The organism is Bradyrhizobium sp. 138, from assembly GCF_023074075.1.
In the GTDB taxonomy this organism is placed as follows: Bacteria; Pseudomonadota; Alphaproteobacteria; order Rhizobiales; family Xanthobacteraceae; genus Bradyrhizobium.
On sequence record NZ_JADPKT010000007.1, the window covers coordinates 390,655 to 443,930 of the forward strand.

Annotated in this window: 66 protein-coding genes (2 of these 66 only partly in view); 13 read left to right on the forward strand and 53 right to left on the reverse strand. The window is 64.3% G+C overall.

The annotated features are described in order from the left end of the window. The 7 genes from IVA79_RS06335 to IVA79_RS06365 all read right to left on the reverse strand — a co-directional run. On the reverse strand, window positions 1-49 hold the 5' end (the start) of the coding sequence (locus IVA79_RS06335) for an NUDIX hydrolase (RefSeq protein ID WP_247551060.1). Its footprint begins 767 nt before the window's first position; only the first 49 of its 816 coding nucleotides appear in the window; the start codon lies at window positions 47-49; the stop codon falls past the left edge of the window. A gap of 4 nt (window positions 50-53) precedes the next feature. Beyond that, complete coding sequence (locus IVA79_RS06340; protein WP_247551062.1) at window positions 54-1,007, reverse strand: dihydrodipicolinate synthase family protein; 954 nt, start codon at window positions 1,005-1,007, stop codon at window positions 54-56. A gap of 27 nt (window positions 1,008-1,034) precedes the next feature. After that, window positions 1,035-1,913 carry an SDR family oxidoreductase gene (locus IVA79_RS06345; RefSeq protein ID WP_247551065.1) on the reverse strand — a complete coding sequence of 293 codons (879 nt, stop codon included), beginning with the start codon at window positions 1,911-1,913 and terminating at the stop codon, window positions 1,035-1,037. A 79-nt stretch (window positions 1,914-1,992) separates the two neighbouring features. After that, window positions 1,993-2,853 carry a MaoC family dehydratase gene (locus tag IVA79_RS06350; RefSeq protein ID WP_247551068.1) on the reverse strand — a complete coding sequence of 287 codons (861 nt, stop codon included), beginning with the start codon at window positions 2,851-2,853 and terminating at the stop codon, window positions 1,993-1,995. Between the two features lie 149 nt (window positions 2,854-3,002). Next, window positions 3,003-3,392, reverse strand: a complete 390-nt coding sequence (locus IVA79_RS06355; protein WP_247551070.1) for an OB-fold domain-containing protein — start codon at window positions 3,390-3,392, stop codon at window positions 3,003-3,005. Beyond that, window positions 3,392-4,549, reverse strand: coding sequence for a thiolase domain-containing protein (locus IVA79_RS06360; RefSeq protein ID WP_247551072.1), 1,158 nt, complete (start codon window positions 4,547-4,549; stop codon window positions 3,392-3,394). The genes IVA79_RS06355 and IVA79_RS06360 overlap by 1 nt, the downstream gene beginning before the upstream one ends. A gap of 941 nt (window positions 4,550-5,490) precedes the next feature. Beyond that, window positions 5,491-8,982, reverse strand: coding sequence for an indolepyruvate ferredoxin oxidoreductase family protein (locus IVA79_RS06365; RefSeq protein ID WP_247551074.1), 3,492 nt, complete (start codon window positions 8,980-8,982; stop codon window positions 5,491-5,493). A gap of 279 nt (window positions 8,983-9,261) precedes the next feature. Here IVA79_RS06365 and IVA79_RS06370 point away from each other — a divergent pair, with 279 nt between their 5' ends. Then, window positions 9,262-10,488 (forward strand): c-type cytochrome, encoded by a 1,227-nt coding sequence (locus IVA79_RS06370; protein ID WP_247551076.1) that lies wholly within the window; start codon window positions 9,262-9,264, stop codon window positions 10,486-10,488. 158 nt (window positions 10,489-10,646) lie between these two features. On the opposite strand, the gene IVA79_RS06375 is transcribed toward IVA79_RS06370, so the two are convergent. Next, window positions 10,647-11,288 carry a trimeric intracellular cation channel family protein gene (locus IVA79_RS06375; RefSeq protein WP_247551078.1) on the reverse strand — a complete coding sequence of 214 codons (642 nt, stop codon included), beginning with the start codon at window positions 11,286-11,288 and terminating at the stop codon, window positions 10,647-10,649. 193 nt (window positions 11,289-11,481) lie between these two features. Between IVA79_RS06375 and IVA79_RS06380 the strand changes: the two genes are divergently transcribed. Continuing rightward, a complete protein-coding gene (locus tag IVA79_RS06380; RefSeq protein ID WP_247551080.1) occupies window positions 11,482-11,904 on the forward strand; it encodes a hypothetical protein in 423 nt (140 codons plus the stop codon). Between the two features lie 52 nt (window positions 11,905-11,956). Here the strand turns inward: IVA79_RS06380 and IVA79_RS06385 are convergent, their stop codons facing one another. Genes IVA79_RS06385 through IVA79_RS06395 form a run of 3 tightly spaced genes read right to left on the reverse strand, consistent with a single transcriptional unit; the run spans window position 11,957 to window position 13,513 of the window. Further along, entirely contained in the window at window positions 11,957-12,766 is an 810-nt protein-coding gene (locus IVA79_RS06385; RefSeq protein WP_247551083.1) for an isocitrate lyase/phosphoenolpyruvate mutase family protein, read from the reverse strand. A gap of 51 nt (window positions 12,767-12,817) precedes the next feature. Beyond that, on the reverse strand, window positions 12,818-13,168 hold the full coding sequence (locus IVA79_RS06390; protein WP_247551085.1) for an antibiotic biosynthesis monooxygenase: 351 nt from the start codon (window positions 13,166-13,168) through the stop codon (window positions 12,818-12,820). Window positions 13,169-13,204: 36 nt separating this feature from the next. Then, entirely contained in the window at window positions 13,205-13,513 is a 309-nt protein-coding gene (locus IVA79_RS06395) for an NIPSNAP family protein (protein ID WP_247551087.1), read from the reverse strand. A gap of 217 nt (window positions 13,514-13,730) precedes the next feature. Between IVA79_RS06395 and IVA79_RS06400 the strand changes: the two genes are divergently transcribed. The 3 genes from IVA79_RS06400 (at window position 13,731) to IVA79_RS06410 (ending at window position 16,029) form a co-directional block, all read left to right on the forward strand. Then, window positions 13,731-14,429, forward strand: a complete 699-nt coding sequence (locus tag IVA79_RS06400; protein WP_247551089.1) for an ArsR family transcriptional regulator — start codon at window positions 13,731-13,733, stop codon at window positions 14,427-14,429. 149 nt (window positions 14,430-14,578) lie between these two features. Then, window positions 14,579-15,586, forward strand: coding sequence for an alpha/beta hydrolase (locus IVA79_RS06405; RefSeq protein WP_247551439.1), 1,008 nt, complete (start codon window positions 14,579-14,581; stop codon window positions 15,584-15,586). Between the two features lie 194 nt (window positions 15,587-15,780). Next, window positions 15,781-16,029 (forward strand): hypothetical protein, encoded by a 249-nt coding sequence (locus IVA79_RS06410; protein ID WP_247008038.1) that lies wholly within the window; start codon window positions 15,781-15,783, stop codon window positions 16,027-16,029. Window positions 16,030-16,179: 150 nt separating this feature from the next. Here the strand turns inward: IVA79_RS06410 and IVA79_RS06415 are convergent, their stop codons facing one another. After that, the gene (locus IVA79_RS06415) at window positions 16,180-16,464 is read right to left on the reverse strand and encodes a twin-arginine translocation signal domain-containing protein (protein ID WP_247551091.1); all 285 of its coding nucleotides are present in this window, start codon (window positions 16,462-16,464) and stop codon (window positions 16,180-16,182) included. A 270-nt stretch (window positions 16,465-16,734) separates the two neighbouring features. Between IVA79_RS06415 and IVA79_RS06420 the strand changes: the two genes are divergently transcribed. Both IVA79_RS06420 and IVA79_RS06425 read left to right on the forward strand, forming a co-directional pair. Beyond that, complete coding sequence (locus IVA79_RS06420) at window positions 16,735-17,388, forward strand: glutathione S-transferase family protein (RefSeq protein WP_247551094.1); 654 nt, start codon at window positions 16,735-16,737, stop codon at window positions 17,386-17,388. A 72-nt stretch (window positions 17,389-17,460) separates the two neighbouring features. Continuing rightward, the gene (locus IVA79_RS06425; protein ID WP_247551096.1) at window positions 17,461-17,613 is read left to right on the forward strand and encodes a hypothetical protein; all 153 of its coding nucleotides are present in this window, start codon (window positions 17,461-17,463) and stop codon (window positions 17,611-17,613) included. A 120-nt stretch (window positions 17,614-17,733) separates the two neighbouring features. Here IVA79_RS06425 and IVA79_RS06430 read toward each other — a convergent pair whose 3' ends face one another. Both IVA79_RS06430 and IVA79_RS06435 read right to left on the reverse strand, forming a co-directional pair. Further along, window positions 17,734-18,081 carry a hypothetical protein gene (locus IVA79_RS06430; protein ID WP_247551098.1) on the reverse strand — a complete coding sequence of 116 codons (348 nt, stop codon included), beginning with the start codon at window positions 18,079-18,081 and terminating at the stop codon, window positions 17,734-17,736. 102 nt (window positions 18,082-18,183) lie between these two features. Beyond that, window positions 18,184-19,716 (reverse strand): acyl-CoA carboxylase subunit beta, encoded by a 1,533-nt coding sequence (locus IVA79_RS06435; RefSeq protein WP_247551100.1) that lies wholly within the window; start codon window positions 19,714-19,716, stop codon window positions 18,184-18,186. 149 nt (window positions 19,717-19,865) lie between these two features. Between IVA79_RS06435 and IVA79_RS06440 the strand changes: the two genes are divergently transcribed. The 3 genes from IVA79_RS06440 to IVA79_RS06450 all read left to right on the forward strand — a co-directional run bounded on the left by IVA79_RS06440 (window position 19,866) and on the right by IVA79_RS06450 (window position 22,073). Then, window positions 19,866-20,267, forward strand: coding sequence for a DUF4260 domain-containing protein (locus IVA79_RS06440; RefSeq protein ID WP_247551102.1), 402 nt, complete (start codon window positions 19,866-19,868; stop codon window positions 20,265-20,267). A 137-nt stretch (window positions 20,268-20,404) separates the two neighbouring features. After that, complete coding sequence (locus IVA79_RS06445) at window positions 20,405-20,998, forward strand: hypothetical protein (RefSeq protein WP_247551104.1); 594 nt, start codon at window positions 20,405-20,407, stop codon at window positions 20,996-20,998. Window positions 20,999-21,077: 79 nt separating this feature from the next. Further along, window positions 21,078-22,073 carry a dienelactone hydrolase family protein gene (locus IVA79_RS06450; protein ID WP_247551106.1) on the forward strand — a complete coding sequence of 332 codons (996 nt, stop codon included), beginning with the start codon at window positions 21,078-21,080 and terminating at the stop codon, window positions 22,071-22,073. 276 nt (window positions 22,074-22,349) lie between these two features. Here the strand turns inward: IVA79_RS06450 and blaOXA are convergent, their stop codons facing one another. The 7 genes from blaOXA to IVA79_RS06485 form a co-directional block, all read right to left on the reverse strand. Next, a complete protein-coding gene (gene blaOXA, locus IVA79_RS06455) occupies window positions 22,350-23,168 on the reverse strand; it encodes a class D beta-lactamase (protein ID WP_247551108.1) in 819 nt (272 codons plus the stop codon). Window positions 23,169-23,296: 128 nt separating this feature from the next. Continuing rightward, a complete protein-coding gene (locus tag IVA79_RS06460; protein WP_063195078.1) occupies window positions 23,297-23,560 on the reverse strand; it encodes an EscU/YscU/HrcU family type III secretion system export apparatus switch protein in 264 nt (87 codons plus the stop codon). After that, window positions 23,557-25,176, reverse strand: a complete 1,620-nt coding sequence (locus tag IVA79_RS06465) for a flagellar hook-length control protein FliK (protein ID WP_247551110.1) — start codon at window positions 25,174-25,176, stop codon at window positions 23,557-23,559. Before IVA79_RS06465 ends, IVA79_RS06460 begins: the two co-directional genes overlap by 4 nt. Before the next feature lie 60 nt (window positions 25,177-25,236). Then, the gene (locus tag IVA79_RS06470; protein ID WP_247551112.1) at window positions 25,237-26,031 is read right to left on the reverse strand and encodes an ATP12 family protein; all 795 of its coding nucleotides are present in this window, start codon (window positions 26,029-26,031) and stop codon (window positions 25,237-25,239) included. 128 nt (window positions 26,032-26,159) lie between these two features. After that, entirely contained in the window at window positions 26,160-27,362 is a 1,203-nt protein-coding gene (locus tag IVA79_RS06475; RefSeq protein ID WP_247551114.1) for an RluA family pseudouridine synthase, read from the reverse strand. 52 nt (window positions 27,363-27,414) lie between these two features. Next, window positions 27,415-28,752: a replication-associated recombination protein A gene (locus IVA79_RS06480; protein WP_247551116.1), complete on the reverse strand. Its 1,338-nt coding sequence runs from the start codon at window positions 28,750-28,752 to the stop codon at window positions 27,415-27,417. Next, window positions 28,749-30,155: a DegQ family serine endoprotease gene (locus tag IVA79_RS06485; RefSeq protein ID WP_247551118.1), complete on the reverse strand. Its 1,407-nt coding sequence runs from the start codon at window positions 30,153-30,155 to the stop codon at window positions 28,749-28,751. The genes IVA79_RS06480 and IVA79_RS06485 overlap by 4 nt, the downstream gene beginning before the upstream one ends. 323 nt (window positions 30,156-30,478) lie before the next feature. On the opposite strand from IVA79_RS06485, the gene IVA79_RS06490 reads away from it, so the two are divergent. Continuing rightward, window positions 30,479-32,086: an OprO/OprP family phosphate-selective porin gene (locus tag IVA79_RS06490; RefSeq protein WP_247551120.1), complete on the forward strand. Its 1,608-nt coding sequence runs from the start codon at window positions 30,479-30,481 to the stop codon at window positions 32,084-32,086. A 38-nt stretch (window positions 32,087-32,124) separates the two neighbouring features. Here IVA79_RS06490 and IVA79_RS06495 read toward each other — a convergent pair whose 3' ends face one another. Continuing rightward, window positions 32,125-32,502 (reverse strand): helix-turn-helix domain-containing protein, encoded by a 378-nt coding sequence (locus IVA79_RS06495; protein WP_018322281.1) that lies wholly within the window; start codon window positions 32,500-32,502, stop codon window positions 32,125-32,127. A 121-nt stretch (window positions 32,503-32,623) separates the two neighbouring features. On the opposite strand from IVA79_RS06495, the gene IVA79_RS06500 reads away from it, so the two are divergent. Then, the gene (locus IVA79_RS06500) at window positions 32,624-33,637 is read left to right on the forward strand and encodes a zinc-binding alcohol dehydrogenase family protein (RefSeq protein WP_247551122.1); all 1,014 of its coding nucleotides are present in this window, start codon (window positions 32,624-32,626) and stop codon (window positions 33,635-33,637) included. 107 nt (window positions 33,638-33,744) lie between these two features. Here IVA79_RS06500 and IVA79_RS06505 read toward each other — a convergent pair whose 3' ends face one another. Beyond that, a complete protein-coding gene (locus tag IVA79_RS06505) occupies window positions 33,745-34,041 on the reverse strand; it encodes a DUF1330 domain-containing protein (protein ID WP_247551124.1) in 297 nt (98 codons plus the stop codon). Window positions 34,042-34,049: 8 nt separating this feature from the next. Further along, window positions 34,050-34,838, reverse strand: coding sequence for an SDR family oxidoreductase (locus IVA79_RS06510; RefSeq protein ID WP_247551126.1), 789 nt, complete (start codon window positions 34,836-34,838; stop codon window positions 34,050-34,052). Between the two features lie 201 nt (window positions 34,839-35,039). Here IVA79_RS06510 and IVA79_RS06515 point away from each other — a divergent pair, with 201 nt between their 5' ends. After that, window positions 35,040-36,017 carry a tripartite tricarboxylate transporter substrate binding protein gene (locus tag IVA79_RS06515; RefSeq protein ID WP_247551128.1) on the forward strand — a complete coding sequence of 326 codons (978 nt, stop codon included), beginning with the start codon at window positions 35,040-35,042 and terminating at the stop codon, window positions 36,015-36,017. Between the two features lie 78 nt (window positions 36,018-36,095). On the opposite strand, the gene rplQ is transcribed toward IVA79_RS06515, so the two are convergent. From rplQ to tuf, 29 genes are all read right to left on the reverse strand, one after another. Continuing rightward, on the reverse strand, window positions 36,096-36,512 hold the full coding sequence (gene rplQ / locus IVA79_RS06520) for a 50S ribosomal protein L17 (protein WP_247551130.1): 417 nt from the start codon (window positions 36,510-36,512) through the stop codon (window positions 36,096-36,098). 140 nt (window positions 36,513-36,652) lie between these two features. Beyond that, a complete protein-coding gene (locus tag IVA79_RS06525; RefSeq protein ID WP_063195091.1) occupies window positions 36,653-37,684 on the reverse strand; it encodes a DNA-directed RNA polymerase subunit alpha in 1,032 nt (343 codons plus the stop codon). Window positions 37,685-37,798: 114 nt separating this feature from the next. Then, window positions 37,799-38,188: a 30S ribosomal protein S11 gene (gene rpsK / locus IVA79_RS06530; protein WP_007603045.1), complete on the reverse strand. Its 390-nt coding sequence runs from the start codon at window positions 38,186-38,188 to the stop codon at window positions 37,799-37,801. 133 nt (window positions 38,189-38,321) lie between these two features. Beyond that, window positions 38,322-38,690, reverse strand: a complete 369-nt coding sequence (gene rpsM, locus IVA79_RS06535; protein WP_008549231.1) for a 30S ribosomal protein S13 — start codon at window positions 38,688-38,690, stop codon at window positions 38,322-38,324. Window positions 38,691-38,874: 184 nt separating this feature from the next. After that, window positions 38,875-39,756, reverse strand: coding sequence for an adenylate kinase (locus tag IVA79_RS06540; protein ID WP_247551132.1), 882 nt, complete (start codon window positions 39,754-39,756; stop codon window positions 38,875-38,877). Then, a complete protein-coding gene (locus IVA79_RS06545; RefSeq protein WP_247551134.1) occupies window positions 39,753-40,964 on the reverse strand; it encodes a preprotein translocase subunit SecY in 1,212 nt (403 codons plus the stop codon). Before IVA79_RS06545 ends, IVA79_RS06540 begins: the two co-directional genes overlap by 4 nt. After that, window positions 40,961-42,292 carry a preprotein translocase subunit SecY gene (secY, locus tag IVA79_RS06550; protein WP_247551136.1) on the reverse strand — a complete coding sequence of 444 codons (1,332 nt, stop codon included), beginning with the start codon at window positions 42,290-42,292 and terminating at the stop codon, window positions 40,961-40,963. The genes IVA79_RS06545 and secY overlap by 4 nt, the downstream gene beginning before the upstream one ends. Window positions 42,293-42,440: 148 nt before the next feature. Further along, window positions 42,441-42,926, reverse strand: a complete 486-nt coding sequence (gene rplO / locus IVA79_RS06555; protein WP_074116733.1) for a 50S ribosomal protein L15 — start codon at window positions 42,924-42,926, stop codon at window positions 42,441-42,443. A gap of 76 nt (window positions 42,927-43,002) precedes the next feature. Continuing rightward, window positions 43,003-43,197 carry a 50S ribosomal protein L30 gene (rpmD, locus tag IVA79_RS06560; protein ID WP_011088137.1) on the reverse strand — a complete coding sequence of 65 codons (195 nt, stop codon included), beginning with the start codon at window positions 43,195-43,197 and terminating at the stop codon, window positions 43,003-43,005. 25 nt (window positions 43,198-43,222) lie between these two features. Further along, window positions 43,223-43,819, reverse strand: coding sequence for a 30S ribosomal protein S5 (gene rpsE / locus IVA79_RS06565; protein ID WP_014494507.1), 597 nt, complete (start codon window positions 43,817-43,819; stop codon window positions 43,223-43,225). A gap of 47 nt (window positions 43,820-43,866) precedes the next feature. Further along, a complete protein-coding gene (gene rplR, locus IVA79_RS06570) occupies window positions 43,867-44,229 on the reverse strand; it encodes a 50S ribosomal protein L18 (RefSeq protein WP_007603036.1) in 363 nt (120 codons plus the stop codon). An 11-nt stretch (window positions 44,230-44,240) separates the two neighbouring features. Then, window positions 44,241-44,774, reverse strand: coding sequence for a 50S ribosomal protein L6 (rplF, locus tag IVA79_RS06575; RefSeq protein ID WP_011088138.1), 534 nt, complete (start codon window positions 44,772-44,774; stop codon window positions 44,241-44,243). A gap of 16 nt (window positions 44,775-44,790) precedes the next feature. Further along, window positions 44,791-45,189: a 30S ribosomal protein S8 gene (gene rpsH / locus IVA79_RS06580; RefSeq protein ID WP_018322269.1), complete on the reverse strand. Its 399-nt coding sequence runs from the start codon at window positions 45,187-45,189 to the stop codon at window positions 44,791-44,793. A 14-nt stretch (window positions 45,190-45,203) separates the two neighbouring features. Further along, window positions 45,204-45,509 carry a 30S ribosomal protein S14 gene (gene rpsN / locus IVA79_RS06585; protein WP_018647251.1) on the reverse strand — a complete coding sequence of 102 codons (306 nt, stop codon included), beginning with the start codon at window positions 45,507-45,509 and terminating at the stop codon, window positions 45,204-45,206. Between the two features lie 46 nt (window positions 45,510-45,555). Continuing rightward, window positions 45,556-46,113 carry a 50S ribosomal protein L5 gene (rplE, locus tag IVA79_RS06590; RefSeq protein WP_247551138.1) on the reverse strand — a complete coding sequence of 186 codons (558 nt, stop codon included), beginning with the start codon at window positions 46,111-46,113 and terminating at the stop codon, window positions 45,556-45,558. Next, complete coding sequence (gene rplX, locus IVA79_RS06595; protein ID WP_007603031.1) at window positions 46,106-46,420, reverse strand: 50S ribosomal protein L24; 315 nt, start codon at window positions 46,418-46,420, stop codon at window positions 46,106-46,108. Before rplX ends, rplE begins: the two co-directional genes overlap by 8 nt. Then, the gene (gene rplN, locus IVA79_RS06600; protein WP_007603030.1) at window positions 46,420-46,788 is read right to left on the reverse strand and encodes a 50S ribosomal protein L14; all 369 of its coding nucleotides are present in this window, start codon (window positions 46,786-46,788) and stop codon (window positions 46,420-46,422) included. The genes rplX and rplN overlap by 1 nt, the downstream gene beginning before the upstream one ends. Window positions 46,789-46,871: 83 nt before the next feature. Further along, window positions 46,872-47,120, reverse strand: a complete 249-nt coding sequence (rpsQ, locus tag IVA79_RS06605; RefSeq protein ID WP_097658742.1) for a 30S ribosomal protein S17 — start codon at window positions 47,118-47,120, stop codon at window positions 46,872-46,874. 13 nt (window positions 47,121-47,133) lie between these two features. Further along, window positions 47,134-47,340 (reverse strand): 50S ribosomal protein L29, encoded by a 207-nt coding sequence (gene rpmC, locus IVA79_RS06610; RefSeq protein ID WP_011088144.1) that lies wholly within the window; start codon window positions 47,338-47,340, stop codon window positions 47,134-47,136. A 5-nt stretch (window positions 47,341-47,345) separates the two neighbouring features. Then, on the reverse strand, window positions 47,346-47,759 hold the full coding sequence (rplP, locus tag IVA79_RS06615) for a 50S ribosomal protein L16 (RefSeq protein WP_008136349.1): 414 nt from the start codon (window positions 47,757-47,759) through the stop codon (window positions 47,346-47,348). 30 nt (window positions 47,760-47,789) lie between these two features. Then, a complete protein-coding gene (gene rpsC, locus IVA79_RS06620) occupies window positions 47,790-48,515 on the reverse strand; it encodes a 30S ribosomal protein S3 (RefSeq protein WP_014494500.1) in 726 nt (241 codons plus the stop codon). Between the two features lie 17 nt (window positions 48,516-48,532). Beyond that, a complete protein-coding gene (gene rplV / locus IVA79_RS06625; RefSeq protein WP_028137020.1) occupies window positions 48,533-48,919 on the reverse strand; it encodes a 50S ribosomal protein L22 in 387 nt (128 codons plus the stop codon). A gap of 10 nt (window positions 48,920-48,929) precedes the next feature. Then, window positions 48,930-49,208, reverse strand: coding sequence for a 30S ribosomal protein S19 (gene rpsS, locus IVA79_RS06630; protein WP_008136357.1), 279 nt, complete (start codon window positions 49,206-49,208; stop codon window positions 48,930-48,932). Between the two features lie 12 nt (window positions 49,209-49,220). Beyond that, on the reverse strand, window positions 49,221-50,054 hold the full coding sequence (gene rplB, locus IVA79_RS06635; RefSeq protein WP_247551140.1) for a 50S ribosomal protein L2: 834 nt from the start codon (window positions 50,052-50,054) through the stop codon (window positions 49,221-49,223). A gap of 12 nt (window positions 50,055-50,066) precedes the next feature. Beyond that, the gene (locus tag IVA79_RS06640; RefSeq protein WP_008136362.1) at window positions 50,067-50,369 is read right to left on the reverse strand and encodes a 50S ribosomal protein L23; all 303 of its coding nucleotides are present in this window, start codon (window positions 50,367-50,369) and stop codon (window positions 50,067-50,069) included. Further along, window positions 50,366-50,986, reverse strand: a complete 621-nt coding sequence (gene rplD / locus IVA79_RS06645) for a 50S ribosomal protein L4 (protein ID WP_020508797.1) — start codon at window positions 50,984-50,986, stop codon at window positions 50,366-50,368. Before rplD ends, IVA79_RS06640 begins: the two co-directional genes overlap by 4 nt. Window position 50,987: 1 nt before the next feature. Further along, on the reverse strand, window positions 50,988-51,704 hold the full coding sequence (rplC, locus tag IVA79_RS06650; RefSeq protein WP_246916903.1) for a 50S ribosomal protein L3: 717 nt from the start codon (window positions 51,702-51,704) through the stop codon (window positions 50,988-50,990). 99 nt (window positions 51,705-51,803) lie between these two features. After that, window positions 51,804-52,112 (reverse strand): 30S ribosomal protein S10, encoded by a 309-nt coding sequence (gene rpsJ / locus IVA79_RS06655; RefSeq protein WP_002712302.1) that lies wholly within the window; start codon window positions 52,110-52,112, stop codon window positions 51,804-51,806. Window positions 52,113-52,195: 83 nt separating this feature from the next. Then, a protein-coding gene (tuf, locus tag IVA79_RS06660; RefSeq protein WP_008136415.1) for an elongation factor Tu crosses the window boundary here: on the reverse strand, window positions 52,196-53,276 show its 3' portion. 110 nt of this gene lie beyond the right edge of the window; the window shows 1,081 of its 1,191 coding nt (coding positions 111-1,191); its start codon lies beyond the right edge, outside the window; the stop codon is at window positions 52,196-52,198.

Here is a 53,276-nt window from a genome sequence, read left to right on the forward strand (position 1 = left end):
GCAGCAGCAGGATCGTCGAGGCCGGGCGTGATGCTGATGTCTCGGCCATGCAACTAACCTGCGGCGCTGGATTGCGGGCCGAGATTGGCGCGCTTGTCGACACGGGCAACGCGCGACAGCAGGTACTCGACCTCCGCCTTCGCCGTCGCCGTGATCGTCGCGCCGGGCTTGCGCTGGGCGCTGGAGGCGATGATGCCGCGCTTCTGCAGCACGTATTTGCGGATGGTCAGGCCGACGCCGGGCTGCTGCTCGTAGCGGATCAGCGGCAGATGCGCGTCGAACAGATCATGCGCGGCATCGCGCTTGCCGGCCTTGGAGAGGTTGACGACGTCGATCAGAAGCTCCGGGAAGGCGTAGCCGGTCATGGCGCCGTCGGCACCGCGCTCCATCTCGAAGTCCAGGAACGTGCCGCCATTACCGCAGAGAATCGAGAGCGGACGGAGCGAACCGTCCTTCTGGAAGCCACGCAGCGTCGTGATCTTCTCCAGCCCCGGCCAGTCCTCGTGCTTGAGCATCACGCAGTTCGGATTGTCCATGACGATCTTGCGGATCACGGCGGGCGTGAACACCACCGAGAGCGTCAGCGGATAATCCTGGAGCACCCAGGGCACGTCGGGCCCGATCGCTTCCGCCGCCTGCTTGAAATAGGTGACGATCTGGTCGTCGGTGCGCAAGGACGGCGGCGGCGCGATCATCACGCCGGCGGCACCCGCATCCATCGAGGCCTTCGCCAGCGAGCGCATGGTGGCAAAGCCGGGCGCGGAGACGCCGACGATCACCTGCATTTTCTTGGCGCGCTTGACGAAGCGCACCGCCACCTGCTCGGCTTCAGTGGCGTCGAGCTTCGGCGCCTCGCCGAGGATGCCCAGCACGGTGACGCCGTCGCAGCCGACCTCCTCGTAGAAATCGGTGAGGCGGTCGATCGAGCGCTCGTCGATCCGGCCGTCGTCGTGGAACGGCGTCGGCGCGATTGCGAAAGTGCCCTTGGCGTCGGCGGTGAGTTTCATCGTCTTCCTTGCTTCTCTCTCGTGTGGCTAAAACCGCCGCGCCCCCATCTTGATCTGCTCTTCGGAGAAGAAGATCTCCTTGGCATGATCGGCGATGTCCTGGGCCTTCCAGCCCGTGTGCGGCGGTTTCCAGCCTTCCATTTCCATCATCCGCATTTCGCGCACGCCGCGGGGCCCGGACACGCCCAGCACCTTGCCGGTCTGGTCGCCCGACAAATCGCTGACCATGTATAGCACGGCCGGCGCGATGCCGTCCGGCCCCAGCGCCGCGCCCGGGTTCTCCTTATAGCGGGGCAGGTCTGCGGTCATGCGGGTCAGCGCGCCCGGCGCCAGCGTCCAGATCCGGATGTTGTACTTGCGGCCTTCGATCGCCAGCACGTTGGACAGGCCCCAGATGCCGCCCTTGGCAGCGCCATAATTGGTCTGGCCGAAATTGCCGATCAGGCCTGAGGTCGAGGAGGTGTTGACGATGACGCCGCCGCCGTTTTCCCGCATCCAGCGAAACACCGGCATGGTGCAACAAAAGGTGCCCTTCAGATGCACCTTGATGACCTTGTCCCAGTCAGCCTCGGAGGCCTTGTGAAAGGTCTGGTCGCGCAGGATGCCGGCATTGTTGACCAGGATGTCGGCGCGGCCAAAGTGCTTGATGGCGTCGTCGAAGACGGACTGGCCGCCCTCCATGGTGGAGATGTCGGCGCCGTTGGCGACGGCCTTGCCGCCCTCGGCCTTGATCGAATCCACCACCTGCTGCGCCATGGATTTGTCGGCGCCGGAGCCGTCACGGGGCCCGCCGAGGTCGTTGACGACGACCGAGGCCCCTTCCCGCGCGAACAGCTTTGCATAGGCCTCACCGAGCCCCCCGCCCGCACCGGTGATCAGCGCGACCTTGCCGTCGAGTAGTCCCATGGTGGCGTCTCCCTGATTTCATTTTCTTACATGTCCCGGACGCGATGCAGCGTGAAACGCTGCGTCCGGGGCACGAGAGTTACGCGAGCACCGCCTTGCCGTTCTTGATCACCGTGACCCCGCGCGACTTCACCTTGGCTTCGAACGAGATCACGTTGCCGTCCTTCCAGAGGTCCATGGTCACGGTCTCGCCTGGATAGACCGGCGAGGAAAACCGCGCGACGTGCTGGCGGAAGGCGCTGGCGTCGTAGTCGGCATAGGTCTGGAGCACGCCGCGGCAGGTGATGCCGTAGGTGCACATGCCGTGGAGGATCGGGCGCGGGAAGCCGGCCTTCTTGGCGAACTCGGGATCAGAGTGCAGCGGGTTGCGGTCGCCGCAGAGGCGATAGACCAGCGCCTGATCGGGACGCGTGGTGATGTCGATGGTCTTGTCGGGCTCGCGCGAGGGGATCTTGTGCGGATCGGGCTGCGTCAGGTTCGGCCCGCCAAAGCCGCCGTCGCCGCGGGCGAAGCGCGAGGCGACCAGCGTTGCCAGCTTCTCGCCCCTCTCGTTCTTCAGCACGGTCTGGTGCACGATGACGACGCCCTTGTCCTTGCCCTTGTCGTAGACCTCGAGCACGGAGGAATCGGCGGTGATGTTCGCGGCGACCGGCAGCGGCTGGTGGAAGGTGATGTCGCGCTCGCCGTCGACCACCATGACGCGGTTGAGATTCATCTCGCCCGGCCCCGAACCCCACGCCGCGACGGATGCGAAGGTCGGTACCACCTTCAGCGGCCGCGGCGTCAGCGTGCCCTCGTTGACGAAGGCGAGCTCGTTCTCGTCCATGGGATCGGCGCCGAGGCCGATGCCGTAGGCATAGAGCATGACTTCACGGTCGGTGTAGGCGTATTTCTGGCCGAGGTTCTTGAGGGATCTCAGTTCTTCGTATCTGGCGGACATTTTTGTTTGTTTCCTCCGGTGGTTCTCATCCTCATGGTGAGGAGGCGCTCTTGCGCCGTCTCGAACCATGAGGATGCCCGAAACGCTTTCTTTGTCGTGGCCATCCTTCGAGACGCTTGCTTCGCAAGCTCCTCAGGATGAGGACCGTCCTACGCCGGCGTGAAGAACGGCAGCGGGGCGCCGTCGGTCGGCTTGAACACCACCTTCACCTTCTGGCCGATCTTCAGCGCCATGAGATCGCAATCGACGAAATTGGTCTGCACCGACGGCCCCTCCTTCAGCGTGACATAGCCGATCGCGTACGGGCCGGTCGGCGACTTCCGCATCAAGCTGTAGGTGTAGATCGTGCCCTCGCCCGAAGCCTGCTCCCACACCGTCTTGTCGGAGTAGCAGAACGGGCAGATCGAGCGCGGGAAGTAATGCGCTTCGCCGCAGGCGGTGCAGCGCTTGATCATGAACTTGCCCTCTTTCGCCGCGTCCCAGAACGCGGCGGTCTCGGGGTTCGTCACGGGTGCCGGATATTTCTTCGTCTCGCTCATCACACGCGCTCCAGAATGGCGGTCGAAGCGGCGTGGCGAACGCCCAGAAGGCCGCCGGTGCCGTGGGCGATGGCGAGATCGCAATTCTTCACCTGCACCTTCGGATGCGCCTCGCCGCGCAGCTGCCTGACAGCCTCGATGATCTTGGTCATGCCGCCGCGGTTGACCGGATGGTTGCTGCAGAGACCGCCGCCGTCGGTGTTGAACGGCAGCTTGCCGACGCCCGAGATCAGATTGCCGTCGGCAACGAACTTGCCGCCCTCGCCCTTCTTGCAGAAGCCGAGGTCTTCGAGCTGCATCAGCACGGTGATGGTGAAGCTGTCGTAGATCGAGGCGTATTTGATGTCCTTCGGCGTGACGCCGGCTTCCTCGAACGCACGCGGGCCGGACCAGATGCCGGCGGAATATGTGAGATCGAGATCCTTGCCGCCGCGCGGGCCTTTCATGGCCTCGCCGTGGCCGATCAGGCGCACAAGCGGTTTCTTCAGGCTCTTGGCAATCTCGCGCGTCGTCACGATCAGCGCGCCGCCGCCGTCGGAGACGACGCAACAATCCATGCGATGCAAGGGATCGGAGATCATCGGCGAATTCAGCACGTCCTCAACGGTGACGACGTCCTTGAGCATCGCATGCGGATTGTATTGGGCGTGATGCGACGCCGCGACCTTGATCCAGGCGAGCTGCTCCGAGGTGGTGCCGTAGTCGTGCATATGGCGCATGGCACACATGCCGTAGGCATTGTGCGTGGTTGCGCCGTAAGCGGATTCGAAATCGGCTTCCGCGCCTGCTGCGCGCGGCGGCATCACGCCGGTGCGCGGCTTGCCGGCGAGCGTGATCAGCGCGATCGAGCACTTGCCCGCCGCGATCGCCTCGGCGGCATGGCCGAGATGGATGATGTAGGAGCAGCCGCCGGTCTCGGTGGAATCGACGTGGCGGAGTTTTTTGGTGTTCAGGCCGAGATAGTCGACCATCGGCCAGGCGCCGCCGGGCGCATCGCCCGCACAGAAATAGCCGTCGACATCGTCCTTGCTGATCCCGGCATCCTCGATCGCGCCCTTGGCGACCTCGGCGTGGAGCTGGGCGGTGGATTTGTCCGGCGCATGCCGGGTCGGGTGTTCAAATATCCCGGCAATGTAGGCTTTGCCCTTGATGGTCAAAACAGAAGTCTCCGCTCGCGTTTCTTATTCCCCCGTTTTTCTGAACCGCGGTGGGCGGATTGGCAAGCGCGGAAATATTCCGTCGGGCGAGAGGGCAGCCGGTTGGCGCAAGTGGGGCGCATCCGAAATCCGGGCCGCGAATAGGAAGCGAACCTGCCTCCCGCGTCGTCATTGCGAGGAGCTCTTGCGACGAAGCAATCCAGAATCCCTCCGCGGAAAGACTCTGGATTGCTTCGCTGCGCTCGCAATGACGGAGTTTGTGGGCACCGATGGCGCTATTTCAACTCAAGCTGACTTGCGGACACACTGTCGCATCCCCGCGGCGCCTGGCGCCCGAGCTTTGCTTCCGTCTGGCTCCCTCCTTAAACAGAGGGCGCAGGGAAGACCGGGTGCCGGCTGGGCACCCACGGTCCGCTGTGCGCGACTTGCGCGAAGAACAGATGCACAGCGGCATACAGGTGCGGCCAAACATCCGGCCTTCCCTGCGCAGTGGTTTTACGGCTTATGTCGCGCTCTCCCCGGGGAGCGTTGCACTATTGCCCCCGTCGCCTTGCGGATGACCGCAAGACTTGACGCACAGACCCCGGGCGTCAGGACCACACGATTTTGCCGTACGCGAGACCGCGCCAGTCGTGCACGCGCGACAACCGCTCGTGCGACGCAGCCCGCGTCCACCGCCGCTCACCCCGCGTTTCGTGACGATCGCGATACGCCCCTCTGACTGGGATGAGGTGGCGGACGGATACGACAATTCCGAATTTCGGTAAAGCGGAATGTTTTTGCGGGTACGGATTGACCTATGGAATGGGTGTTTTGCCCGACGGGCACCGCAAGGGGATGTGTCGTAGGGCGGATTAGCCGAAGGCGTAATCCGCCGCATTGATCCTCGCGGCAACAGACGTGGCGGATTACGCTTCGCTAATCCGCCCTACGACACCGCCCTACTCCGCCGCGATCTGCCGTGGCGCGGGCGGCGGGTTGGCGAGATCGGCCGCAAGCTGGGCGTAGCGCACCTTGGCGTCCGCGACCGCCTTCTCCTTCACCGGGCCATAGCCGCGGATGCGGTCGGGCAGCGAGAGCAGCTCGACCGCGGTGTCGATCGTGACCGGCGACAACAGGCCGAGCACGGTCGCGACGTCCTTCTCGTAGCCCGCGATCAGGTCGCGCTCGAGCTTGCGGTCGGCGCTGCGGCCGAAGATGTCGAACGGGGTGCCGCGCAGGAATTTGAATTTCGCCAGCACGCGGAACACGTTCAGCATCCAGGGGCCGAAGGCGCGCTTCTTGGGGCGGCCCAGCGCATCGACACCACTGCTGAGGATCGGCGGCGCCAGATTGAAGTTGAACTTGAAATCGCCCTCGAACTGGTCGCGAAGCTGCTGTTCGAAGGCGCCGTCGGTGTAGAGCCGCGCGACTTCATATTCGTCCTTGTAGGCGAGCAGCTTGGCGTAGTTCACCGCGACCGCGCGCGGCAGCGCCTCGCCATAACCGCCCTTCGCCGCGGCATCGCAGACCTGATCGACCAGCTTGCGGTAGCGTTTGGCGAGACGGTTGTTCTGGTAGGCAGTCAGATGCTTGGCGCGGTGCTCGATGACCTCGTCGAGCGTCATGGCGTCCAGCGTCTTGGGCGCAACGACTTCGTCCGTCCCCTTCAGCATGTCGGCAAGGCGCTGGGGATCTGCCACCGCGAGGCGGCCGAGGCGGAAGGCTTCCTTGTTCATCTTGATCGAGACGCCGTTGACCTCGATCGCCTGCTCGATCGCTTCCGCCGACAGCGGGAACAGCCCCTTCTGATAGGCGTAGCCCATCATCATCATGTTGGTGGCGATGGCATCGCCGAGCAGCTGCTCGGCCGGCTTGGTGAAGTCGAAGAAGACGGAGTCTTTGTGCAGCGCCGTCTCCAGCAATCCGTTCAGCTTGCGGGTCTGGAAGTTGAAGTCGCGGTTGAGGACGAAATCGGCAGTCGGGATGACGTGGCTGTTGATGATGCCGCGGGTGCGGCTGGAGTCACAGAGCGAGATCGTATCCTTGGCGACCGCAACCACCTCATCCGCGGCGAGCACCAGATCGGCCGTGCCGGTGACGATGCGCGAGCAGGTCACTTCGGCCGGATGATCCGACAGGCGGACGTGGCTGAGCACCGCACCGCCCTTCTGCGCGAGACCCGACATGTCCAAAATCATCGAGGCTTTGCCCTCGATATGGGCGGCCATGCCGAGCAGCGCACCGATGGTGAGCACGCCGGTGCCGCCGACACCGCCGACCGCGATGTTGTAGGGCTTGTCGAGCGTCGGGCGCGAGGCCGGCTCGGGCAGCTCTCCGATCTCGCTGAGCTCAGCCGGGGCGCGGTGGCGCGGCTTGCCGCCGTCCACGGTGACGAAGGACGGGCAGAAGCCTTTGAGGCAGGAATAATCCTTGTTGCAGGAGGACTGGTTGATGGCGCGCTTGCGGCCGAACTCGGTCTCCAGCGGCTCGACCGAGATGCAGTTCGACTGCACCGAGCAGTCGCCGCAGCCTTCGCAGACCGCCGGGTTGATCATGACGCGGCGCGCCGGATCCTCCATCAGGCCGCGCTTGCGGCGGCGGCGCTTCTCGGCCGCGCAGGTCTGCACGAACACGATGGCCGAGGTGCCCTTGTACTCGCGGCACATCTTCATGACGTTGTCGAGCTCGTCGCGGTGATACTTCTTCACGCCGGGCGCGATGGTGTTGGCCGGATACGCGTCCGGATTTTCGGACACCAGGTAGATCTCGCTGATACCCTCGGCGTGAAGCTGGGCCATGATCTTCTGCGGCGAGAGATCGCCGTCGTGACGCTGGCCGCCGGTCATCGCCACCGCGTCGTTGTAGAGGATCTTGTAGGTGATGTTGGCCTTGGAGGCGATCGCCTGACGGATGGCGAGAATGCCGGAGTGGAAGTAAGTGCCGTCGCCGAGATTGGCGAAGATGTGGTTCTCATTGGTGAACGGCGCGATGCCGACCCAGGGCACGCCCTCGCCGCCCATATGGGTAAAGGTCTCGGTCGAGCGGTCCATCCACAGCGCCATGAAGTGACAACCGATACCGGCCAGCGCGCGGCTGCCTTCGGGGACCTTTGTCGAGGTGTTGTGGGGACAGCCGGAGCAGAAATAAGGAGTGCGGGAAACGGGTGCGACCGCCTGCATCTGGGTCGCCTGACGGCCGTTGAACCAATCGGCCTTGACGCGGAGCATCTCCGCGATCTCTGGATTGAGATTGAACCTTAGAAGTCGCTCGGTGAGCGAGGTCGCGAGCGAGACAACGCTGAGCTCGGCGGCGAAGGTCAGGAAGCGCTTGTCGTGCTCGTCCATCTTGCCGACGATGCGCGGACGGACGTCGTCGCGCCAGTTGAACAACACCTGCTTGACCTGGTTCTCGACGATCTCGCGGCGCTCCTCGACGATGAAGATCTCCTCTAAGCCGACGGCGAATTCATGCACGCCTTCCGGCTCCAGCGGCCAGGGCATGCCGATCTTGTAGAGGCGAAGGCCGATCTTGGCGGCGACCTCCTCGGTGATCCCCAGCTCGCGCAGCGCCTGCCGCACGTCCTCATAGCTCTTGCCCGAGGCCATGATGCCGAAGCGGGCGTTCGGCGAGTCCATGGTGACGCGGTTGACCTTGTTGGCACGGGCAAAGGCGATGGCGGCAAAGCCCTTGTAGTCCTGCAGGCGGCGATCCTGCTCGAAGCGGTCATCGGGCCAGCGCAGATTGAGGCCGCCGGGCGGCAGCTCGAAATCGGCGGGGATGATGAAGGGCTTCATTTCGTCGGTGAGGTCGATCTCGGCGGTGGTCTCCACCGTCTCCGTAATCACCTTCATGCCGACCCAGCAGCCGGAGTAGCGCGACATCGCGATGCCGAGCAGGCCCATCTCGATCATCTCGTGGATGCTCGATGGATACAGATACGGCATCAGCGCCGACATGAAGGCGTGGTCGGACTGATGCGGGACGGTCGAGGATTTTGCGCCGTGGTCGTCACCGGCAAGGCAGAGGACGCCGCCGTTCTTGGCCGAGCCTGCGGCATTGCCGTGGCGGAACACGTCGCCGCAGCGGTCGACGCCGGGGCCCTTGCCATACCAGATGCCGACCACGCCGTCGTATTTGGCGCCGGGCGAGAGATTGAGCTGCTGCGAGCCCCAGATGGCGGTGGCCGCCAGATCCTCGTTCACGCCGGGCTGGAACTTAATGTTGTACGCTTCGAGATGCTTGCGGGCGGCAAAGAGCTGCTGGTCGTAGCCGCCGAGCGGCGAGCCGCGATAGCCGGAGATGAAGCCGGCGGTGTTGAGGCCGCTGGCGCGGTCGCGCCGGATCTGGGCCATGGGCAGGCGGACAAGGGCCTGGATGCCCGTGGTGAAGACGTGCCCGGTTTCCTGGGTGTATTTTTGATCGAGACTGATCGGACCCTGGTTGATGCCCATGCTGTCCTCGTTTCGCCCTGTTCAGGTCTTGCTGACTTAAGCCGTTGCCTTGCCGCTATTTTTAGCTAGGGCGCGCCGACCAACTCCGCCACTCTATGTCGGATATTTCACGATCCGCATCACAAATCTGGACCAAAGGGAGGCCCAAGTAAAAATCGCAATTTCGTGGCCTGAAACACGCATGCCATTTTCAATTTGTGTCACCATACCCCCACTGTGGCGAAATGAATGGATGCCGCCTCGCGCGGGATGCGGGCGATGGGTCGCAGGAGTGGCTTGATGCGGACGATTCTGGCTGGCTGGGCGCTTGCGGGCTTGGCGTTGTGCAGTGCGGTTGCAGGCGTGGCGCGCGCGGTAGAGCCGTCGCCGGAGCTGATCGCCTACGGCAAGACGCTGGTCGAGGCCGGCGACTGCGCGGGTTGCCACACCGCCGATCCCGCAAAACCGTTCGCTGGCGGCAAGCGCATCGACACGCCCTTCGGCGCGATCTTTGCGCCGAACCTGACCCCGGACCGCGACACCGGGATCGGCGCCTGGGGTGACGCCGATTTCGTGCGCGCGGTGCGCACCGGCATCGCGCCTGACGGTTCGAACTATTACCCGGCGTTTCCCTATCGCTACTTCACGAAGATGACGAAGGACGACACGCTGGCGATCCGTGCCTATCTCGGCACGCTCGCGCCCGTCGTGAGCCGCAACAAGCCGCCGGAGCTGCGCTGGCCGTTCGGCTATCGCGGCCTGATGCGGTTCTGGAATGCGATGTATTTCAAGCCCGGCCTGTTCGAGCCAGACCAGAGCAAGAGCGCGGCGTGGAACAGAGGCGGCTATCTCGTCACCGGACTCGGCCATTGCGGCGCCTGCCACACGCCGAAAAATTATTTCGGTGCCGACAGGGACGCGCAGGCGCTGTCCGGCAATGAGATCGGCGGCTGGTTCGCCCCGCGCCTCGATGGCGCCACCCGCACCGGGCTGAAATCGTGGAGCGAGGCTGACATCACGGAATATCTGCAGAGCGGACGCAACGCCAGGAGCCACGCCGACGGACCGATGGCGGAGGTCATCGTCAACTCGACCTCGAAGATGAGCGATGCCGATGTGCGCGCAATCGCGGTTTACCTGAAGAGCCTGCCGCCGGCACGGCGCGAGACCATCGTGACGCCGCCTGACGAGACCGAGATGAAGGCCGGGCAAGCGGTCTACGCAAAACTCTGCATCGCCTGCCATGAAGCCGACGGCTCGGGCGCGCCCCGGATCTATCCGCCGCTGCCCGGCAACGCGCTGCTGCAATCGATCAATCCGTCCTCCACCTTGCGCATCATCCTCGACGGCGCCCACACCGTGACGACGCCGCGCGCGCCCAACACCGGCGAGATGCCGGGCTATGCCAAGCAGCTGTCCAATGAGGAGATCGCGGCGGTGACGAACTACATCCGCAATTCCTGGGGCAATGCCGGCGTGCTGGTGACCCCGGCACAGGTGGCGAAGGCGAGGAAGAGTCAGGAGTAGCTCACCGGCGCCTCCTCCGCGTCATTGCGAGGAGCCCTTGCGACGAAGCAATCCAGTCTGCCACCGCCGAGGGATTCTGGATTGCGTCCGCCTTCGCCAAGGCTTCGGCGGACAAGTCGCTGCGCTCGCAATGTCGACGTGGATGGAGCTGCGAAAGGTTACCGCTCATCTCCGGTGAACACGAATTTCGGCATCTCCCATCGGTAGCGCACCGCGAGCAGGCGGAAGCTGAGCCCGAGCACGAAGGTCAGGATCGTCCAGAGCTCGGCATTGAGATTGAGGCCGAACGCCGTGGCATAGAACAGGCCTGTCACCACCGAGACGCTGGCGTAGAGCTCGGATCGGAACAAGAGCGGCACGTCGTTGCAGAGCACGTCGCGGAGCACGCCGCCGGCGCAGCCCGTCACCATGCCCGCGACGATCACGATCGGCAGCGAGGCATCCATCTGCCAGCCGACATTGCAGCCGATCATGGTGAAGACGACGAGGCCAATGGCATCGAGCACGATGAAGGCGAGGTGCAGCCGATGCACCAGCCGCGCGATCAGGATGGTGAGCAGCGCCGCGCTACCCGGCAGCGCGAGGTAGATCGGGTTGGCCACCCACACCAGCGGATAGTGACCGAGAAACAAATCGCGCAGCGTGCCGCCGCCGAGCGCGGTGACGCAGGCCAGAAGGCAAACGCCGACATAGTCCATGCTGCGCCGGCCGGCGGCCAACGCTGCGGTCATGCCCTCTGCCGTGATGGCGACGTATCCCAGAAGGTGCAGCACGCTATCTGTCGGCGGCAGGCTCCACATAGCTAATTCCCCTTGGCTAATTCCCCTTGGGCTTGTTCCCCTCGTCGCGGCCATGGAACTCGCGTCCAGTTCCCTGCCCAACAGGTTCCCGATTCCCGGCATGAGGGCAACATCCGACGAAAGCACAGGGAGCGCGGAACAGAATCTCGCATCCACGGGTTGTCCGGATGTCATAACCGAGGAGACCTAATCGATGGCTGACGACCGTTTTCCCAACGATCCGTACCGCCCGAACCTCGCCGACGATGAGTATCTTCGCGCGGCGCGCCGGGATGCCGACCTTCAGGCCGATCCCGAGCTTGGCGAAGGCCCCGCCTCCAGCGGCAAGGTTGCGTTGTTCGCCGTTGCGATCGCACTGGTGCTGGGTGCCGTGTTCTACGGCCTGAACAATACCAGCACGACCAATGAGGCCAGCAACGCACCGGCCTCGCAGACGGCACAGACGCAGCCCACCAATCCGGCGGCGCCTCCCGGCATGCGCGACGTGACGCCGCGCACCAACACCGGCCCGGGCACGACCACGGGCGCGGCGCCGAGCAGGCCGGCCGCCCCGGATACGCCTGCTGCAAAGCCGGCGCCGGATACGCAGACGCCGTCTGACGGCGCGAAGCAATAGTCCGCAATGAAACGTGAGAGCGGCGGGACAATGTCCCGCCGCTCTTCGTTTGCTAGCTGAACATCTTGTTGAGTTCGCCGCCGGAATAGCCGCCGCCGAGCTCGGTGAATGTGCCCTTCTCCGCCATCTCCTTTGCCGCGCGCATGAAGCCGCCCCAGGCGGCGCGGGCGAGCGAGCCGCCGACGCTGATCCGGCGTACGCCGAGGTCGGCGGCTTCGTGCAACGACAGGCCGGAACCCCCGATCAGCAGGTTGAACGGTTTTGGTGCGACAGCCTTCACCACAGCGCTGATGTCCTCGCGGGTCTTCAGACCCGGTGCATAAAGGCAATCGGCCCCGGCGTCCGCGTATGCGGCGAGCCGATCGATGACGAGCTTGAGATCGGTCACGCCCCACAAATAGGCTTCGCAGCGGCCGACCAGCAGCGTGCCGCTGTCGCCGATCGCCTTGCGTGAGGCCTTGATGCGCTCGACCGCGAGCGTGCGCTCGTAGAGCGGCTTGTCCTTGTCGCCGGTGGAATCCTCGATCGAGAGGCCGGCAACGCCGGTGCGCACGCAGCGCTCGACATTGTCCGCAACCCTGTCCGGCTCGACCGCGAAGCCGCCCTCGAAATCGGCGTTGACAGGAATATCGACCGCCGAGCTCAATGCTGCCAGATGCTGACAGACGTCCTCGACGGTGACGTGGTTGTCGGCCTTGCCGATGGTCCAGGCAAAGCCCGCACTCGATGAGGCGATCGCCTTGAAACCGAGATGCTGCAACGCCTTGGCGCTGCCGACGTCGACCGGATTGGGCAGGATGAAGCACCCGCTCTCGTGCATCTTCTTGAAGGTCGCGCGCTTGTCAGCAGTTGTCACATGCATGTTTCTCTCCCGTATTTGCCGCGATGACATAGGCGCGCATTCACGCCAGCGCTAGTGCGCGTCGTGCACGGCGCGACTGTCCTTCGGCGCCTGCGCGCGATCCTTCATGCTGTAATCCCTGACCACGCTGGCGATGCGCAGGTGATAGTCGGCGAAGATCTTTGCGCGGCCCTTGGCCTGGGTGCGGCGGTGCTCCATCGTGTTGCGCCAGGCAGCAACCGCCGCCTCGTCCCGCCAGAACGACACCGACAGGATCTTGCCCTTCTCGGTCAGGCTCTCGAAACGCTCGACCGAGATGAAGCCGTCGATGGTTTGCAGAAGCGGCTTCAGATCGGCTGCGAGGTCGAAATAATCCTGGCGGTGTTCGGGCTTGGGCCAGACCTCGAAGATCACGACGATCATGGGCATCTCCTGCTGCTATTTGGCTTACAATACCACTCATAAGACCACTTGGCGCAGGAAGGTGCGCTCTTCGGCGAGGATGAATTTGTGTTCCTCGGCGAAATGGAAATTGGCCATGCCTTCGGCATCCTGCCGCAGCCGGGCGCGATAGGCTTCATAGGCGGCGAGACTCTCGAATGTGATCAGTCCAAAGGCGATGTTGTTGGTGCCCTCGTGCGGCATGAAATAGCCGATCAGCTCGCCACCGCATTTCGGGATGATGGTGAGCCAGCGCTTCGAATAGTCCTCGAACTGCGCGCGCTTGAAGGGGTCGAGCTGGTAGCGGATGAAGACGGTGACGGACATGATGGGCTCCTTTGTTTCCGTCGTCATTGCGAGCAGAGCGAAGTCTCGTAGGGTGGGCAAAGCGAAGCGTGCCCACGTCGTTTCTCCGCAACGATGAATGGTGGGCACGTCGCTACGCTCCTTTGCCCACCCTACGGCTCGGCTCGCTCGCAATGACGTGTTCGTGCCAACACGCTACGCCCTTGCCCCACTACAATGCTTCGGCTACCATCGAAGCATGAAATCAGGACCCGACATCGCCATGGTCGCGTCGCTGGTCGGCGACCCCGCCCGCGCCAACATGCTCACCGCGCTGATGAACGGACGCGCGCTGACGGCGAGCGAGCTGGCGCAGGAGGCCGGCATCACGCCGCAGACGGCGAGCTCGCATCTGGCCAAGCTCGAGGCCGGCGGGCTGGTCGAGCCGGAGAAGCAGGGCCGCCACCGCTACTATCGCCTCACCGACGACGACGTCGCCGGCGTGCTCGAAGGTCTGGCGGGGCTTGCGGCGCGGACCGGCCACATGCGCGTGCGCACCGGGCCCAAGGATCCGGCCTTGCGGCGCGCGCGGATCTGCTACGATCATCTCGCCGGCGATCTCGGCGTGCAGATGCTCGATTCGTTACGCGAGCGGAATCTGATCAGGCAGAAGAAGCAGGACATCGAGCTGACGGCCGAGGGCGAGCGCTTTCTCGCCAAACATCTGCAGATTTCGTCCGACATGCTGACCCACCCGCGCCGCCCGGTGTGCAAGGCCTGCCTCGACTGGAGCGAGCGGCGGCATCACCTCGCGGGCACGCTGGGGGCCGCCATGATGCAGCGCTTCGCCGAGTTGAAATGGGCGGCGCGCGACGCCACGCCCGGCAGCCGCGTCGTGAATTTCACGCGCACCGGCGAGAAGCAGTTTGCCGCGCTGTTTGGCAACGGCAAGGATTGATCACGCAAGCTGCGTGACGGCACACAATCGCGTGTGAACTCTCACCGTCGTCATAGGCGGGCTTGACCCGGCCATCCACGTCTTTATTGCGGCTGCCACGTGGATGCCCGGGACAAGCTAGGACAAGCCCGACCATGACGGAGACCTCCATGAACCGCATCTTCTCGGCCGCGCTCGGCGCTGCCCTGTCGAGCATTTCGCTTGCATCCCACGCAGCCGAGATCGCGCCGCGCGAACCCTATGGGATCGCGCTCGAAGGCTTTGCCTATCCCTATCCCGTGCACCTCCTGCCGCTCGTCAACGACGGCGAGCAGCTCAGCATGGCCTATATGGACGTGGCCCCCGCACAGCCGAACGGCCGCACCGTGGTGCTGCTGCACGGGCGCAATTTCCCGTCGAGCTATTGGGCGCCCGTGATCAAGATGCTGGGCGAGGCCGGCTTTCGCGTCGTCGTGCCGGACCAGATTGGTTTCGGCAAATCGTCGAAGCCGGCCGGCGAGCTCCATTTCGACACGCTGGCGCGCAACACCATGGCGCTGCTCGATCACCTCAAGATCGACAAGGCCGAGTTCGTCGCCCATTCTCTGGGTGGCATGCTCGGGGTGCGCATTGCCCGCGCCTATCCCGACCGCGTCGCCCATCTGGTGCTGACCGCGCCGATCGGGCTCGAAGACTACCGCCTCGTTGTGCCGCCGACGCCGACGGACAAGATGATCGAGACCGAGGACAGGCTCACCGCCGAAGGCTATCGCAAGCAGCTCCAGACCAACTACGCGATCAAGCTACCGGGCGAGGCGATCACCCCGTTCATCGACGCGCGTTTCAACATCAAGGGCAGCCCCGACTATCCGCGCTGGCTGCGCGCCTTCGTCAGTTCCGGGCAGATGATCCATCGCGAGCCCGTGGCGCATGAGATCCCGCTCGTCACCGTGCCGACGCTGTTCGTCATGGGCGCCGATGACCACAACGCGCCGGGCCGGCCGCTGGCGCCGGAGGCGCTGCGCGCAAAAATGGGGCAGAACGCCGAGCTCGCGAAGACGCTGGCCACGAAGATGCCGAATGCGCGGGCCGAGGTGATCCCGGACACAGGCCACCTCGTTTTCCTGGAGGCGCCGGAGAAGTACAGGGAGCTGGTGCTGGGCTTTCTCGGCCGCTAGCAACGCTGACATGTCGCCCTAGGCCGCATGCGGCGAACGTTCATGCCGCATTCAGGTCATGATTGGCAGGTTTGGATCGCGCCGTGTCGATGTGTTGCACGATTTGACGTGTCGAATCGTGTCGTTTGATTCATTGTGCGCCGCAAGCGCCAAACTCCCAAAGACTTCCCCCCAAGGACGAGAAGGAAGATCACATGAAGTACCTGTTCGCCGCCGCCATGCTCGCCAGCGCGGTCGTCGGTTTCAGCGAGGCGGCCAGCGCCGCCGAGGGCTGCGGCCGAGGGTTCTATCGCGGTCCCTATGGAAATTGCCGCCCGATGCGCGGTGCGGTCGTGGTGCGCCCGGCCCCCGTGGTGGTCGCCCCGCCGGTCGTCGTCGTGCCGCGCGCGCGCGTGTGCCCCTATGGCTTCCGCTGGTACGCCGGCCGCTGCCGCCCGTTCTGATCTCGTCCATTCGCATTGCGAGATGGCCGCGCGGCGAAAGCCTGCGCGGCCATCTTCGTTTTCGGTGGACGCTACCGACAATTCGTCCCCGCGAAAATCGAAACGGGGACCGTGAGCTGCGATCCCCGTCCCATCACGAACGTCGCGCGCTTACCAGTAATGTCGGCGGCGCCAGCGCCTGCGACGCCAACCCCAATGACGATGGCGCCAGCCCCAATGGCGGCCGCGCCCACGCCAATGCACCTGCTCAGGCGTCAGCTTGGCGGCTTCCTCGCTGGTGGTGACAGCGGGATGAGCGTCGGGATTGCCTTGCGGCGTGCGAGCGGGATCACTGAGCGGCTGAGGTGACAGCGGCGCGGCCTGCGCGGTCGCGGCGAAGGCGGCGGCGCCTGCCGTCACCCCCAGCGCAAGTTTCAAAAAATTTCGACGCTCCATGACATGTCCTCTGGGCTACCGGGCAAGTGATGCAGAGGAAGTGTCGCGCTCACGACATGAACCAAGGCTGAATCGTGTGTTCAGATTGTAAGTGAGATGGCGTCGGAGACAATGGCGCGGACGACGAAGAAGGCTGACGGCATCGGGTTTCCTCCTGTGTTCGGAGCCAGACTAGCTGCATAAGTTGCGGGCGACAAAAAGAGCTGGCCGATGTCGGGACGCACGTCCCTCGCTCGTCCTCTGCTCTGAATCGGGACAAGGAGATGTAGAATGGCCGACCTCACGCTGACCACGTTCGATTGGGTTCCCGAGATGCCCAGGGGTTTCGTTCGCGACCTTCGCGTGCGCTGGGCCCTCGAAGAAGCCGCGCTGCCCTATCGCGTCGCGAGCACTCCGTTCGGCGACCGGGGGCCTGCGCATTTCGCGCACCAGCCGTTCGGCCAGGTTCCGTGGCTGACCGACGGCAACCTTTCGATCTTCGAGAGCGGCGCGATCCTGCTGCATCTCGGCGGGCTCAGCGAGAAGCTGATGCCCACAGACCCGCGCGGTCGCGTTGAGGCGACGGAATGGGTGTTCGCCGCGCTCAATTCGGTGGAGATGGCCAGCCTGCCCTGGGGCATGTCGAAGTTCATGGGACATCCAACCGACACGGCGGCGTGGAAATTCGTGGACGACTTCCTCAAGCTGCGCCTGAAGTATCTCGAGCCGGTGTTGGCCAAGCGCGAATGGCTGGCCGGCTCCTTCTCCGTCGCCGACCTCCTGATGTCGGACGTGCTGCGCGTTGTCGATGGTTTTGGCGGCCTGGCGGATAGTCCTGCCTGCCGCGCCTACGTCGCACGCGCCACCAGCCGCCCGGCATTCATCAAGGCGCACGCGGACCAGCTGGCGCATTTCGCCGCCGCGGATAAGGCACGTGGGGTGTGACGTGCCTCACGTAACTGGTTTCACCTGGGCCGTACAATCACCGCCGGAACGATGCAATTCGTAAGGTGACACATGACCCGCATCGAATATCTCAAGCAACAGGTCGCCCGCGCCGAGCGGCTGGCTAAGGCGATCCTCGACCGGCAGACCGCCGATCGCCTTCAGGCATTCGCCGCCGAATGCCGCGCTGAATTGTCGGAGCTGACGCTCAAGACCGCCGCGTGAAGCGTGCTGGCGCTGGATGCGTCAGTTTCGTAGGGCGGATTAGCGACAGCGTAATCCGCCACTTCTCCATCCGGTTACGCATACCTTGGTGGATTACGCTGTCGCTAATCACCCTACGCGTCACACCAGCTTCAGCGGAGCATCGGCAACGACGCGCAGGTCGATGCTGCCGATCAACGCCGCACGGCGTGCCTCTGCGGCGCTGATGGCATCGTCCGTCTGCCGTAGCGTAGAGACGTTCGAGCCGAGCGAGACGATCCCGCCCAGCACCAGTGCAATCGAGCCGAGCGCCGCGGTCTGGCCGAAGCCAAACACACCCAGGATCGTCACCAGCAGCAACGCGGCCCCGCCACCGATCGCGATCTTGGACGCCAGGATATATTTCCGGCACCGCTCGGCGATCTCGGCGAGCCGCTCGATGCGATCTTCGATGTCGGAGATTTCGTTTGTGGGATCGTCTTCGGTCATGCCAACTAGAGAGAATTAGTAGCCCGCATGAGCGGAGCGACATGCGGGACGAGACGAAGAGAAGACCCGGATGTCGCTTTCGCTCATCCGGGCTACGTGCCCTCACAACGGCAAATTGTCGTGCTTCTTAGCCGGTGCTTCCACTTTCTTGTCCTTCAGCATCGCCAGCGCCCTTGCGATCCGCTTCCTGGTCGAGTGCGGCATGATGACGTCGTCGATGTAGCCACGCTCGGCGGCGATGAAGGGGGACAGGAAGCGGTCTTCGTATTCCTTGGTGCGGGCGGCGATCTTGTCGGGGTCGCCGATGTCAGAGCGGAAGATGATCTCGACCGCGCCCTTGGCGCCCATCACCGCGATCTGGGCGGTCGGCCAGGCATAGTTCATGTCGGCGCCGATTTCCTTGGAGGCCATGACGTCGAAGGCACCGCCATAGGCCTTGCGGGTGATGATGGTGACCAGCGGCACGGTGCACTGCGAATAGGCGAACAGCAGCTTGGCGCCGTGCTTGATCAGGCCGCCATATTCCTGCGCGGTGCCGGGCAGGAAGCCCGGCACATCGACGAAGGTGACGATCGGAATGTTGAAGGCGTCACAAAAACGAACGAAGCGCGCCGCCTTCCGCGAGGCGTCGCTGTCGAGCACGCCGGCCAGCACCATCGGCTGGTTGGCGACGAAACCGACGGTGCGGCCGGCGATGCGGCCGAAACCGGTGACGATGTTCTTGGCGAACATGTCGGCGATCTCAAAGAAATCGCCCTCGTCCACGACCTTCAGGATCAACTCCTTCATGTCGTAGGGCTTGTTCGGATTGTCGGGGATCAGCGTGTCCAGGGACATGTCGACCCGGCCGATGTCGTCGAAGCTCGGCCATTCCGGCACGCCGTCGGTGTTGTTGGAGGGCAGGAAGTCGATCAGGCGCCGCATCTGCAAGAGCGTCTCGACGTCGTTCTCGAAGGCGCCGTCGGCGATCGAGGAGCGCGTGGCGTGCACCGAGGCACCGCCGAGCTCTTCCGCCGTGACGACCTCGTTGGTCACGGTCTTCACCACGTCGGGGCCGGTGACGAACATGTAGCTGGTGTTCTTCACCATGAAGATGAAGTCGGTCATCGCCGGCGAATAGACGTCGCCGCCGGCGCAGGGGCCCATGATGACGGAGATCTGCGGGATCACGCCCGAGGCAAGCACGTTGCGGCGAAACACGTAGGAGTAGCCGGCGAGCGCCGCGACGCCTTCCTGGATGCGGGCGCCGCCCGCGTCATAGAGGCCGATGATGGGCGCCCTCGCCTTCATCGCCATGTCCTGCAGCTTTGTAATTTTCAGCGCGTGCGTTTCCGACAGCGAACCGCCGAACACCGTAAAGTCCTTCGCGAACACAAACGTCTTGCGGCCGTTGACGGTGCCCCAGCCGGTGACGACGCCGTCGCCGGGGACCTTGGTCTTCTCCATGCCGAACTCGGTGGAGCGATGCTCGACGAACATGTCGAATTCCTCGAACGATCCCTTGTCGAGCAACAGCTCGATGCGCTCGCGCGCGGTCAGCTTGCCGCGGGCGTGCTGCGCCTCGATGCGCTTCTCCCCGCCGCCGAGCTTTGCGCCGGCACGACGATCTTCAAGGGCGTCCAGGATGTGCTTCATTTGCTCCCGCCAGTTCTTAACTAGGACATGCTTGGCGGGGGTTCTAACACGGCATTTTGCGGCCCGGGAAGCGGCTTTCAGCGCCGCAGGGCTGCCCTGAAGCAGCGTGAAAGCGCAAGGAATTACAAAGTTTTGCCTGGGAGACGAAGATGGACGACCGAGCTACCGAAACAGGAGCTGCGACGGGCGGCGTCAATACCCTGCTTCGCCTGGAGGGCCTGACCCTGTTCGCGGGCATGGTGATGCTCTACTGGGCCTGGGACGGCTCCTGGCTGGTGTTTGCCCTGCTGTTCTTCGTCCCCGATCTCAGCTTCCTCGCATACCTCGCCGACGCGCGCTCCGGCGCGATGGTCTATAACGCTGCCCACAGCTACATGGCGCCGGTGACGCTGCTGACACTGGGTTTTGGCCTCGCCTCACCGCTCACCCTGTCCATCGCCTTGATCTGGCTCGCCCATATCGGCATCGACCGGGCGCTGGGCTATGGGCTGAAATATTCGGCCGGGTTCGGCTTCACCCATCTGGGGCGGATCGGGCGGAAGGAGGTCTGACCTCAGATTTGGCGGCGTGGCCGGTTGACCGGATCAGCCGATTCAGGCTTGCTTCCAGGCTCGCGATCAGGCGCCGAATGTTGCGTGAACCCAGTCGGTACGGCGGCGGTCATAAGGCCCTGGCTTTGGCATCACACATGTCCGCGACGGTCGTCCCCCTGCCGCCGAACTCATCGTCCCAAACCATCGACTTCCTGCGGCGGATGGCCAGCATGGTGTCGGGGCGGAACGGCGAAATGCTGCTGCGTGCCGCAAGCCTGATCGAGCAGCTCGGCCAGCGGGCGATGTCGGCCGAGCGGCTCTACCACGAGCAGCAGGTCGCGAGCACGCGCAACGCCGAGCTGCGCGAGGCCGCCGAGCTCGCCTCCGACGCCATGGTCGGCCAGATCGAGGTGCTCCAGGCGCAGCTTGCCGAGGTCACCGCGGCAGCCGCAGCCGAGCGCGCCGCCTTCGATGCCGAGCGCGGCAAGCTGATCGGCCTGATGCAGAATGCCGAGAGCCATATCGTCAAGCTTACGAGCGAGCTGGACAGCTTGCGCGCCTCCGTCGACAGCCTCAACGAGACCGCCGTCTCGGTGCCGATTGAGGTGCTGCGGCTGGCGCGGACGCAGTTCGATTATCTCTCGCGCGGCTTTGCCCGCAACGGTGACGTGATCTCGCAGGCGATGAGCGAGATCGGCGGCTTTGCGATCGACCAGGCGCTGACGGCGAAGCAGACCGACACCGCCTGAGCCGCGCCGTCGGCCTGCGTCAAATTGACAGCACGCGAACCTGTTGTTCTACTCGATAAAAATCACAGGGGAGGATCCGATGCCGAGGGCATTCCGCATCGCCATGGCGTTCTGCATGACAACGCTGTTCATCGGCGTAGGCGCCAATGCACAATCCTTGCCCAAGGAAGTTGCCACCCGCGCCGAGATCTACCCGATCCCCTCGCTGACACTGTCGGACCAGCAATTCCTCAGCGGCGATGCCGCGGCCGGCAAGCCGGTGACGGTGGCGGGCGAATTGCGCGTCGCGCAAGGGATCGGCAAGCTTCCCGTGGTGGTGCTGATGCACGGCTCCAGCGGCGTCGGCGCCACCACCGAGGCCTGGGTGCACGCCTTCAACGCCATGGGCATCTCGACCTTCGTGATCGACGGTTTCACCGGCCGCGGGCTGACGATGGTGGGACCGAACCAGGCGCTGCTTGGCAGGCTCAATCTGATCGTCGACATCTATCGCTCGTTGGAAATCCTGGCGAGACACCCGCGCGTCGATCCGGACCGCGTCGTGCTGATGGGCTTTTCGCGCGGCGGACAGGCGACGCTCTATGCGAGCCTCGAGCGCTTCAACAAGCTCTGGAACAAATCCAGCATCCAGTTCGCCGCCTATATCCCGTTCTATCCGGACTGCTCGACGACGTATCGAAGCGACAGCGATGTCGTCGCACGGCCGATCCGCATCTTCCACGGCACGCCGGATGACTACAATCCCGTGAGGAGCTGCAAGGCCTTCGTCGAGCGGCTCCAGGCTGCGGGCCGCGACGTGGTGCTGACGGAATACCCTGATAGCGCGCACGGGTTCGACAGCGGCCTGCTCGGCGTCAACACCGTGGCCGTATCAGCGAATTCGCAGACCGTGCGCAACTGTCCCATTAGGGAAGGTGACGGCGGCGTGCTGATGAATGGCGAGACCAACGCGCCCTTCACCTACAAGGATGCCTGTGTCGAGCTCAATCCGCATGTCGGCGGCAATCCGAAGACCGCTGCCGAAGCGCGCAAGGCGGTGGAGGAGTTTTTGCAGGTTTTGTTTAGGCTGGGGTGAGTGTGCCTAACCCGCACGCGATACCGTAGGGTGGGCAAAGCGAAGCGTGCCCACGCATTTTTCGCGATCGAGAGAGATGGTGGGCACGGCGCGCGAAGGGCGCGCCTTTGCCCACCCTACGGCGGCTCACCATGAGATGCACATGGGGCCCTGTGTTGCCGCCACATACTCCGTCATTGCGAGCACAGCGAAGCAATCCAGACCGCCTCAACGGAAAGACTCTGGATTGCTTCGCTACGCTCGCAATGACGTTGAGAGAGGCGCCCGCGCATAGCGCTAGATCGCGCCGATCTCGGCAAGGCAGGCCTGCGTCAGCGGCATGCGCTCGCTGATGAGACGGGTCTCCTTGCAATCCATGTTGAGCGCGAACACGGTATGTGCCTCGCCCTTTTCGGCCCAGCCGACCATCCAGCCGAGCGAGGGCTCGCCGCGCTCGGCACCGAGCAGGCCGGACTTGGCGCGGATGACGCTGTCGCCCACCTTGGTCACCGGCAGGATGTCGGCAACGAAATCCTGGCTGCGCTTGCTGACCGGCAGAGCACGGCGGCGCAGCCGGTCGACGAAATCGATCTGCTCGACCGGATCGATGCGCAAGGCCCCGGTGAGCCAGAACTGGTCGATGCCGCCGCCGATATCGCGATTGCCGTAGTCGAACTCGTCGACATACTTTTGCATCCGTTCCTGTCCGATGCGGCGCGCGATCTCCTGATAGACCGGCACCGCACTCACCGCGATCGCACTGCGCAGCGTGTGATCCTTGTTCCAGGCCTCGATCTGCCGTTTCACACCGTCCCACGGAAAGACGTCCTTGTCGGGATCGGTGACCACGCCGGTCTCGAGCGCAATCAGCGAGTTCGCAATCTTGAAGGTCGAGGCCGGCAGCTTCCCCTCGCCCGAGCGCTCCTTGTCGCTGGCGACGATCAGATAGTCCTCGACCTTGTAGCCGACGAAGGTGCCTGATGTGCCGAGGTCGGTGAAGCGCTTGGCAAGGCTCTCGCGGATCTCATTGCGCGGCGGCGCGACGTGAGCGAACGCGCGTGACGGCAGTGTAGCGGCTGCGGCGAGCAGGCCGAGGGTGGAACGGCGGGTGAGCAAGGGCGGTTTCCGTTGAGCGATGAAGGTGACGGCTACAATGCCGCCGATATCTGGTCAAACGATGACGGGTTACGTCTTGAGCATGATCTGTTCGGAAAACCGCTGCACACTTTTCCGGATCATGCTCTCTACCGCCCTCGGCCCGACAGCCGCAGCACGAACACCAGCACCTCGGCGACCGCCTTGTAGAGATCTGGCGGGATCTCCTCGCCGAGCTCGACCTTGGACAGCGCGCCGGCCAAGACCTCGTTTTCCTCGATCGGGATGTCGTGGGCCTTGGCGATCTCGACGATCTTTTCGCCGATCGTGCCCTTGCCCTTGGCGACGACGACCGGCGCGCCAGAGCCCTTCTCGTAATGCAGCGCGATCGCAAGCTTGGAGGGGTCGCTCATGTGGCGCGGTCCAGAAAGTGGCCGGCGCGGGCCGGTGCCGGTTGTGGTGGCGTGCCCTCGCGAACCACGATGTCGCCGGGCTTGAGCTCGGCCCTCATCAGGGCCTGATTGAGCTCACCGATTCCGGCGCGGAGCTGCTGCGCGGTCGCCGACCGCTCCGCCCACATCCGCACGAACGTCTTGTCCCCGTTCAGTGTGATCAGCGCATGCACTGGACCGGCCGGCTCGACATTGAGCGAGAAGCGCGCGCGCCAGGCTTGCCTGGCGGGGTCGGCGGATTCGCCAGCACCGTCGCGCGAGATCTCGAATTGCGCCATCGCGGTGCCTTGCGGCGTTGCAAAGGGAATTTCGAAATTCCACTGCGGCACGGCCGGATCAACGCGGTGACCGCTGGCGTCAGTGCGATCGGGAAGCGAAGCGACCTGAAGCAGGGTCTGCCGTGCGATCGCGGCATCGGTCTCGTGGAGCAGGCGATGCACGGTCGCGGAGAGCGGCGTGTCCGGCACGAGCGATGGCGAGGCAATGGATTGCGCAGATGGCAGCGCGCCACGGAACGGCGGCGGTGTCGCGCGCGCAGCTGCCTCGAAGAGATGTCCGTCGGGCACGGCTCTGTTGGAGCCAGGCACGTTGCCGGTCAGGCGCGGCAGGTTTTGCGTGACCTCCTGCAGCAGGCTCGCGGCAAGGCCGGCGGACATGAGCCGCGGTATTGCCGTTTGCGGTGCGTCGGCCGTCATGTCGGCCAGAACGGCGGCCGCGAGATTGGGACTGCGCGGCATTTGCGGCTGTTGGGCGATTTCAGATGCAGTCGACGGCGATGCGGGCTGCGCGGCCTCCCCTGCTGCCTGAGCGGACACAGCGGCGACCTGCAGTGTCCCCGTGGTGCTGGCCGGAAGCGCGGCGCCTTGCGCCTGCGGCACGGCGGATTCGAGCGTGGCCAAGGTCTGGCGCAGCACCAGCAATGCCGCCTTCAGGTCGGGCATCGTGCCGGAGGGCGGCCTCGCACCCGCGGCCAGCGAGGCCTCGAGAAACAAGCCGGATTTCTGGAAGGCGGACTCGAGATCGGCGCCATCGAGCCCGGAATTGAGCGGCGTCTGCTGCGCCAATACGTCCAGCACCGCCTGCTTCAAGCCCGCGGGCAGATTGCTGCCGGTGACGACGGACGCCAGATTGGCGAATAGCGGCGCCTGGCTGCCCTGCTTCGTCGCGGCCTCGGCCGAGGCCAATGCGACTGCAATCTGTTCGGTCGGCGTCAGAGCAGTGCGTGCCGCATTGACCGACGGTGCAAGCGGCGGGCTCTCCACCAGCGAAGCCGCACGCGGCGTCAGCGTGATCTGATCGGCGGCCGCCTCGCCTGCTCCGCCCAACACGGCGAGGCGGATGGTGCCCTCGTTCTGCGATACCGCCAGCTGGAGATTCTGCCCGGGCGTCAGCGAGACCTCCGACATCACGTCCATCGAGAGGTTGGCGATCGCAATCCGCACCAGATTGTCGGCGAGCACGCTCACCACCCTGGCATCGACGACGCTGCCGGCCTGAAGCACGAGGTCAGGCGTCGCCGCATCAGCCACAGGGCTGGCGGAACTGACGGGAACGATGGATGTGACCGGCGTCGGCATCTCAGGGGCCCAAGGGAGCACGGGAGGGGCCACCCTAACGCCGCCGTCGTAAACCTCTCGTTAAGGACCTTTGGCCGCGGGTGCGTTCACGGCCGCTAAAACCGCCACGGCAGCCTCGAAATCCCTGAAACGGGTGGCTCGACGGCTAGCTGCCTCCTCGTCCACGCCCCATTGATCGGCGTTCCAGTCCTCATCGACATGAGCGGCGACCCAGACTTGGCCGGAATCCCGCGCGCCATGCGCCAGCGCCAGCGCCAGCAGCGCCGAGCCGGTCAAGGTCGTGACCATGTGGAGCGCTGCGATCGACCAGGCATCCCCGGGCAGCGCGGCGCGCGCGGCCTTCAGCGCCTCGTCCGGCTGCTTCACGTGCATGACGCCCTCGGACAGGATGAAATGCGCCCCCAGCGCCTCCGCCGCCCAGAACACGACAGGGTCCCAATGCGCGGCCTCGCGGGCGACCAGCCCCTCGGGATGGCCGGCGCGATAGAACAGCAGATCGGACTCGAAGTATTTTGCGAGATCGTCGCTGACGAGCTCGACGCGGTCGACGACGCCCTCCACGACGCTGTTGGCGATCCGCGTCAGCGGCATGGTCACGGGATCGATCGTCTCGCCCTGGGCTGACCATTCCGCAGCCACGGCATCGGCGAGCGTCCGCGCTGGGATCACCACCTGGCGGCCGGAGGGCGTGCGGATCGGCCTGCCGTCGAGGGTGATGGCGAAGCCGCCTTCGGCTTCAGTGACGCCGGCCTCCTTGTAGAAGCGCTTGCGCTGCGGCGGACGCGCCGACGCGCGCGCCGATTCCCGGGGATCCGGCGGGGCTTGCCCCGCGGCTTCTTCGAACAATTCACGCATATCGATTTAAGTCCCTGACGCTGAAGGTCGGGCTTCTAAGATAAGTCCGGCGGCCGATAAAGCGAGCGGCGGGCATGAGGGAACTTGCGGGCCCTGGTCGCCGGCCCAAGGCTGGCCGCGGCGAGCCCCTACTCCTCTGGCGCGTTCTCGATCGGATCGAACCGGCTCCCATCGAGCCCAAGCAGATTCCACGACTGCTGCATGTGGGCCGGCAGTGGCGCGGTGGCGTCGATCACGCCGCCGCGCGGATGCGGAATGACGATGCGGCGTGCCAGCAGATGCAGCCGGTTTTGCAGGCCGCCCGGCAGTTGCCAATTCTCAATGTTGAAGTACTTGGGATCGCCGACGATGGGATGGCCGATATGGGCCATGTGGGCGCGCAGCTGATGGGTGCGGCCCGTCACCGGCTTCAGCGAGACCCAGGTCAGCTTGTTGCCGGCGGTTTCGACCACCGCATAATAGGTCACCGCGTGGCTAGCGCCCTCGTCGCCATGCTGGGCGACGCGCATGATGGTATCGTCCTCGCTCTCCTCCTTGGCGAGGAAGGTCGAGATGCGGCCCTGCTTCGGCTTCGGCAGGCCCGGCACCAGCGCCCAATAGACTTTTCGCGCCGACCGCGAGCGGAAGGCGCCGGTCAGATGCGAGGCGGCAAAGCGCGTTTTGGCGATCAGGAGGCAACCCGACGTCTCGCGATCGATGCGGTGCACGAGGCGCGGCTTCTGACCCTTGGCATCGCGCATCACCTCGAGCATCTGGTCGATGTGCCGCGTCATGCCGGAGCCGCCCTGCACGGCAAGGCCCGCCGGCTTGTTCAGCACGAGGACGTCGTCATCCTCAAAGATCGTCATTTCCTTCAGCGCGGCGAGCGTCTTTTGCGCGGCTTCCGACAGCGGACCGCCCGTCTTCGGCGTATCGAGCTTCAGCGGCGGAATGCGGACGCTCTGGCCCTCCTCCAGGCGGTCCTTGCTGTCGACGCGCTTGCCGTCGACGCGCAGCTCGCCTTTGCGGACGACGCGCTGGATGTGGGAGAACGACAGGCCGGGAAAACGCGCTTCGAGGAAGCGATCGACGCGCATGTTGTTCTCGTCGGCCGTCACCTTGACGGTCTGCACCTTGGTCGGCAGCAGTGCCTCGACGGGTTTTTCGGGCGCTGGTCTTTCCTGCGTGACTTTCGGCGGACGCCGCTCGGCGCGCTCGCCCGTAAAGCGCGGTGGCTTGCCGCCCGGACGTGGCCCGGCCTTCTTTGCGCTGCGCGCCTTGGACGGGCGCGATTCTTTGCGCTCATCGCGTGAACGGGGCTTTGGATCGGTTCTTTTGATACGGCGGCTCATGGCTGCCTGCGTACCCTAAAAGCCGGCTGCCGTCACGGCGAAATGGCCACCTCTAGCCTGTGCCACCCCGCTCCTTGCGCAGCTTCGCCCAGTAATCCAGCCGCTTCCTGATCTCGCGCTCGAAACCGCGCTCGGGCGGGTCGTAGAAGGTCTGGCGGCCCAGGGCTTCCGGGAAGTAGTCCTGGCCGGAGAAGGCATCCGGGGCGTCGTGGTCGTATTCGTAAGCTGCGCCATAGCCTTCCGACTTCATCAGCTTGGTCGGGGAATTGAGGATGTGCTTGGGCGGCAGCAGCGAGCCGGCCTGTTTTGCCACCTGCATCGCCGTGCCGAAGGCGGTGTAGACCGCGTTCGATTTCGGTGCAGTGGCGAGATAGACCACGGCCTGCGCGATCGCGAGCTCGCCTTCGGGATGGCCGAGGAAGTCGAAAGCGTCCTTGGCGGCGTTGGCGATGACGAGCGCCTGCGGATCGGCGAGCCCGACGTCCTCGACCGCCATGCGCACGACGCGGCGAGCCAGGAACAACGGGTCCTCGCCGGCGTCCAGCATGCGCGCGAGGTAATACAGCGCCGCATCAGGATCGGAGCCGCGCACCGACTTATGCAGCGCCGAGATCAGGTTGTAGTGGCCATCGGCCGACTTGTCGTAGATCGGTGCCCGGCGCTGCAGGATGTCCTGCAACTGCGCGGCATTGAAAATCTCGTCCGTCCGCGCCGAGCGCCAGACCTCTTCGGCGAGCGTCAGCGACGCCCTTCCGTCGCCGTCGGCCATGCGCACCAGCACGGCGCGCGCCTCTTCATCGAGCGGCAGCTTGCGGCCCTCGACCTCCTCGGCATGCGCGAACAGTTTTTCGATTGCGGCCGCATCGAGCGAGCGGAACACCAGCACCCGCGCGCGGGACAGAAGCGCCGCGTTGAGCTCGAACGACGGATTCTCGGTGGTGGCGCCGACCATGACCACCGTGCCGTCCTCCATCACGGGCAGAAACGAATCCTGCTGGGCTCGGTTGAAGCGATGCACCTCGTCGACGAACAGCAGTGTGCCCTTGCCCATCTCGCGGCGGGCGCGCGCGGCATCGAAAGCCTTCTTCAGGTCGGCAACGCCGGAGAACACTGCGGAGATCTGCTCGAAATGCAGATCCGTCGCATCCGCCAAGAGCCGCGCCACCGTGGTCTTGCCGGTGCCGGGCGGGCCCCAGAATACCAGCGATCCCAGCGTGCGGGTGTCCAGCATGCGCGTCAGCGCCCCGTCGGGGCCGAGGATATGGTCCTGGCCGACGACCTCCGACAACGCGCGCGGGCGTAAGCGATCCGGCAGCGGATGCGGGGCGTCGTGGTCGAGCCCCGCCGCAGCGAAGAGCGTTGGCGTTTCCTGTGGTCGCTTCGGACTCATCCGCCCAGCGTGACGTTGATCTGCTGGCCGCCGCGCACCAGCGTGATGCGCCAGATCCGCGGGCGCTCGCCGGCGGCCTTTTCGAGGTCGCCGGTCTTGCTGATCTTCTGGTTGTTGACCGCGAGAATGATGTCGCCCTTCTGGAAGCCGACATTCGCGGCCGCACTGTCGCCGCCAAGATCGGTGATCACGACACCGTCGGTATCGGCGTCAAGATGCAGCTCGTCGGCAACGGCCGGCGTGATGGTCGAGACCTTCGCGCCCTGGAACGGCGAGCGCGCCGTGACCACGAGCTCGTTGCGCCCCGTATCGGGCGCGGTCTCCAGCGCCACCGTCAGCTTGACCGGCTTGCCGCCGCGCTGCACGTCGATCTGCGCGGTGCCGCCGAGCGGACGGGTGGCGAAGCGATAATCGAAAGCGTTGGGATCATCCACGATCTGGCCGTCGATCCCAGTGATGAGATCGGAGGATTTCAGGCCGGCCTTCGCCGCCGGGCCGTTCGAAACCACGCTCGCGACCAGCGCACCGGTCGGCGAACGCAGGCCCAGGCTCTCGGCGATCTCCGGCGTCACCGACTGCAATTTTGCCCCGAGCCACGGCCGCTTCACCGCCTTGCCGCCGCTCTTGGCGGAGGTGACGACGACGCGCACCATGTTGGCGGGGATCGCGAAGCCGATGCCTTGCGAACCGCCGGAGCGCGAATAGATCGCGGTGTTGATGCCGGCCAGCTTGCCGCTCATGTCAACCAGCGCGCCGCCGGAATTGCCGGGATTGATCGCAGCGTCAGTCTGGATGAAGAACTGGTAGTCGGTGATGCCGACCTGCGTGCGCGCGAGCGCCGAGATGATGCCGTGGGTCACGGTCTGGCCTACGCCGAAGGGATTGCCGATCGCGAGCACGACGTCGCCGACGAGCAATTCGTCGGAATTGGTGAAGTCGAGGGTCGGGAATTTCTCCTTGCTGTCCTTCAGCCGTAGCACGGCGAGATCCGTGCGAGAATCCTTCAAGAGGATCTCGGCCTCGAACTCGCGCTTGTCCGACAGCGACACCTTCACCTGGTCCGCGCCCTCGATGACGTGCACGTTGGTGACGACGAGGCCGGAGGCATCGACGATGACACCCGAGCCGAGCGAACGCTGCATCTGCTCGGGCTGCTGGCCGGGGACGCCGAAGAAGCGGCGGAAGATGGGGTCATCGAGCAGCGGATTGCGGTTCTGCACCACCTTGGCGGCATAGACGTTGACCACCGCCGGCTGCACCCGTTGCACGATCGGCGCATAGGACAGCCGCAGCTCGGCCGGCGAGGACGGGACGCGGCGGTCCTGCGCCGCAGCCGGATTGAAGTGGGCCGAAAGGGCTATGCACAATGCCGTGGCGGCGGCGGTCCAGGTCGTTCGAAACATTCCTACCTCTTGGAAAAGACGCCGGAATATAGGCGCGTTCGCCCCTCAATAGAAGGGCGCCGGACGGCAATTCGGAGCCCTTTCCGGTGTGTCCGGGATGCAAGCTCAGCGTGAGAATCGCCAATTTGCCTGAGGGCCCGATTGGCATGATGTGCATCATCCCGCATTGTAGCGTCGAGCGGATTCGGTTGCGGCGAATTTGCATCAGTTGGAACCAACGCAACGGTGCGCAACGTCGCGGGGCAGTCATCGATCACACCTAGGCTCTCCGGCAGCGACTTGCCAGCAAGTTGGGGAAGTTCGTCAAACAATGGAGGCGTGACGTGAGCAGGAGCAGAACAAGAGTTGCAGCCACGGCGATTGGGCTCGCCGGCGCGCTGGCGGCCTCGCAGGCCCAGGCCCAATCGGCAAGCAGCAGCGAGCAGGAGATCGCGCTGCTCAAGCAACAATTGAAGATGCTGGAGCAGAAGCTCGACAAGCTCCAGAGCCAAACCGCCGCGAACACCGCGGCCACGGCGAAAGCCAAGGCGGAGGTGAGGGCCGAAGCGCGGTCGGAAGCGAAGGCCGCGGTCGCCAATGCGAACGCGGCGATCCCGGTGAAGGGACCGGCGCCCGCCTCCGGCGTGGTCGTGACGATGCCGAACAACCGGCCCACCATCTGCACCGCCGATCAGGCGAACTGCGTTGCGATCACCAGCCGCGTGCACTGGGATGTCGGCGGCTACGATTATCGCCCCAACACCGCGGCCACCGTGCCGCAGAGGCTCGACAGCGGCCAGAACGTTCGCCGCGCGCGCATCGGCGTCACCGGCAAATTCTTCAACGACTGGAACTTCGCGCTGGTCTACGATTTCGGCGGCTCCTCCGACGGATTTGGCGGGGCGGCTCCGGGATCGCTGCCCGGCGGCGGTGTCTCCGGCGTCGAGAACGCCTATCTCAGCTACACCGGCCTGAAGCCATTCGGCGGCAAGATGGCCATCGAAGCCGGCATCATGGACCTGCCCTACACCATGGACGAGGCCACGAGCTCCAACGACATCATGTTCATGGAGCGTGCCTCGCCCGGCGTGATCGCGACCAACATCGCCGCCGGCGACTTCCGCTCCGCAGCCGGAGCGCGCTGGTTCAACGACCAGCTCTGGATCGGCGGCTATGTCACGGGGCCCTCGACCGGCGCGATTCATTCCGCCTCGAGCGCAGCGCCGCCGGGCACGAGCGAGCAATATGGCGCTGTGGCGCGTATTGCCGGTAATCCGATTAGCGGCAAGGACTACTCGGTGCATATCGGCGCCGATGCTCAGTGGCTGATCCAGCCGCCGCGCAACCTCATCGCCAACACGCAGACGGTGACGCTCAGTGACCGCCCGGAACTGCGGCTTGATCCAACGACGCTGATCTCGACCGGCGCGATCGCCAACGCCTCCGGCGCGCAGGTCTACAGCGTCGAGGCGGCGGCGACCTACGGGCCGTTCATCGTCCAGGGTGAATACTTCTGGTACAATGTCGACCGCACCGCCAACACCGGCGTGCCGCTGGTCGGCGCGCCCAGCCTGAAATTCCAGGGCGGCTATACACAGGCCGGCTACGTGCTGACGGGCGAAGGCCGCAGCTACAACGCGGCGAACGCGGCTTATGGCGGCGTCAAGCCGGCGCATCCGTTCTCACTCGACGGCGGGGGCTGGGGCGCGTGGGAGATCGCCGGACGCTTCTCGACGATCGACCTCAACGACCAGCTCGCAACCGCGAGCGGCGTCGCCGGCGGACGACAGACGGTCTACACGCTCGCGCTCAACTGGTACGTCAACGGCAACGTCCGCTTCATGCTCGACTACCTGCACGGCACCGTGTCGCGGCAGGCCTCACCGATCTCGACCGCCGATGTCGGCTCGAAGTTCGACGCCGTCGCCATGCGTACGCAGTTCGCGTTCTAAGCTCGTTCATCCGGGAGCGGCACACCGCTCCCGGATATTTAAGCCGCGCGCTTCGGCTTCTTCACGACCACGGGCGCCGGCGCACAGGACAGTCGCTGCTGATGGCTCTCGCCCCAAGCCTTCAGGATATCGATCACCGGCTTGAGGCTCTCGCCGAGCTCGGAGAGGCAATACTCCACCCGCGGCGGCACCTCGGCATAGACCTTGCGGATGACGAGCTTGTCCTCCTCCAGCGCGCGAAGCTGTTTTGTCAGCATACGCTGGGTGATGCCGGGCATCCGGCGGCGCAATTCGCCGAAACGCTGGGTGCCGCTCTGCAGGTGATAGAGGATCACGCCCTTCCATTTGCCGTCGATCAGATCCAGCGTCGCCTCGACCGAGCAGCCGGGACGACGGGCAAAGTCTCGCCGTTTCATGCTTGTTTTTCCAATAGTATCCAAACAGGGACTATATCCCCGAAATTACAGTACTTGCCAATTGGAAGCCAGGGCGACAGTTAGAGCGGTAGGCGAACACGCCATCTGATGGAGACAAGCCATGAAGGCCGTCGGCTACAAAAAATCGCTTCCGATCGAGGATGCGGATTCATTGTTCGATTTCGAGACCGCAAAGCCGGAACCCAAGGGGCGCGACATCCGTGTCGCCGTGAAGGCGATCTCGGCCAATCCGGTCGATTACAAAGTGCGCAAGCGCGCCGTCCCTCCCGAGGGCGAGACCAAGATCCTGGGTTATGACGCGGCCGGCGTGGTCGACGCTGTCGGCCCCGAGGTCTCGCTATTCAAGCCGGGCGACGAGGTGTTTTACGCCGGCTCGATCCTGCGCCAGGGCACCAATGCCGAATTCCATCTGGTCGACGAACGCATCGTCGGCAACAAGCCGAAGTCGCTCTCGTTTGCTCAAGCAGCCGCCCTTCCCCTCACCTCCATCACCGCGTGGGAACTGCTGTTCGACCGTCTCGGCGGGGTGCCCGGCAAGAGCGTCGATCCACGCACGCTCTTGATCACGGGCGGCGCCGGCGGCGTCGGCTCGATCCTGATCCAGCTCGCGCGCCGCCTCACTGGCCTCACAGTGCTCGCCACCGCAACGCGGCCGGAGTCGCAAAAATGGTGCCTCGATCTCGGCGCGCATGCGGTGATCGACCACAACAAACCGATGAAGGAGCAGATCGAAAAACTCAAGCTGCCGCCGGTCGCATTGGTGGCGAGCCTCACCTTCACCGATCAGCATTACAAATCGATCGCCGAGTTCATGGCGCCGCAGGGCCGGTTCGGCCTGATCGACGATCCCCCGGAATTCAACATGGCTACGTTCAAGGGCAAGGCGATCTCGGTGCATTGGGAATCGATGTTCACCCGCTCCTCGTTCCAGACGCCGGACATGATCGCGCAGCATCATCTGCTCAATGACGTCGCCGACCTCATCGACAAGGGCGTGTTGCGCACCACGCTCGACCAGACCTTCGGCACGATCACCGCCGCCAACCTCAAGCGCGCGCACGCGCTGCTCGAAAGCGGCAAGTCGCGCGGCAAGATCGTGCTGGAGGGGTGGTAGGCAAAGGTCTCGTAGGGTGGGCAAAGGCGCACTTGCGCCGTGCCCACCACCTCTCTCGGTCGCAAAAAGTGCGTGGGCACGCTGTCGCTTTGCCCACCCTACGGCAGCTACGCTTCCGGCACACCCTCGACGAACAGCAGCCGCCGCTCCAGCGCACCGGCGCGGATCTTCAGCGCCTCGGCATATTCCGGCGAGGCGTACCATTCCTTCAGCCGCGCCATCGATTCGAATTCGACGATGACGATGGCTTTCGGCGGAAGATTGCCCTCCGCCAGTTCGGCCTTGCCGCCGCGCACCAGATAGCGCCCGCCGTACTGCGCGATCGTCTTCGCGGCGAGCGTCCGGTAGGCTTCAAATCCATCGGGATCGCGCATCTCGACCTCGGAAATTACATAGGCTGTCATATGCGGCCTCAGGCAATGGTATTGACGATGCCGCCTTCCGCGCGCAGCGCCGCGCCGTTGGTCGCAGACGCCTGCTTCGAGGCAACGTAGACTACCATATTGGCGATCTCATCGACGCTGGCGAAGCGCGCAATCAACGAGCTCGGGCGATGCTGCTTGACGAAATTGGCCGCGGCCTCGTCGACCGATTGGCCGTTTTGCTTTGCGAGATCCTTCACGAAGGTCTCGACGCCCTCCGACATGGTCGGGCCCGGCAGCACGGAATTGACGGTGACACCGGTACCACGCGTGAGCTGCGCCAGGCCCCGCGCGACCGACAGCTGCGCCGTCTTGCTCATGCCGTAGTGGATCATCTCGACGGGAATGTTGAGCCCGGACTCCGAGGAGATGAAGACGATGCGGCCCCAATTGCGCTTGAGCATGCCCTTCATGTAGGCCCGCGACAGCCGCACGCCGCTCATGACGTTGACCTCGAAGAAGCGGCTCCAGTCCTCGTCGGGGATGTCAAAAAAGTCCTTCGGCTCGAAGATGCCGGCATTGTTGATGAGGATATCGACGTCCGGCAGCGCCGCAACGAGTGCCTTGCAGCCTGCTGCGGTCGAGACGTCGGCGGCAATGCCGCGGATCTTGGCGCCCGTCCCTTCGAGCTTGCGCACGGCGGCATCGACCTTGTCCTGGCTACGGCCATTGATCACGACGCTGGCGCCTGAGGCGGCGAGGCCCTTGGCAATGGCGTGGCCGATGCCGGCAGTCGAGCCGGTCACCAGCGCAGTTTTTCCGGAAAGGTCGATGTTCATGTAATATCTCCATCAGATCGATGACGGGGATATCGGACGCGGCGGACCGGATCGCAATCGACGCTCACCAATCAGTGAGACGATCGGGAGCTGTTCCGGCAGCAATCTGGATCTCACGGCCCGCCCTCGACCGCAGGTGGAATGATTATTGCTAAAGCAGACCATGGCATCTTTGCTCACGCGAACACGAAGGACCAAGCGATGAAGAGAACCGCCCTCACTGTTGCGCTCGGGTTGCTCGGACTTATGACCGGCAATTCGCCCGCGCCGGCGCAAGCGGTCTATCCGGAAAAACCGTTGCAATTGATCGTCCCCTTCCCACCGGGTGGCGCCTCCGACGTCGTCGCGCGCATCATTGGCGGCGAACTGGAGACGCGGCTCGGCAAGCCCGTGATCATCATGAACCGCCCCGGCGGCGGCACCACGATCGCGGCCAAGGAAGTCGCGCGCGCGGCGCCCGACGGATACACCCTGTTCTTCAGCTCGAATTCGAGCTTCACGTTGCCGGCGGCCGTGAAGGAAAGCGTACCTTACGACGCGGCCAAGGATTTCGAGCCGCTCGGCCAGGTCGGCAAGATCACGCTGGCGCTGGTCACCTACAAGGACAATCCGGTCAACGACGTGGCCTCGCTCGTCGCCGAAGCGAAGGCCAATCCCGACAAGCTGTCGCTCGCATCCTTTGGCGTGGCGACCGTCTCGCATTTCGCCGGCGAGCTGTTCAAGTCGGGTGCCGGGGTCAAGATGGTCCACCTGCCCTACAAGGGCAGTGCACCAGCGATGAACGACCTCATCGGCAAGCACATTCAGTACCACGTCGACACCGTGATCGCGGTCAAGCCGCAGATCGAGGCCGGCACCGTCAAGGTGCTCGCCGTGTTCTCGGCCAAGCGCACGCCATTCCTGCCTGACGTGCCGACGCTCGCCGAGCTCGGCTACGGCAATATCGATTTCGCGTCGTGGGGCGCCGTGGTCGCTCCCAAGGGCCTGCCGCCGGCCATTCACGACAAGCTGTCGTCGACCCTGGAGCAGACGATCAACAATCCCACCGTGGCGGAGCGCTTCACCAAGGTCGGCTTCGAGCCCGGCTTCGCGCGTTACAGCGATTGGGCGGGCGCTATCGGCAAGGAGACCGCTGAAATGAAGGACATCGCGCAAAAGGCGGGGATCAAGGAAGAATAGTCCTGCGGACATCGACCTGCCCCGGAAACAAAAACGGCGCCCGAGGGCGCCGTTTTCAATTCATATGCGCTGAGTGGCTTACGCCGCCTCGGCTTCCTTTTCCTGCACCGGACCGGAATCCTGGCCCTTGGCATCGACGTCACGGTCGACGAACTCGATCACGGCCATCGCGGCGTTGTCGCCGTAGCGGAAGCCGGCCTTGATGATGCGGGTGTAGCCGCCCTGACGGTCCTTGTAGCGGGTCGCCAAGACGTCGAACAGCTTCTTGACCTGATCCTTGTCGCGCATCTCGGAGATCGCCTGGCGGCGCATCGCGAGGCCCCCCTTCTTGCCGAGGGTGACGAGCTTCTCGACGATCGGGCGAAGCTCCTTGGCCTTCGGCAGCGTCGTGACGATCTGCTCGTGCTTGATCAGCGCGGCGCACATATTGGCGAACATCGCGCGGCGATGCTCGGCCGTGCGGTTGAGCTTCCGATGAACCTTGCCGTGACGCATGTGTGTAGTCCTTTTTCGATTGTGTCGCGGTGGTTCAGCGACTGGTTTTCAGGTGGGCTTCCTGCGTTCGCCCTAGTCGCGAATAGCGAATGGCGAGTAGCGAATGGTTCTTCATTCGCTATTCGCCAATCCCAATTCGCTCAGTAGTGATCCTCGAAGCGCTTGGCGAGCTCGTCGATGTTCTCCGGCGGCCAGCCCGGCACTTCCATGCCGAGATGCAGACCCATCTGGGCCAGCACTTCCTTGATCTCGTTGAGCGACTTGCGGCCGAAGTTCGGGGTGCGGAGCATTTCCGCTTCGCTCTTCTGCACGAGGTCGCCGATGTAGACGATGTTGTCGTTCTTCAAGCAGTTGGCCGAACGCACCGACAGCTCGAGCTCGTCCACCTTCTTGAGGAAGGCCGGGTTGAAGGCGAGGTCCGGGATGATCTCCTGGGCGACTTCCTTGCGCGGCTCTTCGAAGTTGACGAACACGTTGAGCTGATCCTGCAGGATGCGGGCGGCGTAAGCCACCGAGTCGTCCGGCGAGATCGCGCCGTTGGTCTCGATCGTCATGGTCAGCTTGTCGTAGTCGAGGATCTGACCCTCGCGGGTGTTCTCGACCTTGTAGGAGACCTTGCGGACCGGCGAGTACAGGCTGTCGACCGGAATCAGGCCGATCGGCGCATCCTCGGGGCGGTTGCGCTCGGCGGGCACGTAGCCCTTGCCGGTAGCGACCGTGAACTCCATGCGGATCTCGGCGCCCTCGTCGAGGGTGCAGATCTGCAGGTCCGGGTTGAGCACCACGACGTCGCCGACGGTCTGGATGTCGCCGGCGGTGACGACGCCCGGGCCCGACTTCTTCACGACCATGCGCTTGGGGCCTTCGCCCTGCATCTTGATCGAGATGTCCTTGATGTTGAGCACGATGTCGGTGACGTCCTCACGAACGCCCGCGATCGAGGAGAACTCGTGCAGCACGCCGTCGATATGCACCGACTGCACCGCCGCGCCCTGGAGCGAGGAGAGCAGGATGCGGCGCAGCGCGTTGCCGAGGGTCTGGCCGAAGCCGCGCTCGAGCGGCTCGGCGACGATGGTCGCGAAACGGTTCGAATCGCTGCCCGGCGTGACCTGGAGCTTGTTCGGTCGAATCAGTTCTTGCCAATTTTTCTGGATCGTCACTGTTTCACCCATACAGGCCAGTCAATTTGACAGTTCAAATACTGGCGTTGGAGAAAGGCCGCAGATCATTCCCGCGGCTTCTTGCAAAGTCATTGCGGGCGCCGATGCGCCCGCAACTCGTAAAAATCAAACGCGACGACGCTTGCGCGGACGGCAACCGTTGTGCGGGATCGTGGTCACGTCACGGATCGAGGTGACGGTGAAGCCTGCGGCCTGAAGCGCGCGGAGCGCCGATTCGCGGCCCGAACCGGGACCGGCAACTTCGACTTCCAGCGTGCGCATGCCGTGCTCCTGCGCCTTCTTGGACACGTCCTCGGCGGCAACCTGCGCGGCGTACGGGGTCGACTTGCGCGAGCCCTTGAAGCCCATCGTGCCGGCGGAGGACCAGGCAATGGTGTTGCCCTGCGCGTCGGTGATGGTGATGGTCGTGTTGTTGAACGACGAGTTCACATGCGCGACGCCGGAGGCGATGTTCTTGCGCTCACGACGACGAACGCGGGTGGCTTCCTTACCCATTGAGTACCTTTCCTGGAGATCTCGAACGCCGCCGTAATGCCAGCGGCTACACCTGTGAAAAGCGAATAGCGAGTAGCGAATGGCGAATAGGGAGACTTCCCTACCCGCCATTCGGCAATCCCGATTCGCCAGTTTACTTCTTCTTGCCGGCGATGGCCTTCGCCGGACCCTTGCGCGTGCGCGCATTGGTGTGGGTGCGCTGGCCGCGCACCGGCAGACCGCGACGATGACGCAGGCCGCGATAGCAGCCGAGGTCCATCAGACGCTTGATGTTGATGCCGACCTCGCGGCGCAGGTCGCCCTCGACGAGATAGTCGCGGTCGATCACTTCGCGGATCTGGAGCACTTCGGCATCGCTGAGCTGATTGACGCGACGATCCACGGGGATCTTCACCTTCTCCAGGATCTCACCGGCGATCTTCTGACCGATGCCATGGATGTACTGGAGCGCGATCAGCACGCGCTTGTTGGTGGGAATGTTCACGCCGGCAATACGGGCCACGGCCTTCTCTCCTGTCGCCGATCCTCGTCAGGACCGGGCTTAAGTGCTTGTGTTCTCGGGCAGGTGTTCACAAACGCGAACACGACGCCCACCCCCGGTCTTCCTGGGGCCCGGCATCGTCTGAAACTATCCGACTTGGATGCGGGGCTTATTAGGGGATTCCAGGGGCTTTCGTCAACCGCTGCTAGCGTTTGGCTCGCTTTTTCGTGACCTTTTTTGCAGCCTTCTTGGCACCCTTTTTGATGGCCTTTTTGACTGCCTTTTTCGCCGCTTTCTTGACGGCTTTCTTGCCGGCCGTCTTGGCCGCCTTCTTGGGGCCCTTCACCGCCGACTTGGCGGCCTTTTTGGCCGATTTGGCGCCCTTTTTGACCGTTTTTGCCGGTTTTTTGGCTGCTTTCCTGGTCGCCGTCTTACCCGCCTTGGCCTTCTTGGCCGGCGCCGCCTTGGCTGCGCTTCTGGCGTGGGTCTTGGGCTCGACCGCACCGAGCGCCAGGAGCTGGCGATGGATGGCGCGGGTGACCTCGTCGATGGCCATCATGCCGTCGATGGTCGAGAGCTTCCGCCGCTCGGAATAGTAGTGAATCAGCGGTTCCGTCTGGCTGCGGTAGCTGGCCAGCCGCTTGGTCAGGACCTCCGGGGTGTCGTCAAGCCGGACCTCCTCGTCGCGCTCCCGCATCTGGGCGACGCGGGTCTCGACTCGGCTGAGCAGCGCGCTCTCGTTGACGCGGAGCTCGATGACGGCGTCAAGCTTGAGGTGCTTGTGCTTGAGCAGCACGTCCAGCGCCTCGGCCTGCGGCACGGTGCGCGGGAAGCCGTCGAGGATGAAACCGTTCTTGGCGTCCGGCTGGTCGATCCGATCGGAGATGATTCCGACCACGACGTCGTCGGGCACGAGGCCACCGCTGGCCATGATCTCCTTGGCCTTCAGCCCGACCGGCGTTCCGGCCGCAACGGCCGCGCGCAGCATCTCGCCGGTCGAGAGCTGGACGATGCCATAACGCTGCACCAAGAGCTGCGCCTGGGTCCCCTTGCCCGACCCCGGCGGTCCCAGAAGTATAATTCTCATCGGCGTACGCCCCCCGGATTGGTGAGCGATACCTCGCGCACCTGCGTTTGAAGATCGAGAATAGTGCAAACCACAATCAGCGCCGCACCACCATCGACAACCATACTATAAGGCAGACCGATCCCGTAAAGGTCGAACACCTCCGGAATCAACTGCAACGCAGTCAGGTAGACGGCTCCGACGACCGTCGTCAATGACACGACGCGATCGAGATAGTCGGCAGTCGCCTCGCCAGGCGCAACACCGGGAATTCTGCCACCACGCTGCGCCAAAGATTTGGCTGTGTGCTCGGGATCGACGACATGGGCCGTGTAAACGAAGGCGAGCAGGAAGACGGCGATCGACACCAGGATCATGTGCACCGGCTGGCCCAGCTGGAAGTGCCGGTAGGCCGCATTGACGAGCGGGTGATCGCCGCCCAGGACGAAGCCGGCAAGGGCAAGCGGCAGAAAGAAGATCCACGGCGCGACGGTGACCGGAATCAGGAACCCGGCGCTATTGAGCTTGATCGGCAGTATGGCATCGCGTGCCGGCAATTGCCGCGCGCCGACTTCGCGCGCGCCGAACTCGACCCGAACATTTCGCCGCGCGCCTTCAACCAGCACGATCACGGCGATAGTCACGACCCAGAGCACGGCGTGGATGATCACGAGATTGCCCGAGACCGCCCCGCTCCGCACGACATTTGCGATGCCAGCGACGTCTCGCGGCAGCGAGACGAGCATGCCGACGCTCAAGATCAGCGCCAGGCCGTTGCCGATGCCGTAGTGGGTGATCTGCTCGCTGAGCCACACCAGCAGGAAGACGCCGCCAACCATCGAGGCCGTCGCCGTTACCACAAACCACCCGTCGGGAGTCCTGACGAGCTCCGGAAAGGAAATCAGCGTGGAGGCGATGCCGTAAGCCTGAAAGGCCGCAAGAGCCAGCGTGAGTCCCAGCGTGGCACGGGCGACCTTGCGTCGACCGTCCTCGCCTGAGCGCTCGAGCGAACTCAGGCCGCGCCACACCACGGACAGCAACCGGACAAAGATCGCTGCGGTCAGATAGGGAATGAGGCCAAGCGAAAAGAGCGACAGGCGGTCGTTGAAGCTGGGCAACGACGCCAGCCGCGAAGCATCCAGCCCCGGGATCGGGATCTGCGTGCCCAGCCGAAAAAGGAGCAGCGCGCCAATCGTGAGAGCGATCCGGCGCGCGAGCTCCCTACTCATCTACGGCGGCCGCGCAGCTTCGACTTGCGGATCAGGCCTTCATACTGATGCGCCAGCAGATAGCCCTGCACCTGCGCCACCGTGTCCATGGTGACGCTGACGACGATCAGCAGCGAGGTGCCGCCGAAGTAGAACGGCACCGAAGCGTAGGAGATCAGGATCTCCGGGATCAAGCAGACGATCGCCAGATAGATCGCACCTAACACTGTGACGCGCGAGAGCACGTAGTCGATATATTCGGCGGTGCGCTCGCCGGGGCGGATGCCCGGAATGAAGCCGCCGTGCTTCTTCAGATTGTCCGCAGTCTCGGTCGGATTGAACACGATCGCGGTATAGAAGAAGGCGAAGAACACGATCAGCGCCAGATACATGATCAGGAACAGCGGACGGCCGTGGCCGAGCTGGGTGGTGATCCACTGGAACCATTCCGGCCCACTGCCCGCGTTGAAATTGGCGACCGTGGTCGGCAGCAGCAGCAGCGAGGACGCGAAGATCGGCGGGATCACGCCGGAGGTGTTGAGCTTGAGCGGCAGATGCGAGGACTGGCCCTCGAACATCTTGTTGCCGACCTGGCGCTTCGGATACTGGATCAGGAGGCGACGCTGCGCGCGCTCCATGAACACGATGAACGCGATCACGGCGACCGCCATGATGATGACGACCAGGATCAGGCCGGTCGACATTGCGCCCTGACGGCCGAGCTCGAGCATGTTGGCGAGCGCGGCGGGCAGCTCAGCGACGATGCCGGCGAGAATGATCAGCGAGATGCCGTTGCCGATACCGCGCGAGGTGATCTGCTCGCCCAGCCACATCAGGAACATGGTGCCGCCGGTCAGCGTGATGGCCGTGGAGAGGCGGAAGAACATGCCGGGGTCGCTGACGACGTTGCCGGCGCCCTCGAGGCCAACCGCAATGCCGTAGGACTGGAACGCGGCCAGGATCACGGTGAGATAGCGGGTGTACTGGTTCAGCAGCTTGCGGCCGGACTCGCCTTCCTTCTTCAACGCCTCGAGTTGCGGCGAGACGGTGGTGAGGAGCTGGATGATGATCGAGGCCGAGATGTACGGCATGATGTTCAGCGCGAAGATCGCCATGCGGTGGATGCCGCCGCCGGCGAACATGTTGAACATGCCGAGGATGCCGCCCGCCTGGGAGCGGAACACCTGCTCCCAGATGTTGGGATCGATGCCGGGAAGCGGGATGTAGGTCCCGAGCCGATAAACGAGCAGCGCACCCAGGGTGAACCAGATGCGCTTCTTCAGTTCGTCAGCCTTGGCAAACGCACCGAAATTGAGATTGGCTGCCAGTTGTTCCGCTGCAGAGGCCATCTTGGACTTTCTCCCGCCGCCTATTGCGCCGTCATGCCCGCGGCCGGGCTACTCTCGCGGACGCCGGACATTATCTGGGGCTCGGCTTCGATAAGTCCACGTCCCGCATGCGTAAAGGCCCGCGAGCCGCGGGCCGATGACGCAGTTGTTACGCCGCCTCGCCTTCTTCCTTGGCAGGGGCGAGGATCTTCACCGAACCGCCGGCCTTCTCGACCGCGGCGATCGCGGTCTTGCTGGCGCCGTGCACTTCAATGTTGAGCTTGGACTTGAGCTCGCCGCGGCCGAGCAGCCGCAGGCCGCCTTTGGCGCGGCGCAGCACGCCGCCCTTCACCAGGGCCTCGACGTTCACGACGCTGCCGGCGTCGATCTTCTTGGCATCGACCGCTTCCTGGAGCCGGTCGAGATTGATCTCGGCGAACTCGACGCGGAAGATGTTGTTGAAGCCGCGCTTCGGCAGACGGCGATGCATCGGCATCTGGCCGCCTTCGAAACCCTTGATGCGCACGCCCGAACGCGCGGTCTGGCCCTTGCCGCCGCGGCCGGACTGCTTGCCCTTGCCCGAACCGATGCCCCGGCCGACGCGCATACGCTTCTTGCGCGAGCCGGCGTTGTCGGCGATATCGCTGAGCTTCATCGCCCTTCTCCTTGTGTCTTGCGCATGATCTTCGCCGAGAACGGGTAGCCCGCCCTTCGGGATCATGCGCCTTTGCTTACTTCTCGTCGACGATGCGGACGAGATGGTGAACTTTCTCGATCATGCCGCGGACCGCCGGGGTATCCGGCAGTTCGCTGGTGCGGCCGATCTTGTTGAGCTTGAGCCCGATCAGCGTCGAGCGCTGCGAGTGATGGCGGCGGATTGCGCTGCCGGTCTGCTCGAGCTTGATCGTCTTTGCGGCCTTGGCCATGGGAGTCTACTCCGAAAAGCTTCCGTTAGTCGGCAGCCGCCTCGGCATCGCCGCCGATACGGCGAGACTGGAGGGTGGACACCTTGATGTTGCGGCGGGCTGCCACCGAACGCGGCGAATCCTGATGCTTCAGCGCGTCGAAGGTTGCGCGAACCATGTTGTACGGGTTCGACGAGCCGATCGACTTCGCCACCACGTCCTGGACGCCGAGCGTCTCGAACACGGCGCGCATCGGACCGCCGGCGATGATGCCGGTACCGGCCGGAGCTGCACGCAGGTAGACACGGCCCGCGCCATGACGGCCGGCGATGTCGTGATGGAGGGTGCGGCCCTCGCGCAGCGACACGCGGGTCAAGTTGCGCTTGGCGGACTCGGTTGCCTTGCGGATCGCCTCGGGCACTTCGCGCGCCTTGCCGTGACCGAAGCCGGCGCGGCCCTTCTGGTCGCCGATCACGACCAGCGCTGCGAAACCGAAGCGCTTGCCGCCCTTGACGACCTTGGCCACGCGGTTGATGTGGACGAGCTTGTCGACGAACTCGCTGTCGCGCTCCTCGCGCTCCCTGCGTTCACGTCCGCCGCCGCGTTGATCGCGTCCACCACGTTGTTCGCGTTCAGCTGCCATGGTTTTTCCAATCCTTCAGAGGCTTGCGCCTCAATCCTCAAATTCTGTTAGAAGCTCAGCCCGCTCTCACGCGCCGCGTCGGCCAGAGCCTTGACGCGCCCGTGGTAGAGATAGCTGCCGCGATCGAACACGACTTCCTTGACGCCCTTCTCGGCGGCGCGCTCGGCCAGCAGCTTGCCGACCGCCTTCGCCGCATCGATGTCGGCGCCGGTCTTGCCGCCGTCGCGCATCGACTTCTCGAGCGACGAGGCAGAAGCCAGCGTCTCGCCCTTCAGGTCGTCGATGACCTGGGCGTAGATGTGCTTGGACGAGCGGAACACCGACAGACGCGGACGACCACCACCGGAGCGGCGCAGCTTCAGCCGCACACTCCGCTTGCGCCGGGCATTGGTAACCTTGGCTTTGGACATGACCGGCTCCGTTACTTCTTCTTGCCTTCCTTGCGGAAGATGAATTCGCCAACATACTTCACGCCCTTGCCCTTGTAGGGCTCCGGCGGGCGATAGCTGCGGATCTCGGCCGCGACCTGGCCGACACGCTGGATGTCGCTGCCCGTCACCGTGATCTCGGTCGGCTTCGGCACGGTGATCGTGATCCCCTCGGGGATCGTGTAGATCACGTCGTGGCTGTAGCCGAGCGCGAGCTGCAGGTTCTTGCCCTGCATCGCGGCGCGGTAACCGACACCGGTGATCTCGAGCTTCTTCTCGAAGCCCTTGGTGACGCCTTCGACCAGATTCGCGACCTGGGCGCGAGCGGTACCATAGAGCGCGCGCGCGCGATTAGTCTCGAGTCGCGGCTTGACCTTGATCTGGCCGCTCTCGAGCTTCACCTCGACGTCGTCATGAACGACGAACTGAAGCTGGCCCTTCGGCCCCTTCATCTTGACGGTCTGCCCGTCGACGGTCGCGGTAACACCCGACGGCACCGCCACAGGCCTTTTGCCAACACGTGACATGGATCAAAAATCCTTCTCAGAACACCGTGAAGAGGACTTCACCGCCCACATTCGCGTCGCGCGCGCTGTGGTCGGCCATGATCCCCTTCGGCGTCGACAACACCGAAATGCCGAGCCCGTTGTTGACCCGCGGCAGGTTCTTCACCGAGGCGTAGACGCGACGCCCGGGCTTGGAGACACGTTCGATCTCGCGGATGACGGGCTCGCCGTCGAAATACTTCAGCTCGATCTCGATCTCGCTGCGGCCCGAGGAATGCTCGAGCGTGGCGTAGCCGCGGATGTAGCCCTCGGACTTGAGGACCTCGAGCACGTTCTCGCGCATCTTCGAGCCAGGCGTGGAGACCTTGGTCTTGGAGCGCATCTGCGCGTTGCGGATACGGGTGATCAGATCGCTGATTGGATCGTGCGTAGACATCTAAACGACCCTCCTTACCAGCTCGACTTCACGAGGCCCGGGACCATGCCCTTGGAGCCAAGGTCGCGCAGAGCGATACGGGACAGCTTGTTCTTGCGATAGTTCGAGCGCGGGCGGCCCGACAGCTCGCACCGCAGGCGGATGCGGGTCGCCGACGAGTTGCGCGGCATTTCCGCCAGCTTCAGGGTGGCGGCGAACCGCTCCTCCATCGGCAGCTTCTTGTCGGCGATGATCGCCTTCAACCGCTCACGCTTGGCGGCGGCGTTCTTCACCATCCGCTTGCGCCGGTTGTTCTTCTCGACTGAACTCTTCTTTGCCATGCTTGGCTCCTGGGTATCCGCGTTTGAGAGGCTTTAGGTCAGCGTCTCACTGCCGGAACGGGAAATTGAAAGCGGTCAACAAGGCCCTCGCCTCTTCGTCGGTCTTGGCCGTGGTGCAGACGGTGATGTCCATACCGCGGGCTTCCGTGACCTTGTCGAAGTCGATCTCGGGGAAAATGATGTGCTCCTTGATGCCGAGCGAGTAGTTGCCGCGGCCGTCGAAGCTCTTCGGGTTCAGGCCGCGGAAGTCGCGGACGCGCGGCAGCGCGACCGTCACCAGGCGATCGATGAACTCGTACATGCGGGCCTTGCGCAGCGTGACCTTGCAGCCGATCGGCTGGTTCTCACGCAGCTTGAAGGTCGCAATCGCGATGCGCGAGAAGGTCACGATCGCCTTCTGGCCGGCGATCTGGGTCAGCTCGGCAGCGGCGGTCTCGGCCTTCTTGCGGTCGTTGACGGAATCGCCAACGCCCATGTTCAGCACGACCTTGTCCAGGCGCGGAACCTGCATGACGTTTTCATAACCGAACTTCTCGGTCATCGCCGTGCGGATCTTCGCATCGTATTCCGCGCGCAGGCGCGGGGTGTAAGCGGCCTCAGCCATCGATCTCAGCTCCCGAGCTCTTGGCGATGCGGACCTTCTTGCCGTCCGCCAGAATCTTGAATCCGACGCGGGTCGGCTTTCCGTCCTTGCCGACATACGCGATGTTGGACAGTTGGATCGGCGACTCCTTCGAGATGATGCCGCCCTCCTGGGCCTGCGTCTGCTTCTGGTGACGCTTGACCATGTTGATGCCGCGCACGAGCGCCGTGCCGGCGTCGGGACGCACTTCGAACACTTCGCCGGTGCGGCCCTTGTCGCGGCCGGTCAGCACGACGACCTTGTCGCCCTTGCGGATCTTCGCAGCCATCACAGCACCTCCGGCGCGAGCGAGATGATCTTCATGTGGTTCTTGGCGCGCAGCTCGCGCGGCACGGGCCCGAAGATACGGGTGCCGACCGGCTCGGACTGATTGTTGATCAGCACGGCGGCGTTGCGGTCGAAGCGAATGACCGAACCGTCGGCGCGGCGGATGTCCTTGCGGACGCGCACCACGACGGCCTTCATCACGTCGCCCTTCTTCACCTTGCCACGCGGAATCGCTTCCTTGATCGAGACGACGATGATGTCGCCGATCGTGGCGTAGCGGCGCTTGGAGCCCCCGAGCACCTTGATACACATGACACGGCGTGCGCCAGAATTGTCGGCCACGTCGAGGTTGGTCTGCATCTGAATCATTGATGCACCTCGTCCTCTTCTCTTTGCGCCAGCCCAGCCGGCGCTCAACATTTCCCTGAAGTCAGTCGGCTAAAGCCAACAGATCAGGCGCTTTTCTTGTGTTCGCCCCGGATCACGACCCAGCGCTTCAACTTCGAAATCGGCTTCGATTCCTCGATCCACACCATGTCACCCGGCTTGAACTGGTTGCTCTCGTCGTGCGCGTGGTAGTTCTTCGAACGGCGGATCGTCTTCTTGTAGATCGGGTGCGTGAAGCGGCGGTCGACGCGCACCACGATGGTCTTGGCTTGCTTGTCGCTGACGACCACGCCCTGCAAAGTACGTTTCGGCATCTTCGTAAGCCTCTTACTTCTTCTTCGCGCGCGTCTGCGCGGCGACGGTCTTGATCCGGGCGATGTCACGGCGGGCCTCGCGCAGGCGCGAGGTGTTCTCGAGCTGCCCGGTGGCGCGCTGGAAGCGCAGGTTGAAGCGCTCCTTCTTCAGGTTCAGGATGGCGTCATCCTGCTGGTCGGGGCTCATCGCGCGGATGTCTTCGATCTTCATCTGGGCCATGGCCATTACTCCGCAATGCGCTCGACGAAGCGCGTCTTGATCGGCAGCTTGGCGGCCGCCAGGGTCAGCGCCTCACGGGCGGTCTGGGTGTTGACGCCGTCGATCTCGAACAGCACCCGGCCCGGCTTGACGCGCGCGACCCACAATTCCGGCGAACCCTTGCCGGAGCCCATGCGGACTTCGGCCGGCTTCTTCGACACCGGAACGTCCGGGAACACGCGGATCCAGACGCGGCCCGCACGCTTCATGTGGCGGGTCAGCGCGCGGCGAGCGGCTTCGATCTGGCGCGCGGTGACGCGCTCAGGCTCGGTCGCCTTCAGGCCGAACTGGCCGAACGCCAACGTCGCGCCCGAAGACGCAACGCCGTGGATGCGGCCCTTATGCGCCTTCCGGAACTTCGTTTTCTTAGGTTGCATCATGGCTTTGAGCCCTCAAATTCCTGTGCGGCTTTAGGCTGCAGCCGTGTCGCGGCGCTGACGGCCACCACGATCACCACTACCACCCGTCTCGCCTTCGGCCATTCTCTTGTCCTGGGCCATCGGATCGTGCTCGAGGATCTCGCCCTTGAAGATCCAGACCTTGACGCCGCAGGTGCCGAAGGTCGTGAACGCGGTCGCAACGCCGTAGTCGATGTCGGCGCGCAGCGTGTGCAGCGGCACGCGACCTTCGCGGTACCACTCCATGCGCGCGATTTCCGCACCGCCCAGACGTCCCGAGCAGTTGATGCGGATGCCTTCCGCGCCGAGACGCATCGCCGACTGCACGGCGCGCTTCATGGCCCGGCGGAACGCCACGCGGCGCTCGAGCTGCTGCGCGATCGACTCGGCCACCAGCGTCGCATCGAGCTCCGGCTTGCGGATTTCGACGATGTTGATGACGACGTCGGACGAAGTGATGTCCGCGACCTTCTTGCGCAGCTTGTCGATGTCGGCGCCCTTCTTGCCGATCACCACGCCCGGACGGGCCGAGTGGATGGTGACGCGGCACTTCTTGTGCGGACGCTCGATCACGATGCGGGCGACGGCCGCCTGCTTGAGCTCCTTGTGCAGGATCTCACGGATCTTGACGTCCTCGTGCAGCAGCTTGCCGTATTCCTGCTTGCCGGCGAACCAGCGGGAATCCCAGGTACGGTTGATGCCGAGGCGCAGACCGATCGGATTGATCTTTTGACCCATCGTGTTCTCCTGCGCCCTTAAGCGGCGGCTTCAGCTTCGACCTGACGAACGATGATCGTCAGCTGCGAAAATGGTTTGTAGACACGGCCCGAGCGGCCACGGCCGCGAGCGGCAAAGCGCTTCATCACGAGGCCGTTGCCGACGAAGGCCTGCGCCACGACGAGATCGTCGACGTCGAGGTCGTGGTTGTTCTCGGCATTGGCGATAGCCGATTCCAGGCACTTCTTCACGTCGACCGCGATCCGCTTGCGCGAAAACTGCAGGTCGGCGAGCGCAGCAGCAGCCTTCCGGCCGCGAATGAGCTGGGCGACCAGGTTGAGCTTCTGCGGGCTCACCCGCAGCATCCGGGCGACCGCCTTGGCCTCGTTGTCGGCGAGGCTCCGTTCGCGCTTAGGTTTGCTCATCGTTTAATCCTTAAGCCTTCTTGGCTTTCTTGTCGCCGGAGTGGCCGTGGAAGGTCCGGGTCGGCGAGAACTCGCCGAACTTGTGACCGACCATTTCCTCGTTGACGGCCACCGGCACGTGCTTCTGACCGTTGTAGACGCCGAAGGTCAGGCCGACGAACTGCGGCAGGATCGTCGAGCGACGGCTCCAGATCTTGATGACGTCGTGACGGCCGGACGCGCGGGCGGCATCTGCCTTCTTGAGCAGAGAACCCTCGACGAACGGGCCTTTCCAGACTGAACGAACCATGTCCGGCGTTCCTTACTTCTTCCGCTTGTGGCGGCTTAGGAGAATGAATTTGTTGGTCGACTTGTTGGTGCGGGTCTTCTTGCCCTTGGTCGGCTTGCCCCACGGGGTGACCGGGTGGCGGCCGCCCGAGGTACGACCTTCACCACCGCCGTGCGGATGGTCGATCGGGTTCATCGAGACACCGCGGTTATGCGGCTTGCGGCCCAGCCAACGGTTACGGCCGGCCTTGCCGATCGAGGTGTTCATGTGGTCCGGGTTCGACACCGCGCCGATCGTGCCGCGGCAACGGCCGTGCACCAGGCGCTGCTCGCCCGAATTCAGGCGGATGATCACGTAGTCCTGGTCGCGGCCGACGAGCTGGGCGTAGGTGCCCGCGGAACGGGCGAGCTGGCCGCCCTTCCCGATCTTGACCTCGATGTTGTGGATGATCGTACCGACCGGCATGTTGCCGAGCGGCATGACATTGCCCGGCTTCACGTCGACGTAGTTGCCGGCGATGATGGTGTCGCCCACGGCCAGGCGCTGCGGCGCCAGGATGTAGGCCTGCTCGCCGTCCTGATACTTGATCAGCGCGATGAAGGCGGTGCGGTTCGGATCATACTCGAGCCGCTCGACGGTCGCGGGGACGTCGATCTTCTCGCGCTTGAAGTCGACGGTGCGCAGCGTCTTCTTGTGACCGCCGCCGCGGAAGCGCACGGTGATGCGACCGGTGTTGTTGCGGCCGCCCGAGGAGTGCTTGCCCTCGGTGAGCGCCTTGACCGGCTTGCCCTTGTAGAGGGCCGAACGATCGACCATGACCAGCTGGCGCTGGCCCGGCGTCGTAGGATTGAATGTCTTCAGTGCCATCGTCGTGCGACCTTACAGACCGGTGGTGACGTCGATCCGGTGGCCCTCTTCGAGGGTCACGATCGCGCGCTTGCTGTTCGACTGCGAGCCGAGATTGCCGCGGAAGACCTTGGTCTTGCCCTTGCGGACCAGCGTGTTGACGCTCTTGACCTTGACGTCGAACAGCTTCTCGATCGCTTCCTTGATCTGCGGCTTGGTCGCCTTCGCGGCCACCTTGAACAGCACCTTGTTGTGCTCAGAGGCGATCGTCGCCTTTTCGGTCACGACCGGCGACAGGATCACGTCGTAGTGGCGAGGCTCGATGTTCTTCGTCATTTGAAGCGCGCCTCCAGCGCATCGATGGCGGCCTTGGTCAGAACGAGCTTCTGACGGCGCAGGATGTCATAGACGTTGATGCCCTGGATCGGCAGCACGTCCATGTTCGGGATGTTGCGGGCCGCGGCGGCAAAACCGTTGTTGAGCTCGGCGCCGTCAATGATCAGGGCGTTGGTCAGGCCCAGACCCGAGAAGTGACCGAGCAGCGCCTTGGTCTTGGCGGCTTCCAGCGCGGCCTTCTCGATCACGACGAGATCGCCGTCCTTGGCCTTGGCCGAGAGCGCATGCTTGAGCGCCAGCGCACGGACCTTCTTCGGCAGGTCGGTGGCGTGCGAGCGCACCACCGGACCGAAGGCACGACCGCCGCCGCGGAACTGCGGCACCCGGGCCGAGCCGTGACGAGCACCGCCGGTGCCCTTCTGCTTGTACATCTTCTTGCCGGTGCGCCAGATCTCGGCGCGGCCCTTGGCCTTGTGCGTGCCGGCCTGGCGCTTGTTGAGCTGCCACTGCACGCAACGTGCAATGATGTCCTGGCGCGGCTCGAGGCCGAAAATGGTGTCGGACAGCTGGACCGAGCCGGCTTCCTTACCTTCGAGGGTGGTGACCTTCAATTCCATCTTACGCACCCTCCTGCTGGGCCGCAGCCTCGGCTTCGCCACCCGCAACCTTGAACTTGCCGGGCTTCGGAGCTTCCTTCGGCAGCGGCTTCTTGACGGCGTCGCGCACGCGGATCCAGCCGCCCTTGGAGCCGGGAACGGCGCCTTCGACGAGGATCAGGCCGCGCTCGACATCGAGTTGGACGACGCGAAGGTTGAGCGTGGTGATGCGGTCGACACCCATGTGGCCGGGCATCTTCTTGTTCTTCCAGGTCTTGCCGGGGTCCTGACGGCCGCCGGTCGAACCGATCGAGCGGTGCGAGACCGAGACGCCGTGGGTGGCGCGCAGACCGCCGAAGTTCCAGCGCTTCATACCGCCAGCGAAGCCCTTACCGACCGAGGTGCCGGTGACGTCGACGAACTGGCCGACGACAAAGTGGTCCGCAAGGATCTCGGCGCCGACGGGGATCATCTGATCCGCGGAGACGCGGAATTCCTCGACCTGCCGCTTCGGCTCGACCTTGGCGACCGCGAACTGGCCGCGCTCTGCCTTGGGCATGTAAACGGTCTTGCGGCTGCCAGAACCAAGCTGGAGCGCGACGTAACCGTTCTTCTCTTCGGTGCGGTGGCCTACGACCTGGCAATTGCCGAGCTTCAGCACGGTCACGGGGATATGTTCACCGGCCTCTGTAAAGACCCGCGTCATCCCGACCTTTTGTGCGATCACTCCGGAGCGCATCGGCTTGCTTCCTGTTCTTTCTGTCCTTGCGGACTAGCTAATCTTCGTAAGTGAGCATGACCCGATCCGAAAACCGGCGCCCACTTTTCGGGGTCATGCTCAGAGCTTGATCTCGACGTCGACACCGGCGGCCAGATCGAGCTTCATCAAAGCATCGACGGTCTGCGGGGTCGGATCGACGATGTCGAGCAGGCGCTTGTGAGTGCGCATCTCGAACTGCTCGCGGCTCTTCTTGTCGACGTGGGGCGAACGGTTGACGGTGAACTTCTCGATGCGCGTGGGCAGCGGGATGGGTCCGCGGACCTGCGCGCCGGTGCGCTTCGCCGTGTTCACGATCTCGCGGGTCGACGTATCGAGGATACGATGGTCGAACGCCTTGAGACGGATACGAATGTTTTGGCCGTTCATTGCCGTGCTTTCTCTAGTGAGTGGCGAGTAGCGAGTAGCGAATAGAATTCCCTATTCGCCACTCACCATTCCCTATTCGCTTGTTACTCGATGATCGAGGCGACGACGCCGGCGCCGACGGTGCGGCCGCCTTCGCGGATCGCGAAGCGGAGCTTCTCTTCCATCGCGATCGGCACGATCAGGTGCACTTCCATCGCGATGTTGTCGCCCGGCATCACCATCTCGGTGCCTTCCGGCAGGTGCACGACACCGGTCACGTCGGTGGTGCGGAAGTAGAACTGCGGACGGTAGTTGGTGAAGAACGGGGTGTGGCGACCGCCCTCTTCCTTGGTGAGGATGTAAGCCTCAGCCTTGAACTTGGTGTGCGGCTTGACCGAACCCGGCTTGCACAGCACCTGGCCGCGCTCGACGTCTTCACGCTTGGTACCGCGGAGCAGCGCACCGATGTTGTCGCCGGCCTGGCCCTGGTCGAGCAGCTTGCGGAACATTTCGACGCCGGTGACGGTGGTCTTCTGCGTGGCGCGCAGACCGACGATCTCGATTTCCTCGCCGACCTTGACGATGCCGCGCTCGACACGGCCGGTCACGACGGTGCCGCGGCCCGAGATCGAGAACACGTCTTCAACCGGCATCAGGAACGGCTGGTCGATCGGACGCTCCGGCTGCGGGATGTACTCGTCGACGTTCTTCATCAGCTCGAGGATGGCGTCGTGGCCGAGCTTCTTGTCGGAGTCTTCGAGAGCGGCGAGCGCCGAACCCTTGATGATCGGGATCTTGTCGCCCGGGAAGTCGTACTTCGAGAGCAGCTCGCGGACTTCGAGCTCGACGAGCTCGAGCAGCTCCGGATCGTCGACCATGTCGCACTTGTTCAGGAACACGACCAGCGCGGGCACGCCGACCTGGCGGGCGAGCAGGATGTGCTCGCGGGTCTGCGGCATCGGGCCGTCAGCGGCCGACACGACCAGGATCGCACCGTCCATCTGGGCGGCGCCGGTGATCATGTTCTTGACGTAGTCGGCGTGGCCGGGGCAGTCGACGTGGGCGTAGTGGCGGTTCGGCGTCTCGTACTCGACGTGCGCGGTCGAGATGGTGATGCCGCGCGCCTTCTCTTCCGGCGCCTTGTCGATCTGGTCGTACGCGGTGAACGTCGCACCGCCGGCTTCG

Bases quoted from the DNA above. Each gene is read 5' to 3' on its own strand.
- rplX (WP_007603031.1), bottom strand. From the start codon at position 46,420: ATGGCTGCGAAGATCCGCAAGGGCGACAAGGTCGTCGTGCTGACCGGC.
- IVA79_RS06340 (WP_247551062.1), bottom strand. From the start codon at position 1,007: ATGAAACTCACCGCCGACGCCAAGGGCACTTTCGCAATCGCGCCGACG.
- secY (WP_247551136.1), bottom strand. From the start codon at position 42,292: ATGGCCTCTGCAGCGGAACAACTGGCAGCCAATCTCAATTTCGGTGCG.
- rplF (WP_011088138.1), bottom strand. From the start codon at position 44,774: ATGTCACGTGTTGGCAAAAGGCCTGTGGCGGTGCCGTCGGGTGTTACC.
- IVA79_RS06460 (WP_063195078.1), bottom strand. From the start codon at position 23,560: ATGAGCGACCCCTCCAAGCTTGCGATCGCGCTGCATTACGAGAAGGGC.
- IVA79_RS06350 (WP_247551068.1), bottom strand. From the start codon at position 2,853: ATGTCCGCCAGATACGAAGAACTGAGATCCCTCAAGAACCTCGGCCAG.
- rpsQ (WP_097658742.1), bottom strand. From the start codon at position 47,120: ATGCCGAAACGTACTTTGCAGGGCGTGGTCGTCAGCGACAAGCAAGCC.
- IVA79_RS06370 (WP_247551076.1), top strand. From the start codon at position 9,262: ATGCGGACGATTCTGGCTGGCTGGGCGCTTGCGGGCTTGGCGTTGTGC.
- rpsS (WP_008136357.1), bottom strand. From the start codon at position 49,208: ATGGTTCGTTCAGTCTGGAAAGGCCCGTTCGTCGAGGGTTCTCTGCTC.
- IVA79_RS06355 (WP_247551070.1), bottom strand. From the start codon at position 3,392: ATGAGCGAGACGAAGAAATATCCGGCACCCGTGACGAACCCCGAGACC.
- IVA79_RS06420 (WP_247551094.1), top strand. From the start codon at position 16,735: ATGGCCGACCTCACGCTGACCACGTTCGATTGGGTTCCCGAGATGCCC.
- rplO (WP_074116733.1), bottom strand. From the start codon at position 42,926: ATGAAGCTCAGCGATATCGCCGACAACGCCGGCTCGCGCAAGAAGCGT.
- IVA79_RS06435 (WP_247551100.1), bottom strand. From the start codon at position 19,716: ATGAAGCACATCCTGGACGCCCTTGAAGATCGTCGTGCCGGCGCAAAG.
- IVA79_RS06375 (WP_247551078.1), bottom strand. From the start codon at position 11,288: ATGTGGAGCCTGCCGCCGACAGATAGCGTGCTGCACCTTCTGGGATAC.
- IVA79_RS06640 (WP_008136362.1), bottom strand. From the start codon at position 50,369: ATGACGAAGAACATCGAGCCTCGCCACTACGACGTGATCCTGTCGCCG.
- IVA79_RS06500 (WP_247551122.1), top strand. From the start codon at position 32,624: ATGAAGGCCGTCGGCTACAAAAAATCGCTTCCGATCGAGGATGCGGAT.
- IVA79_RS06485 (WP_247551118.1), bottom strand. From the start codon at position 30,155: ATGTTTCGAACGACCTGGACCGCCGCCGCCACGGCATTGTGCATAGCC.
- rpsN (WP_018647251.1), bottom strand. From the start codon at position 45,509: ATGGCAAAGAAGAGTTCAGTCGAGAAGAACAACCGGCGCAAGCGGATG.
- IVA79_RS06450 (WP_247551106.1), top strand. From the start codon at position 21,078: ATGCCGAGGGCATTCCGCATCGCCATGGCGTTCTGCATGACAACGCTG.
- rplQ (WP_247551130.1), bottom strand. From the start codon at position 36,512: ATGCGTCACGGCAAGGTTCATCGGAAGCTCAACCGCACGGCCGAGCAT.
- IVA79_RS06540 (WP_247551132.1), bottom strand. From the start codon at position 39,756: ATGAGAATTATACTTCTGGGACCGCCGGGGTCGGGCAAGGGGACCCAG.
- IVA79_RS06515 (WP_247551128.1), top strand. From the start codon at position 35,040: ATGAAGAGAACCGCCCTCACTGTTGCGCTCGGGTTGCTCGGACTTATG.
- IVA79_RS06405 (WP_247551439.1), top strand. From the start codon at position 14,579: ATGAACCGCATCTTCTCGGCCGCGCTCGGCGCTGCCCTGTCGAGCATT.
- IVA79_RS06505 (WP_247551124.1), bottom strand. From the start codon at position 34,041: ATGACAGCCTATGTAATTTCCGAGGTCGAGATGCGCGATCCCGATGGA.
- IVA79_RS06345 (WP_247551065.1), bottom strand. From the start codon at position 1,913: ATGGGACTACTCGACGGCAAGGTCGCGCTGATCACCGGTGCGGGCGGG.
- rplV (WP_028137020.1), bottom strand. From the start codon at position 48,919: ATGAGCAAACCTAAGCGCGAACGGAGCCTCGCCGACAACGAGGCCAAG.
- rplB (WP_247551140.1), bottom strand. From the start codon at position 50,054: ATGGCACTGAAGACATTCAATCCTACGACGCCGGGCCAGCGCCAGCTG.
- IVA79_RS06390 (WP_247551085.1), bottom strand. From the start codon at position 13,168: ATGATCGTCGTGATCTTCGAGGTCTGGCCCAAGCCCGAACACCGCCAG.
- rpmD (WP_011088137.1), bottom strand. From the start codon at position 43,197: ATGGCCAAGGCCGCAAAGACGATCAAGCTCGAGCAGACCGGCAGCGCA.
- rplE (WP_247551138.1), bottom strand. From the start codon at position 46,113: ATGGCTGAGGCCGCTTACACCCCGCGCCTGCGCGCGGAATACGATGCG.
- IVA79_RS06545 (WP_247551134.1), bottom strand. From the start codon at position 40,964: ATGAGTAGGGAGCTCGCGCGCCGGATCGCTCTCACGATTGGCGCGCTG.
- IVA79_RS06440 (WP_247551102.1), top strand. From the start codon at position 19,866: ATGGACGACCGAGCTACCGAAACAGGAGCTGCGACGGGCGGCGTCAAT.
- rplR (WP_007603036.1), bottom strand. From the start codon at position 44,229: ATGTCCAAAGCCAAGGTTACCAATGCCCGGCGCAAGCGGAGTGTGCGG.
- IVA79_RS06400 (WP_247551089.1), top strand. From the start codon at position 13,731: ATGAAATCAGGACCCGACATCGCCATGGTCGCGTCGCTGGTCGGCGAC.
- IVA79_RS06465 (WP_247551110.1), bottom strand. From the start codon at position 25,176: ATGCCGACGCCGGTCACATCCATCGTTCCCGTCAGTTCCGCCAGCCCT.
- rpsH (WP_018322269.1), bottom strand. From the start codon at position 45,189: ATGTCTACGCACGATCCAATCAGCGATCTGATCACCCGTATCCGCAAC.
- rplC (WP_246916903.1), bottom strand. From the start codon at position 51,704: ATGCGCTCCGGAGTGATCGCACAAAAGGTCGGGATGACGCGGGTCTTT.
- rpsK (WP_007603045.1), bottom strand. From the start codon at position 38,188: ATGGGTAAGGAAGCCACCCGCGTTCGTCGTCGTGAGCGCAAGAACATC.
- IVA79_RS06445 (WP_247551104.1), top strand. From the start codon at position 20,405: ATGTCCGCGACGGTCGTCCCCCTGCCGCCGAACTCATCGTCCCAAACC.
- IVA79_RS06480 (WP_247551116.1), bottom strand. From the start codon at position 28,752: ATGAGTCCGAAGCGACCACAGGAAACGCCAACGCTCTTCGCTGCGGCG.
- IVA79_RS06395 (WP_247551087.1), bottom strand. From the start codon at position 13,513: ATGTCCGTCACCGTCTTCATCCGCTACCAGCTCGACCCCTTCAAGCGC.
- IVA79_RS06430 (WP_247551098.1), bottom strand. From the start codon at position 18,081: ATGACCGAAGACGATCCCACAAACGAAATCTCCGACATCGAAGATCGC.
- rplD (WP_020508797.1), bottom strand. From the start codon at position 50,986: ATGGAATTGAAGGTCACCACCCTCGAAGGTAAGGAAGCCGGCTCGGTC.
- IVA79_RS06525 (WP_063195091.1), bottom strand. From the start codon at position 37,684: ATGGGTGAAACAGTGACGATCCAGAAAAATTGGCAAGAACTGATTCGA.
- rplP (WP_008136349.1), bottom strand. From the start codon at position 47,759: ATGATGCAACCTAAGAAAACGAAGTTCCGGAAGGCGCATAAGGGCCGC.
- rplN (WP_007603030.1), bottom strand. From the start codon at position 46,788: ATGATTCAGATGCAGACCAACCTCGACGTGGCCGACAATTCTGGCGCA.
- IVA79_RS06415 (WP_247551091.1), bottom strand. From the start codon at position 16,464: ATGGAGCGTCGAAATTTTTTGAAACTTGCGCTGGGGGTGACGGCAGGC.
- IVA79_RS06410 (WP_247008038.1), top strand. From the start codon at position 15,781: ATGAAGTACCTGTTCGCCGCCGCCATGCTCGCCAGCGCGGTCGTCGGT.
- IVA79_RS06475 (WP_247551114.1), bottom strand. From the start codon at position 27,362: ATGAGCCGCCGTATCAAAAGAACCGATCCAAAGCCCCGTTCACGCGAT.
- IVA79_RS06495 (WP_018322281.1), bottom strand. From the start codon at position 32,502: ATGAAACGGCGAGACTTTGCCCGTCGTCCCGGCTGCTCGGTCGAGGCG.
- rpsC (WP_014494500.1), bottom strand. From the start codon at position 48,515: ATGGGTCAAAAGATCAATCCGATCGGTCTGCGCCTCGGCATCAACCGT.
- IVA79_RS06365 (WP_247551074.1), bottom strand. From the start codon at position 8,982: ATGGGCATCAACCAGGGTCCGATCAGTCTCGATCAAAAATACACCCAG.
- rpmC (WP_011088144.1), bottom strand. From the start codon at position 47,340: ATGGCCCAGATGAAGATCGAAGACATCCGCGCGATGAGCCCCGACCAG.
- IVA79_RS06425 (WP_247551096.1), top strand. From the start codon at position 17,461: ATGACCCGCATCGAATATCTCAAGCAACAGGTCGCCCGCGCCGAGCGG.
- IVA79_RS06510 (WP_247551126.1), bottom strand. From the start codon at position 34,838: ATGAACATCGACCTTTCCGGAAAAACTGCGCTGGTGACCGGCTCGACT.
- IVA79_RS06385 (WP_247551083.1), bottom strand. From the start codon at position 12,766: ATGCATGTGACAACTGCTGACAAGCGCGCGACCTTCAAGAAGATGCAC.
- rpsJ (WP_002712302.1), bottom strand. From the start codon at position 52,112: ATGAACGGCCAAAACATTCGTATCCGTCTCAAGGCGTTCGACCATCGT.
- IVA79_RS06470 (WP_247551112.1), bottom strand. From the start codon at position 26,031: ATGCGTGAATTGTTCGAAGAAGCCGCGGGGCAAGCCCCGCCGGATCCC.
- rpsE (WP_014494507.1), bottom strand. From the start codon at position 43,819: ATGGCAGCTGAACGCGAACAACGTGGTGGACGCGATCAACGCGGCGGC.
- IVA79_RS06380 (WP_247551080.1), top strand. From the start codon at position 11,482: ATGGCTGACGACCGTTTTCCCAACGATCCGTACCGCCCGAACCTCGCC.